Source organism: Pseudaquabacterium inlustre (genome assembly GCF_038066595.1).
GTDB classification, from domain to species: domain Bacteria; phylum Pseudomonadota; class Gammaproteobacteria; order Burkholderiales; family Burkholderiaceae_C; genus Pseudaquabacterium; species Pseudaquabacterium inlustre.
Genome location: NZ_JBBUTH010000003.1, coordinates 115,344 through 170,529, shown reverse-complemented (window position 1 = coordinate 170,529; position 55,186 = coordinate 115,344). Strand labels below are relative to the sequence as shown.

Annotated in this window: 55 protein-coding genes (1 of these 55 running past the window's edge); 34 read left to right on the top strand and 21 right to left on the bottom strand. The window is 72.5% G+C overall.

Features of this window, described 5'->3' with window-relative positions; all coding sequences use genetic code 11:
* The 10 genes from AACH10_RS06070 to AACH10_RS06025 form a co-directional block, all read left to right on the top strand.
* Positions 1-237, top strand: partial view of an energy transducer TonB gene (locus AACH10_RS06070; RefSeq protein WP_341409882.1) — the 3' portion only. 624 nt of this gene lie to the left of the window's left edge; only the last 237 of its 861 coding nucleotides appear in the window; its start codon lies beyond the left edge, outside the window; its stop codon occupies positions 235-237.
* Positions 238-257: 20 nt separating this feature from the next.
* A complete protein-coding gene (gene aroE, locus AACH10_RS06065; protein ID WP_341409472.1) occupies positions 258-1,145 on the top strand; it encodes a shikimate dehydrogenase in 888 nt (295 codons plus the stop codon).
* Positions 1,146-1,155: 10 nt separating this feature from the next.
* Positions 1,156-1,995, top strand: coding sequence for a transglycosylase domain-containing protein (locus AACH10_RS06060; protein WP_341409471.1), 840 nt, complete (start codon positions 1,156-1,158; stop codon positions 1,993-1,995).
* Positions 1,996-2,030: 35 nt separating this feature from the next.
* The gene (locus AACH10_RS06055) at positions 2,031-2,681 is read left to right on the top strand and encodes a hypothetical protein (RefSeq protein WP_341409470.1); all 651 of its coding nucleotides are present in this window, start codon (positions 2,031-2,033) and stop codon (positions 2,679-2,681) included.
* A complete protein-coding gene (locus tag AACH10_RS06050) occupies positions 2,678-3,223 on the top strand; it encodes a TlpA disulfide reductase family protein (RefSeq protein WP_341409469.1) in 546 nt (181 codons plus the stop codon). Before AACH10_RS06055 ends, AACH10_RS06050 begins: the two co-directional genes overlap by 4 nt.
* 270 nt (positions 3,224-3,493) lie before the next feature.
* Positions 3,494-3,964, top strand: a complete 471-nt coding sequence (accB, locus tag AACH10_RS06045; RefSeq protein ID WP_341409468.1) for an acetyl-CoA carboxylase biotin carboxyl carrier protein — start codon at positions 3,494-3,496, stop codon at positions 3,962-3,964.
* A 16-nt stretch (positions 3,965-3,980) separates the two neighbouring features.
* On the top strand, positions 3,981-5,330 hold the full coding sequence (gene accC, locus AACH10_RS06040; RefSeq protein ID WP_341409467.1) for an acetyl-CoA carboxylase biotin carboxylase subunit: 1,350 nt from the start codon (positions 3,981-3,983) through the stop codon (positions 5,328-5,330).
* Between the two features lie 6 nt (positions 5,331-5,336).
* Positions 5,337-6,251, top strand: a complete 915-nt coding sequence (gene prmA / locus AACH10_RS06035) for a 50S ribosomal protein L11 methyltransferase (RefSeq protein ID WP_341409466.1) — start codon at positions 5,337-5,339, stop codon at positions 6,249-6,251.
* 146 nt (positions 6,252-6,397) lie between these two features.
* Positions 6,398-7,495 (top strand): zinc-ribbon and DUF3426 domain-containing protein, encoded by a 1,098-nt coding sequence (locus tag AACH10_RS06030; protein ID WP_341409465.1) that lies wholly within the window; start codon positions 6,398-6,400, stop codon positions 7,493-7,495.
* Between the two features lie 48 nt (positions 7,496-7,543).
* Positions 7,544-8,458 (top strand): carbohydrate kinase family protein, encoded by a 915-nt coding sequence (locus AACH10_RS06025; protein ID WP_341409464.1) that lies wholly within the window; start codon positions 7,544-7,546, stop codon positions 8,456-8,458.
* A gap of 49 nt (positions 8,459-8,507) precedes the next feature.
* Here AACH10_RS06025 and sorU read toward each other — a convergent pair whose 3' ends face one another.
* A complete protein-coding gene (sorU, locus tag AACH10_RS06020; protein ID WP_341409463.1) occupies positions 8,508-8,855 on the bottom strand; it encodes a SorU family sulfite dehydrogenase c-type cytochrome subunit in 348 nt (115 codons plus the stop codon).
* Complete coding sequence (gene sorT / locus AACH10_RS06015) at positions 8,855-10,039, bottom strand: SorT family sulfite dehydrogenase catalytic subunit (RefSeq protein ID WP_341409881.1); 1,185 nt, start codon at positions 10,037-10,039, stop codon at positions 8,855-8,857. Before sorT ends, sorU begins: the two co-directional genes overlap by 1 nt.
* 286 nt (positions 10,040-10,325) lie before the next feature.
* Here sorT and AACH10_RS06010 point away from each other — a divergent pair, with 286 nt between their 5' ends.
* From AACH10_RS06010 to AACH10_RS05970, 9 genes are all read left to right on the top strand, one after another.
* Positions 10,326-11,009, top strand: coding sequence for a GntR family transcriptional regulator (locus AACH10_RS06010; RefSeq protein WP_341409462.1), 684 nt, complete (start codon positions 10,326-10,328; stop codon positions 11,007-11,009).
* Positions 10,999-12,423 (top strand): malonyl-CoA decarboxylase domain-containing protein, encoded by a 1,425-nt coding sequence (locus AACH10_RS06005; RefSeq protein WP_341409461.1) that lies wholly within the window; start codon positions 10,999-11,001, stop codon positions 12,421-12,423. Before AACH10_RS06010 ends, AACH10_RS06005 begins: the two co-directional genes overlap by 11 nt.
* 29 nt (positions 12,424-12,452) lie before the next feature.
* A complete protein-coding gene (locus AACH10_RS06000; RefSeq protein ID WP_341409460.1) occupies positions 12,453-13,454 on the top strand; it encodes a Bug family tripartite tricarboxylate transporter substrate binding protein in 1,002 nt (333 codons plus the stop codon).
* Between the two features lie 8 nt (positions 13,455-13,462).
* A complete protein-coding gene (locus AACH10_RS05995; protein ID WP_341409459.1) occupies positions 13,463-15,016 on the top strand; it encodes a malonate--CoA ligase in 1,554 nt (517 codons plus the stop codon).
* Positions 15,013-15,240: a cysteine-rich CWC family protein gene (locus tag AACH10_RS05990; RefSeq protein ID WP_341409458.1), complete on the top strand. Its 228-nt coding sequence runs from the start codon at positions 15,013-15,015 to the stop codon at positions 15,238-15,240. Before AACH10_RS05995 ends, AACH10_RS05990 begins: the two co-directional genes overlap by 4 nt.
* A gap of 175 nt (positions 15,241-15,415) precedes the next feature.
* Entirely contained in the window at positions 15,416-16,228 is an 813-nt protein-coding gene (locus AACH10_RS05985) for a hypothetical protein (protein WP_341409457.1), read from the top strand.
* A gap of 67 nt (positions 16,229-16,295) precedes the next feature.
* Entirely contained in the window at positions 16,296-17,783 is a 1,488-nt protein-coding gene (locus AACH10_RS05980) for an amidase (RefSeq protein WP_341409456.1), read from the top strand.
* 281 nt (positions 17,784-18,064) lie between these two features.
* A complete protein-coding gene (gene glgC, locus AACH10_RS05975) occupies positions 18,065-19,375 on the top strand; it encodes a glucose-1-phosphate adenylyltransferase (RefSeq protein ID WP_423228575.1) in 1,311 nt (436 codons plus the stop codon).
* Positions 19,376-19,468: 93 nt separating this feature from the next.
* Positions 19,469-20,365 carry a hypothetical protein gene (locus AACH10_RS05970; RefSeq protein ID WP_341409454.1) on the top strand — a complete coding sequence of 299 codons (897 nt, stop codon included), beginning with the start codon at positions 19,469-19,471 and terminating at the stop codon, positions 20,363-20,365.
* Positions 20,366-20,372: 7 nt separating this feature from the next.
* Here AACH10_RS05970 and AACH10_RS05965 read toward each other — a convergent pair whose 3' ends face one another.
* From AACH10_RS05965 to ccmA, 9 genes are read right to left on the bottom strand one after another with little or no spacing between them, the layout of a single operon-like run.
* Positions 20,373-21,056, bottom strand: coding sequence for a tetratricopeptide repeat protein (locus tag AACH10_RS05965; protein WP_341409453.1), 684 nt, complete (start codon positions 21,054-21,056; stop codon positions 20,373-20,375).
* Entirely contained in the window at positions 21,037-21,519 is a 483-nt protein-coding gene (locus tag AACH10_RS05960; RefSeq protein WP_341409452.1) for a cytochrome c-type biogenesis protein, read from the bottom strand. The genes AACH10_RS05965 and AACH10_RS05960 overlap by 20 nt, the downstream gene beginning before the upstream one ends.
* Positions 21,512-22,036, bottom strand: coding sequence for a DsbE family thiol:disulfide interchange protein (locus AACH10_RS05955; RefSeq protein WP_341409451.1), 525 nt, complete (start codon positions 22,034-22,036; stop codon positions 21,512-21,514). The genes AACH10_RS05960 and AACH10_RS05955 overlap by 8 nt, the downstream gene beginning before the upstream one ends.
* Positions 22,033-24,063 (bottom strand): heme lyase CcmF/NrfE family subunit, encoded by a 2,031-nt coding sequence (locus AACH10_RS05950; protein WP_341409450.1) that lies wholly within the window; start codon positions 24,061-24,063, stop codon positions 22,033-22,035. Before AACH10_RS05950 ends, AACH10_RS05955 begins: the two co-directional genes overlap by 4 nt.
* Positions 24,060-24,533 (bottom strand): cytochrome c maturation protein CcmE, encoded by a 474-nt coding sequence (gene ccmE / locus AACH10_RS05945; protein WP_341409880.1) that lies wholly within the window; start codon positions 24,531-24,533, stop codon positions 24,060-24,062. Before ccmE ends, AACH10_RS05950 begins: the two co-directional genes overlap by 4 nt.
* A gap of 5 nt (positions 24,534-24,538) precedes the next feature.
* The gene (ccmD, locus tag AACH10_RS05940) at positions 24,539-24,718 is read right to left on the bottom strand and encodes a heme exporter protein CcmD (RefSeq protein ID WP_341409449.1); all 180 of its coding nucleotides are present in this window, start codon (positions 24,716-24,718) and stop codon (positions 24,539-24,541) included.
* Positions 24,715-25,461: a heme ABC transporter permease CcmC gene (gene ccmC, locus AACH10_RS05935; protein WP_341409448.1), complete on the bottom strand. Its 747-nt coding sequence runs from the start codon at positions 25,459-25,461 to the stop codon at positions 24,715-24,717. The genes ccmD and ccmC overlap by 4 nt, the downstream gene beginning before the upstream one ends.
* A 10-nt stretch (positions 25,462-25,471) precedes the next feature.
* On the bottom strand, positions 25,472-26,155 hold the full coding sequence (ccmB, locus tag AACH10_RS05930) for a heme exporter protein CcmB (protein ID WP_341409447.1): 684 nt from the start codon (positions 26,153-26,155) through the stop codon (positions 25,472-25,474).
* Positions 26,155-26,841 (bottom strand): cytochrome c biogenesis heme-transporting ATPase CcmA, encoded by a 687-nt coding sequence (ccmA, locus tag AACH10_RS05925; protein WP_341409446.1) that lies wholly within the window; start codon positions 26,839-26,841, stop codon positions 26,155-26,157. The genes ccmB and ccmA overlap by 1 nt, the downstream gene beginning before the upstream one ends.
* A gap of 108 nt (positions 26,842-26,949) precedes the next feature.
* Between ccmA and AACH10_RS05920 the strand changes: the two genes are divergently transcribed.
* Positions 26,950-28,020, top strand: coding sequence for an RNA methyltransferase (locus AACH10_RS05920; RefSeq protein ID WP_341409445.1), 1,071 nt, complete (start codon positions 26,950-26,952; stop codon positions 28,018-28,020).
* Between the two features lie 16 nt (positions 28,021-28,036).
* Here AACH10_RS05920 and AACH10_RS05915 read toward each other — a convergent pair whose 3' ends face one another.
* Entirely contained in the window at positions 28,037-29,389 is a 1,353-nt protein-coding gene (locus tag AACH10_RS05915) for a citrate/2-methylcitrate synthase (protein ID WP_341409444.1), read from the bottom strand.
* A 149-nt stretch (positions 29,390-29,538) separates the two neighbouring features.
* Here AACH10_RS05915 and AACH10_RS05910 point away from each other — a divergent pair, with 149 nt between their 5' ends.
* Positions 29,539-31,041: a CoA transferase gene (locus AACH10_RS05910; protein WP_341409443.1), complete on the top strand. Its 1,503-nt coding sequence runs from the start codon at positions 29,539-29,541 to the stop codon at positions 31,039-31,041.
* Between the two features lie 9 nt (positions 31,042-31,050).
* Here the strand turns inward: AACH10_RS05910 and AACH10_RS05905 are convergent, their stop codons facing one another.
* Entirely contained in the window at positions 31,051-31,926 is an 876-nt protein-coding gene (locus tag AACH10_RS05905; protein WP_341409442.1) for a phytanoyl-CoA dioxygenase family protein, read from the bottom strand.
* A gap of 55 nt (positions 31,927-31,981) precedes the next feature.
* Between AACH10_RS05905 and AACH10_RS05900 the strand changes: the two genes are divergently transcribed.
* Both AACH10_RS05900 and AACH10_RS05895 read left to right on the top strand, forming a co-directional pair.
* Entirely contained in the window at positions 31,982-33,256 is a 1,275-nt protein-coding gene (locus tag AACH10_RS05900) for an amidohydrolase family protein (protein ID WP_341409441.1), read from the top strand.
* Positions 33,257-33,381: 125 nt separating this feature from the next.
* The gene (locus AACH10_RS05895) at positions 33,382-33,996 is read left to right on the top strand and encodes a glutathione S-transferase family protein (RefSeq protein WP_341409440.1); all 615 of its coding nucleotides are present in this window, start codon (positions 33,382-33,384) and stop codon (positions 33,994-33,996) included.
* 37 nt (positions 33,997-34,033) lie between these two features.
* On the opposite strand, the gene AACH10_RS05890 is transcribed toward AACH10_RS05895, so the two are convergent.
* The 4 genes from AACH10_RS05890 to AACH10_RS05875 all read right to left on the bottom strand — a co-directional run bounded on the left by AACH10_RS05890 (position 34,034) and on the right by AACH10_RS05875 (position 37,485).
* Positions 34,034-34,669, bottom strand: coding sequence for a hypothetical protein (locus AACH10_RS05890; RefSeq protein WP_341409439.1), 636 nt, complete (start codon positions 34,667-34,669; stop codon positions 34,034-34,036).
* An 86-nt stretch (positions 34,670-34,755) separates the two neighbouring features.
* Positions 34,756-36,492 (bottom strand): FMN-binding glutamate synthase family protein, encoded by a 1,737-nt coding sequence (locus AACH10_RS05885; protein WP_341409438.1) that lies wholly within the window; start codon positions 36,490-36,492, stop codon positions 34,756-34,758.
* Positions 36,493-36,655: 163 nt separating this feature from the next.
* Positions 36,656-37,246 carry an RBBP9/YdeN family alpha/beta hydrolase gene (locus AACH10_RS05880; RefSeq protein WP_341409437.1) on the bottom strand — a complete coding sequence of 197 codons (591 nt, stop codon included), beginning with the start codon at positions 37,244-37,246 and terminating at the stop codon, positions 36,656-36,658.
* Positions 37,247-37,266: 20 nt separating this feature from the next.
* Positions 37,267-37,485: a TOBE domain-containing protein gene (locus AACH10_RS05875; RefSeq protein ID WP_341409436.1), complete on the bottom strand. Its 219-nt coding sequence runs from the start codon at positions 37,483-37,485 to the stop codon at positions 37,267-37,269.
* Positions 37,486-37,681: 196 nt separating this feature from the next.
* Between AACH10_RS05875 and AACH10_RS05870 the strand changes: the two genes are divergently transcribed.
* Genes AACH10_RS05870 through AACH10_RS05845 form a run of 6 tightly spaced genes read left to right on the top strand, consistent with a single transcriptional unit; the run spans position 37,682 to position 43,634 of the window.
* Positions 37,682-38,785 carry an ABC transporter substrate-binding protein gene (locus tag AACH10_RS05870; protein WP_341409435.1) on the top strand — a complete coding sequence of 368 codons (1,104 nt, stop codon included), beginning with the start codon at positions 37,682-37,684 and terminating at the stop codon, positions 38,783-38,785.
* Positions 38,786-38,799: 14 nt separating this feature from the next.
* The gene (locus tag AACH10_RS05865) at positions 38,800-39,615 is read left to right on the top strand and encodes an ABC transporter permease (RefSeq protein WP_341409434.1); all 816 of its coding nucleotides are present in this window, start codon (positions 38,800-38,802) and stop codon (positions 39,613-39,615) included.
* Positions 39,615-40,409 carry an ABC transporter permease gene (locus tag AACH10_RS05860; protein ID WP_341409433.1) on the top strand — a complete coding sequence of 265 codons (795 nt, stop codon included), beginning with the start codon at positions 39,615-39,617 and terminating at the stop codon, positions 40,407-40,409. The genes AACH10_RS05865 and AACH10_RS05860 overlap by 1 nt, the downstream gene beginning before the upstream one ends.
* Positions 40,410-40,448: 39 nt before the next feature.
* The gene (locus tag AACH10_RS05855; protein ID WP_341409432.1) at positions 40,449-41,297 is read left to right on the top strand and encodes an ABC transporter ATP-binding protein; all 849 of its coding nucleotides are present in this window, start codon (positions 40,449-40,451) and stop codon (positions 41,295-41,297) included.
* A gap of 34 nt (positions 41,298-41,331) precedes the next feature.
* On the top strand, positions 41,332-42,699 hold the full coding sequence (locus AACH10_RS05850) for an LLM class flavin-dependent oxidoreductase (protein ID WP_341409431.1): 1,368 nt from the start codon (positions 41,332-41,334) through the stop codon (positions 42,697-42,699).
* Between the two features lie 23 nt (positions 42,700-42,722).
* Positions 42,723-43,634 (top strand): TauD/TfdA dioxygenase family protein, encoded by a 912-nt coding sequence (locus tag AACH10_RS05845; RefSeq protein WP_341409430.1) that lies wholly within the window; start codon positions 42,723-42,725, stop codon positions 43,632-43,634.
* Positions 43,635-43,657: 23 nt separating this feature from the next.
* On the opposite strand, the gene ssuE is transcribed toward AACH10_RS05845, so the two are convergent.
* Together ssuE and AACH10_RS05835 are read right to left on the bottom strand one after the other, a co-directional pair.
* The gene (gene ssuE, locus AACH10_RS05840) at positions 43,658-44,242 is read right to left on the bottom strand and encodes an NADPH-dependent FMN reductase (protein WP_341409429.1); all 585 of its coding nucleotides are present in this window, start codon (positions 44,240-44,242) and stop codon (positions 43,658-43,660) included.
* 134 nt (positions 44,243-44,376) lie between these two features.
* Complete coding sequence (locus AACH10_RS05835) at positions 44,377-47,454, bottom strand: adenosylcobalamin-dependent ribonucleoside-diphosphate reductase (protein WP_341409428.1); 3,078 nt, start codon at positions 47,452-47,454, stop codon at positions 44,377-44,379.
* Positions 47,455-47,716: 262 nt separating this feature from the next.
* Between AACH10_RS05835 and AACH10_RS05830 the strand changes: the two genes are divergently transcribed.
* The 4 genes from AACH10_RS05830 (at position 47,717) to AACH10_RS05815 (ending at position 51,738) form a co-directional block, all read left to right on the top strand.
* Positions 47,717-49,822, top strand: a complete 2,106-nt coding sequence (locus AACH10_RS05830) for an ATP-dependent helicase (protein WP_341409427.1) — start codon at positions 47,717-47,719, stop codon at positions 49,820-49,822.
* 67 nt (positions 49,823-49,889) lie between these two features.
* A complete protein-coding gene (locus AACH10_RS05825; protein WP_341409426.1) occupies positions 49,890-50,369 on the top strand; it encodes a YeeE/YedE family protein in 480 nt (159 codons plus the stop codon).
* Positions 50,366-50,806: a DUF6691 family protein gene (locus tag AACH10_RS05820; protein ID WP_341409425.1), complete on the top strand. Its 441-nt coding sequence runs from the start codon at positions 50,366-50,368 to the stop codon at positions 50,804-50,806. The genes AACH10_RS05825 and AACH10_RS05820 overlap by 4 nt, the downstream gene beginning before the upstream one ends.
* Before the next feature lie 80 nt (positions 50,807-50,886).
* Positions 50,887-51,738: an acyl-CoA thioesterase gene (locus AACH10_RS05815; RefSeq protein WP_341409424.1), complete on the top strand. Its 852-nt coding sequence runs from the start codon at positions 50,887-50,889 to the stop codon at positions 51,736-51,738.
* An 87-nt stretch (positions 51,739-51,825) separates the two neighbouring features.
* Here AACH10_RS05815 and AACH10_RS05810 read toward each other — a convergent pair whose 3' ends face one another.
* Positions 51,826-53,121 (bottom strand): glutamate carboxypeptidase, encoded by a 1,296-nt coding sequence (locus AACH10_RS05810; protein ID WP_341409423.1) that lies wholly within the window; start codon positions 53,119-53,121, stop codon positions 51,826-51,828.
* A 93-nt stretch (positions 53,122-53,214) separates the two neighbouring features.
* Positions 53,215-54,105, bottom strand: coding sequence for a DMT family transporter (locus AACH10_RS05805; RefSeq protein WP_341409422.1), 891 nt, complete (start codon positions 54,103-54,105; stop codon positions 53,215-53,217).
* 350 nt (positions 54,106-54,455) lie between these two features.
* On the opposite strand from AACH10_RS05805, the gene AACH10_RS05800 reads away from it, so the two are divergent.
* The gene (locus AACH10_RS05800; protein ID WP_341409421.1) at positions 54,456-55,169 is read left to right on the top strand and encodes a choice-of-anchor E domain-containing protein; all 714 of its coding nucleotides are present in this window, start codon (positions 54,456-54,458) and stop codon (positions 55,167-55,169) included.
* Positions 55,170-55,186 lie beyond the last annotated feature (17 nt).

Sequence of the window (55,186 nt, the reverse complement as noted above, 5' to 3'; positions counted from 1 at the left end):
ACGATGAACATCACCGTCGATGCCGAGGGCCGGGTGGTGTCGTCCGAGGTCGTGCATGGCTCGGGCAACAAGAACCTCGACCGCCGCGCCGTGGCCATCGTGCAGGGCGCGGCACCGTACGGCCGCTTCAATGGCGAGATGCGCAACCAGGCCGACCAGATCGTCGTCTCGTCGCGCTTTCGCTTCACGCGCGACGAGGGCCTGGAAACCTCGCTCAGCGCACCGCAGGCCCGTTGAGGGCCACCCGACCGCACCGCATGACCGCCTCTCCCCCTGACCGTTACGCCGTGCTCGGCCACCCGGTGGCCCACAGCCAGTCGCCCTTCATCCACGCCGAGTTCGCGCGCCAGACCGGCGAGCACCTGGTCTACGACCGCATCGAGAGCCCGCTCGACGGCTTCGAGGCCACGGTGCGCGCCTTCATCGCCAGCGCCGATCCGGCCCGCGGCATCGGGCCTGCGCGGGGCTGCAACATCACCGTGCCGTTCAAGTTCCAGGTGCTGCCGCTGGCGCGCCAGGTGACGCCGCGCGCCGCGCTGGCCCAGGCGGCCAACGTGCTGAGATTCGACAACGGCCCGGACGGCGACGGCTGGACCGCCGACAACACCGACGGCGTGGGCCTGATGCGCGACATCACCCACGGCGCCGGCGTACCGCTGGCCGGACGGCGCGTGCTGCTGATCGGCGCCGGCGGCGCCGCTGCCGGCGTGCTGGGCCCGCTGCTGGCCGAGCGGCCGGCCGAGGTGGTGGTGGCCAACCGCAGCCGCGACAAGGCCGACGCCCTGGTGGCCCGCCATGCCGCCTGCGCGCGCGACCACAGCGTGCAGTTGCGCGCCAGCGGCCTGGCCGACTGCGGCGAAGGCTTCGACGTGGTGCTCAACAGCAGCGCCAGCAGCCTGGCCGGCGCCGGCGTGCCGGTCAGCGCCGCGGTGCTCAAGCCCGGCGCGCTGGCCGTCGACCTGATGTATGGCGCGGCCGCCCAGCCCTTCCTCGACTGGGCCGCCGCGCATGGCGCCACCGGCCGCGACGGCCTGGGCATGCTGGTCGAGCAGGCGGCTTTCGCCTTCCAGCTGTGGCGTGGCGTGCTGCCCGACACCGCGCCGGTGCTGGCCGCGCTGCGCGCGCGGCTGGCAGCCAAGGCCTGAGCCGCGCGCCATGGCCAGGAAGCCCGCCCCCGGCTGGCGCAGCACGCTGTGGCGCGTGCTGGCCCTGCTGCTGCTGGCGGCGCTGTCGCTGCAGCTGTACTTCGCCGCCCGCATCGCGCTGATGGCGCTGCTCGACCCGCAATCCACCACCTTCGAGCGCAGCGAGGCCTGGCGCCTGCTGGTCGAGAAGCAGCGCATCGACTGGCGCCAGGACTGGGTGGACGACGCACGCCTGTCGGCCCACCTCAAGCGCGCCGTGATCGCCAGCGAGGACGCCGGTTTCGCCGACCACAGCGGCGTGGAATGGGACGCCATCGAAAAGGCCTGGGAGAAGAACAAGCGCGCCGAGGCCGCCGCCGAACGGCGCAATGCGCAGCTGGCGCAGCAGGCGGAGCGTCAGGCGGCCCGGCAGTCCAAGGGCGGCAACCCGGCCAAGGCCGCAGCGCCAGCCACCCCGGCCGTCAAGCCCAAGGTCGAGCCCAAGCTGATCGGCGGCTCCACCATCAGCCAGCAGCTGGCCAAGAACCTGTTCCTGTCGGGCGAGCGCACGGCGTTGCGCAAGGTGCAGGAGATCGTGCTGACCTACGAGCTGGAGCTGATCCTGGGCAAGCGCCGCATGCTCGAGATCTACCTGAACCATGTGGAATGGGGCGAAGGCGTGTTCGGCGCCCAGGCCGCGTCGCGGCACTACTTCCGCACCGATGCCGCGCAGCTGGGCCCGGCCCAGGCGGCGCGGCTGGCGGTGATGCTGCCGGCGCCCAAGCGCTTCGAGAAGACACCCGGCTCGCCCTATCTGGCCGGACGCAGCGCCACCATCCAGGCGCGCATGGGCGCGGTGGCCCTGCCCTGAGCGGGGTGGGCGCGGCTTCCTACAATCCGCGCTTCATGCCTTCACTTGCCGATGAAATTGCCGCCACGGCCGCCCGGCTGGTGGTGGACGAAGACCTGGACTACGCCAGCGCCAAGCGCAAGGCGCTGCGGGCGCTGGGCCGCCAGAACGCCCGGTCGGCCGAGCTGCCCAGCAACGAGCAGGTGGAAGACGAGGTGCGCGAGTACCTGGCGCTGTTCTGCGCCGACACCCAGCCGGCCGAGTTGCGCACGCTGCGCGAGCTGGCGCTGCCGTGGATGGCGCGCCTGGCCGAGTTCCGCCCGCACCTGGCCGGCGCGGTGTGGCGCGGCACCGCCACGCGGCGCTCGGCCATCGTGCTCGACCTGTACTGCGACGACACCAAGTCGACCGAGATCGCGCTGATCAATCTGGGCATCGACTACGAGGTCGGCAGCCGCCCCGACGGCCATGGCGGCGGCATCGACGTGCTGAGCGTGGCCCAGCGCTCGCGCGAACTGGGCGACTGGGTCACCGTGCACCTGGTGATCCACGACCACGACGACCTGCGCGGCGCGCTCAAGCCCGACGCGCGCGGCCGCAGCTGGCGCGGCGACACCGCGGCGCTGCGCCGGCTGCTGGCCACGCCGGATGCCGAGCCAGCCCACCCCGACCCGACCGGTCCCACCCCAGCCCACCCCGCACCATGAGCCTGTCGCGCCGCCCCCTCTTGATCGGCGCCGTGGCGGCCACGGCGGCTGCGGCCGGCGCCGGCTTGGCCTGGTGGCGCAGCGGCGCGGCGCCCGGTGGCGCGCCAGCCGGCGGCAGCTCGGCCGAGCTGGACGCGCTGTGGCCGCTGAGGTTCGACCGCCCGGAAGGCGGCGAACTGGCCATGGCCAGCCTGCGCGGCAAGCCGCTGGTCATCAACTTCTGGGCCACCTGGTGCGCGCCCTGCGTGCGCGAGCTGCCCGAGTTCGACCGCTTCCACCGCGAGTTCAGCGCCCGCGGCTGGCAGGTGCTGGGCCTGGCCATCGACGGCCCGACACCGGTGCGCGAGTTCCTGGGCCGGGTGAAGGTCGGTTTCCCGATCGGCCTGGCCGGCCTGGACGGCACCGAGCTGGTGCGCACGCTGGGCAACACCCAGGGCGGGCTGCCGTTCTCGGTGATGGTCAGCGCCGACGGCCGCATCGTGCACCGCAAGCTGGGCGAGACCCGCTTCGACGAGCTGAGCACCTGGGCGGCCCGCGCCTGAGGCCGAAAATCGCCCCGCGTTGGGCGAAGTTGCCGGCAATTGCAACTTACCCACCGGCAACATCGGCGAATTGACTGGCATCTCCGGCCGGTCATCAAATCGGCAAAATTCACGTCGCGATGGATTGCTGTGAGACAATCAGGCATCCATTCGATGCCGTTCGCGGCAGATGCGGGCATCAGGCCCCGCAGATGAAATCAGATCGCTGCAAGCTGATCTGCCGTCCCACCGCGGCGCCACCGGCGCGCCGCCGAACCGGAGAACACCCCCATGGACCTGCGCAAGCTCAAGACGCTGATCGACCTGGTGTCGGAATCGAACATCTCCGAGCTCGAGATCACCGAGGCCGAGGGCAAGGTGCGCATCGTGAAGGCCGGCGCCACGCCGGCCGGCGTGGCCCAGCCGCAAATGATGATGGTGGCCGCGCCGTCGGCCCCGGCGGCCGCCACCGCGCCCGCCGCCGCACCGGTGGCCGCCGCAGCCGCCCCGGCCGCGGCCGAGGTGACCGGCCATGTCGTCAAGTCGCCGATGGTCGGCACCTTCTACCGCGCCAGCAGCCCCGGCGCCAAGCCGCTGGCCGATGTGGGCCAGCAGGTCAAGGAAGGCGAGCCGGTCTGCATCATCGAGGCCATGAAGATCATGAACGAGATCGAGGCCGACAAGTCCGGCACCATCACCAAGGTGCTGGTCGAGAACGGTGCCGCGGTCGAATTCGGCCAGCCGCTGTTCATCATCGAGTGACGGCCGGCTGCTGCCCATGTTCAAGAAGATCCTGATCGCCAACCGCGGCGAGATCGCCCTGCGGATCCAGCGCGCCTGTCGCGAGATGGGCATCCGGTCGGTGGTGGTGTATTCCGAAGCCGACCGCGAGGCCAAGTACGTCAAGCTGGCCGACGAGGCCGTGTGCATCGGCCCGCCGCCCTCGGGCCAGAGCTACCTCAACATGCCGGCGATCATCGCCGCGGCCGAGGTCACCGACGCCGAGGCCATCCACCCCGGCTACGGCTTCCTCAGCGAGAACGCCGACTTCGCCGAGCGCGTCGAGAAAAGCGGCTTCACCTTCATCGGCCCCACGCCCGAAGCCATCCGCATGATGGGCGACAAGGTGTCGGCCAAGCAGGCCATGATCCGTTCGGGCGTGCCCTGCGTGCCGGGCTCGGAAGGCGCGCTGCCCGATGACCCCAAGGCCATCGTGCAGGCCGCGCGGGCCATCGGCTACCCGGTGATCATCAAGGCCGCCGGCGGCGGCGGTGGCCGTGGCATGCGCGTGGTGCACACCGAGGCGGCGCTGCTGCACGCGGTGCAGACCACCCGGGCCGAGGCCGGCGCGGCCTTCAACAACCCGGCGGTGTACATGGAGAAGTTCCTCCAGAACCCGCGACACATCGAGATCCAGGTGCTGGCCGACCAGCACAAGAACGCGGTGTGGCTGGGCGAGCGCGACTGCTCGATGCAGCGCCGCCACCAGAAGATCATCGAGGAAGCGCCGGCGCCGGGCATTCCGCGCCGCATCATCGAGCGCATCGGCGACCGCTGCGCCGCCGCCTGCAAGAAGATCGGCTACCGCGGCGCCGGCACCTTCGAGTTCCTGTACGAGAACGGCGAGTTCTATTTCATCGAGATGAACACCCGCGTGCAGGTGGAGCACCCGGTGACCGAACTGGTCACCGGCGTCGACATCGTGCAGATGCAGATCCGCATCGCCGCCAACGAGAAGCTGCCGTTCACGCAGCGCCAGGTGCAGATGCGCGGCCACGCCATCGAGGTGCGCGTCAACGCCGAAGACCCGTACAAGTTCACCCCGTCGCCGGGCCGCATCAGCATGTGGCACCCGCCGGGTGGCCCCGGCGTGCGCGTGGACAGCCATGTCTACACCAACTACCTGGTGCCGCCGAACTACGACTCGATGATCGGCAAGGTGATCGTGCACGGCGACACCCGCGAGCAGGCCCTGGCGCGCATGCGCACGGCGCTGACCGAGACGGTGGTCGAAGGCATTTCCACCAACATCCCGCTGCACCGCGAACTGATGGTGGACGCCAAGTTCATCGAAGGCGGCACCAGCATCCACTACTTGGAAAAGTGGCTGGAACACCACAAGCGGTGACATCCCATGCATGAACTGGTGCTGCGCCTGCCCGAGGCGCTGGTGGAATCGGTCAGCGAGGCGCTGGTCGACGAGCTCGACGCGCTGTCGGTCTCGGTGGCCGACGCCGACGCGGGCACCGAGGCCGAACAGGCCCTGTTCGGCGAGCCCGGCATGCCCGCGCCACGCGAGGGCTGGCAGCGCAGCGACATCACCGCGCTGTTCGCCAACGAGGCCCAGGCCACCGAGGCCGCGGCCCTGGTGATGGCCCAGGACTGGGCGGCCGACGTGCAGGTGCAGGCCCTGCGCGAGGTGGCCGACCAGGACTGGGTGCGGCTGACGCAGAGCCAGTTCGCGCCGGTGGAGATCACGCCCAGCTTCTGGGTGGTGCCCAGCTGGCACGAGGTGCCGGCGGCCGCCGAGAAGATCATTCGGCTCGACCCCGGCCTGGCCTTCGGCACCGGCACCCACCCCACCACCCGCATGTGCCTGCGCTGGACGGCCACGCAGGCGGCGGCGCTGGCCGCAGGCTGGACCCGCGTGCTGGACTACGGCTGCGGCTCGGGCATCCTGGCCATCGGTGCGGCGCTGCATGGCGGCCGTGGCATCGACGCGGTCGACATCGACGAGGCCGCGGTGCAGTCCACCCGCGACAACGCCGCGGCCAATGGCGTGACGCTCAGTGCCGCGCTGCCCGACGACCCGCAGGCAGGCGCGCGCGGCGAGTACCCGCTGGTGCTGGCCAACATCCTGGCCACGCCGCTGAAGCTGCTGGCGCCGCTGCTGGCCAGCCATGTGGCCCCCGGCGGCCACCTGGTGCTGGCCGGCATCCTGGAGCGCCAGGCCGATGAGCTGAAGGCCGCCTACGCGCCCTGGCTGGCGCTGGAGGTCAGCGACAGCGAGGACGGCTGGATCCTGATGACGGCACAGCGGCCGGCCTGATCGGCGCCGCTCGCGGCTCACCCGCTGTTCACCCGCGGCTCACCCACTGACGGTGCACCTGGGCGGCATGGCATCATCGCCGCCACCATGAAGCCGCCCGTTCCTGACGTCCGCCCCGGCCTGCACCGGCGGCGCTGCCCGTCGCGATGAGCCTGGCCACGCGCTGCCCCACCTGCGGCACCGTGTTCCGCGTGGTGCACGACCAGCTGCTGGTGTCCCAGGGCTGGGTGCGCTGCGGCCGCTGCTCGGGCGTGTTCAACGCCACCGACGACCTGCTGGACATGGACACCGGCCTGCCGGTGCACCTGCCCGGCATGGCCACCCCGCCGGCTGCGGCGCCGCACCCGGAGCCCGCTGCGCCCACTGCGCCCGCACAGGCCTCACCGGCCGCCGCGCAGGGCGCCGCGCCACCACCGGCGCTGCCCGCCGCCCCCGAAACCGAACCCGAACCATGGGCGCCGCCAGAACCCCTGGCGCCGCTGGAGGCCCTGGCCCCCGACACCGGGGCCGAGGCCCCGGCGCCCGGCCTGCTGCTGCGCGCGCCCTCGGCCGAGGCGGTGCCGGCCGACCTGCCCGACCCGGCCGCCGACACCGCGCCGCCGCCGCCCGGTGGCCTGTCGGCCACGCTGGCCGACCCCACCCAGGCCACGGCGCCGGCACTGGCCGCGATGGCCGCGTTTCCGCAGGAGGCGCCGCCGCCCGCCGAGCCGGCGCCCGAGTTCGTGCGCGTGGCCGAACGCCAGGCCGCCTGGAAACGGCCGCACAGGCGCGCGGCTGCGGCGGCCGGCGCCCTGGTGCTGGGTGGCCTGGCCCTGGCCCAGGCCGGCCTGCTGTGGCGCGACACGCTGGCCGCGCACCATCCAGGCCTGGCGCCCACACTGCAGACGCTGTGCCGCGTCACCGGCTGCCAGCTGCAGCCTCTGCGCCGCATCGGCCAGCTCTCGGTGGATGCCTCGGCGCTGAGCCGGCTGGACGGCGTGGCCGCCGACGACCCCGGCGCGGCGCAGTACCGGCTGAACCTGACGCTGCGCAACCGTGCCGAGATCGCGCTGGCCGCGCCGGCGGTGGAGCTGTCGCTGACCGATGCCACCGGCCGCCTGGTGCAGCGCCGCGTGCTGCGCCTGGCCGACCTGGGCGCCCCGCAAACGGCCCTGGCGCCGGGCCAGGAGCTGGTGCTGCAGGCCCTGCTGGCCACTGGCGGACAATCGGTCGACGGCTACACCGTCGAGCTGTTCTACCCCTGAACCTCTCTCTTCCATGAACCGGGGCCCTTCGCGGGGCCCGATGCCACCATGTCCGTCCTGATCTGCGGCTCGCTCGCCTTCGACACGATCACCAATTTCCACGGCCGCTTTGCCCAGCAGATCATGCCGGACAAGGTGCACATGCTGAACGTGTCCTTCCTGGTGCCCACGCTGCGCCGCGAGTACGGCGGCTGCGCCGGCAACATCGCCTACACGCTGCACCTGCTGGGCGGCGAACCGCTGGTCAAGGGCGCCATCGGCAACGACGGCGGCGACTACATGGCGCGCCTGAAGGGCTGGGGCGTGGACACCTCGCTGGTGCTGAATGCGCAGGAGACCTACACGGCCCAGTGCATGATCATCACCGACGAGGACAACAACCAGATCACCGCCTTCCACCCCGGCGCGATGATGCTGGCGCACACCACGCGCGTGCCGGTCGAGCGCAAGGACATCACGCTGGCCATCGTGGCACCCGACGGCCGCGAGGCCATGCTGGGCCACTGCCAGCAGCTGGCCGACGCCAAGATCCCGTTCATCTTCGATCCGGGCCAGAACCTGCCGCTGTTCGACGGCGCCGAGCTGCAGCGCTTCACCGAACAGGCCACCTGGGTGGCGGTGAACGACTACGAAGGCGCGATGCTCACCGAGCGCATCGGCACCACCATCGAGGCGCTGTCGCGCCAGCCCAACCTGAAGGGCGTGATCGTGACGCTGGGCGCCGAGGGCTGCGAGGTGTGGGTCAACGGCACCCGCACCCATGTGCCGGGCGTGGCCGCCGAGGCCGTGGTCGACCCCACCGGCTGCGGCGACGCCTTCCGCGGCGCGCTGCTGCACGGCCTGTCGCAGGGCTGGAGCCTGGAGCGCTGCGTGGCGCTGGGCAACAAGGTGGGCGCACTGAAGATCGCCCAGCGCGGCGGCCAGAACCACGCCATCCCGGCGGACCTTATCGCCGCCGCCTGACCTGGGGCACCCGGAGCGGCCGCGCGCTCGGCCGGTCGCGCCGTTCAGGTCAGCGGGCGGCGCCGGTCACGGTGGCCACATAGCGCGCCACGGCCGCCATCTCGGCCTCGCTGAGCTTGCCGGCGAACGACGGCATCGCGCCGAAGCCGCTGCGCAGCACCTTCAGCACGCGGGCGGCATCGGGCTGCAGTTCGTCCAGCACCGGGCCGATCTGGCCTTCGGCGCCCGCGTCGCGCAGCGTGTGGCACAGCGCGCACGCGGGCTGGGCCTTGTGCACGAACACCTGCCGGCCCAGCGCCAGCTCGGCATCGCCGCCCTGGGCCAGCGCGCCGGCCGCGGCCAGCAGCAGGGCGGCGCCAGCGACAGTGGCCGCGTGGCGCCCGTGCCGTGCCGGCATCAGGCCACCACCACGGTCAGCGCGTGGTCGGCCCAGCTGTTGTTGTTGTAGCCGCCGGCGTTCTCCTGCCGGTCCTTGGGCTGCACCTGGCCGGTGGAATCGGTGGCGCGGCTCACCAGCTTGTGCGTGCCCGGCGCCAGGCGCGCCTCGACGGCGAAGTTGCGCCAGGCATAGCGGCCCAGGTCGGGGCCGACGAAGCGCGCCGGCAGCCAGCTGCTGCCGCCGTCCACCGACACCTCCACCGCGAACACCGCGTGCACGCCGCCGAAGGCCACGCCGGTGATCTGCACCGGGCCCGCCTTCAGCGCGGCGCCCTCGCCCGACGGGCTGTTGATCCAGCTCTTGACCGCCATCTCCTGCACCGAGGGCTGGCTGGGGTCGCCCTTGCCGCCGGGCGGGCTGATGCGGTAGCCGTGCGACATGATGCGCGCGTCGCTCTCCTGCGCCGTGAAGGCCAGGCGCTTGATGTACTTGACGCTGTTGACGCCGGTGTAGCCCGGCACCACCAGGCGCAGCGGGCCGCCGTGCGCCAGCGGGATGGGCGCGCCGTTCATCTCCCAGGCCAGCAGCGCGTCACCCATCACGCTGAGCGGCACCGAGCGCTCGACGATCACGCTCTTGGGGTCCACGCCCTCGGGCAGCTTCTCGCCGCCGGTGCCGGTGACGAATCGCATGCCCTCGGCCACGCCGCCCAGCGCCGCGGCCACGCTGCGCAGCGGCACGCCGCTCCACAGCACGCAGCCGGCGGCGCCCACCGTCCAGGGCGTGCCGCTGGGCTTGCTGGGAAAGTAGCCGCGGCCGTTGCCCGAGCACTGCAGCACCATGGCCACCGTCTCCACGCCCAGGCCCTTCAACTCCGCAAGGCTGAAGCTGCGGGGCGACTTGACGCCCTCGATGGCCACCGTCCAGGCGTCGCGGTCGGCCACGATGGACGCATCGGGCGCCGGCAGGTTGTTGCGGATGTACAGGCGGTCGACCGGCGTGATCGGGCTGGTGCCGAAGGCGCTGCGGCGCGTCTCGATGGTGGTGCCGCTGTGCTGGATCAGCGCGGCCGGGTCCTTCCAGGCCACGTAGGCGGGCAAGGGCCTGGCGGCGGCCGGCGCGGCGGGGGGCGCCGCCTGCGCGACCGCGTCCCGCGCGGCGCCCAGGCCCATGCCGGCCAGCGCCGCGGCGCTGCCGGCCATCAGGCGGCGGCGGCCGGGCTGCGACGGGCGGTCGGCGGCGGGGGCGTGTCCGCAGGCGTCTGGGGCATGGTCGGTCGGGGGCTCACGGCGCATGGGGGCTTCCTCGGCTGGGGGTGATGGCGGGGGTCCGCGCGCATTCTGCGTTGCGGCCGGCCGGCCCGCGATGCAGCGATACCCCTGGTTGCAAGCCCCTGCCGACCGCCCCGACCCCGACAGCCCGGCACGGTGGCACCATGTCGGGAGTTTCCCGGTGTGATTCTGTAATTACAGGATTACGATAGCACCCATGAGCGAACCGATCCCCCTGCGCGGCGTCTCGATGCACGATGGCGTGGCCGCCCGGCTGCGCGTTATGGTGTTCGACCGCGAACTGGCGCCGAGCAGCTTCATCGACGAGAACGCGCTGGCCGCGCAGTGGCAGATCAGCCGCACGCCGGTGCGCGAGGCGCTCAAGGTGCTGGCCGCCGAGGGCCTGGTCGACTGGGTGCCGCGGCGCGGTGCCCGCGTCACCGAGCTGGGCGACGACGATGCCGAGCAGCTGTTTCCGGTGATGGCCATGCTCGAAGGCCGCTGCGCGCTGGAGGCCACGCGCCGCGCCACGCCGGCCGATCTGTCGCAGCTGCAGCAGTTGCACGACCAGCTGGAACTGCACGCCGCCAGCGGCGACCTGGACGGCTACTACCGCGCCAATCACGACTTCCACACCCGCGTGCAGCAGCTGGCCGCCAACCGCTGGCTGGACCGCGCCACCGGCGACCTGCGCCGCTTCATGCGCCTGTGGCGCGGCCGCCAGTTGGCCGCGCCCGGCCGGCTGCAGGACTCGATCAACGAACACCGCGTGCTGATCGCGGCCATGCGCGGCGGCGATGCCGAACGCGCCGGCCGCGCCATGCACGACCACCTGATGGCCCAGCTGGCCGCGCTGAAGGCGCTGCAGCACCAGGAACAGAGCGAACGCCATGCCGGATGACACCCCGCCCCCTGCCGCCCCCGCCGTGAAGCCGCGGGCGCCGAAGCCCGCCACCAAAGCCGCCGTCACCAAGACCGCCGCAGGCAAGACCACCGCCAGCCGGCAGGCCCGCACCGAGGCCGACCGCGCACTGCGCCCGCTGCTGCAGGACTGCCGCCGCCTGCTGTCCGAGGACGGCGAGGCCAACGGCCCGGCCATCGCCCGCGACCTGATCGCACGGCTGGAGCCGCTGCTCGAGACGCCGCGCCACCCGCTGCTCGACCGCTTCTTCGAGCACCTGGCGCGCGACTTCTCGCCCGATCCCAAGAAGGTGCTGGCCGCCGCCGTGGCCTATGCCAATGCGCCGCAGCAGGCCGATGCGCTGCTGCAGCTCAGCCGCGTGTCCGAGCCGCCGCGCCAGGAGCTGCTGCGCCGCATCAACCGCGCGCCCGGCGGCTGCGCGGCGCTGGTGCGCCTGCGCCGGGCCCTGCTGGAGCGCCTGCCGCGCCAGCGCGGCCTGGCGGTGGTGGAGCACGACCTGCTGCACCTGCTGTCGAGCTGGTTCAACCCCGGCTTCCTGCAGCTGCGGCGCGTGGACTGGAACTCGCCCGCCCAGCTGCTGGAGCAGATCATCCACCACGAGGCCGTGCACGAGATCGACGGCTGGGACGACCTGCGCCGCCGCCTGCAGCCCGACCGCCGCTGCTTCGCCTTTTTCCACCCGCAGCTGCCCGACGAGCCGCTGATCTTCGTGGAGGTGGCGCTGGTGGACGCGATGGCCGACGCCATCGCCCCGCTGATCGACAAGAAATCCACCCCGCGCCCGGCCGAGGCGGCCAAGGTGGCGGTGTTCTATTCGATCAGCAACTGCCAGCCGGGGCTGCGCGGCGTGTCGCTGGGCAATTTCCTGATCAAGCGCGTGGCCGGCGAGCTCAAGCGCGAGTTCCCGCAGCTCAGCACCTTCTGCACGCTGTCGCCCATCCCCGGCCTGATGCACTGGCTGCACAACGCGCGCGATCCGGCCCAGGTGGGCCGCGCGCTGGTGGGCCTGCCGCAGCCGGTGACCGAGCGCGCCGTGCATGCCCTGGCCACGCTGCGCGAGGCCGCCGGCGACGACCTGGCCGGCCTGGGCCAGCTGGCCACGCTGCAGGCCCTGCCGGCGCCGGCGCAGCAGGCGCTCAAGCGCCTGGCCACGATCTACCTCACCCATGTCACGCCGCAGCCGCTGGGCGACCCCGTGGCGCGCTTCCACCTCGACAACGGCGCGCGCCTGGAACGCCTGAACGCGCTGGCCAACCTGGCCCCCAAGGGCCTGAAGCAGTCGGCCGGCCTGATGGTGAACTACCTGTACGACCTGCAGCACATCGAACGCCGGCACCAGCGTTTCGTGCGCGGCGAGGTGGTGCAGGCACGCGCCATCCAGAGCCTGATCTGACAATCACAACGACAGCGACCGGAGACACCATGACCCAGCACCCCACCCCTTCCCGCCGCCGCGCCCTGCTCGGCCTGGCCGCCGCCGCACTGGCCGGCAGCGCCGCCACGCCGATGCTGGCCCAGGCGCAGGCCTGGCCGAACAAGCCGGTGACCATCGTCGTGCCCTTCCCGGCCGGCGGTGGCACCGACGCCTTCGCGCGGCCGCTGTTCGCGGCCATGAGCAAGGCCGCCGGCAAGCAGTTCGTCATCGACAACAAGGGCGGCGCCGGCGGCACGCTGGGCGCCGGCATCGCGGCCAAGGCCGCACCCGATGGCTACACCTTCTTCATGGGCGCGGTGCACCATGCCATCGCGCCGTCGATGTACCCCAAGCTCGACTACGACCTCGAGCGCGACTTCGTGCCCGTGGGCCTGATCAGCAACGTGCCGCAGGTCATCGTGGTGAACCCGCAGCGCGTGCCGGTGGCTGACCTGAAGGGCCTGCTCGACTTCCTGCGGAAGAACCCTGCCAAGCTGAACTACGGCTCGGCCGGCAACGGCACCAGCCACCACCTGGCCGGCGAGCTGTTCAAGCTGCAGACCAAGACCTTCATCACCCACATCCCCTACCGCGGCGCCGGCCCGGCCCTGCAGGACCTGATCGCCGGCCAGGTGGACCTGATGTTCGACGGCCTGGGCTCGTCGGCCAACCACATCAAGGGTGGCCGCATCAAGGCCCTGGCCGTGGCCGGCCCGCAGCGCGCACCGGGCTTCCCCGACGTGCCCACCACGGCCGAGGCCGGCGTGCCCACCTACCAGGTGGCCACCTGGTACGGTCTGTGGGCGCCCAAGGGCACGCCGCAGCCCGTCATCGACGCGATGACCGCCGAGATGAAGAAGGCGCTGAACTCCGACGAGCTGAAGACCGTCTGGGCCGGCCTGGGCGCCCTGCCGCCCAACCAATGGGGCGCCGACTTCGGCCGCTTCGTGAGCAGCGAAACCAAGCGCTGGCACGAGGTGGTGAAGAACTCCGGCGCCAAACTCGACTGACACACAAGATGAGCGACAACCACAACCTCTTCGCGGCGCTGCGCGCCGCCTTCCCGGCCGATCTGGACAAGCCCGCCATCGAGGTGCTGGACGGCCCGGCCGCCGGCAGCGTCTACAGCTGGCGCGACCTGGACCGCGCCACGGCCATGATGGCCAACCTGATCGACAGCCTGGCCCTGCCGCCGGCCAGCCGCATCGCCGTGCAGACCGAGAAGAGCGTGGAAGCGCTGGTGCTGTACCTGGCCGTGCTGCGCGCCGGCCATGTGTTCCTGCCGCTGAACACGGCCTACCAGGAAGCCGAGATCGCCTACTTCATCGGCAATGCCGAGCCGGCGATGGTGGTGTGCGCGCCGAAGAACTTCACCTGGGTCAGCCGCATCGCCTTCAGCAGCGGCACGGCGCATGTGTTCACGCTGGGCGATGACCGCACGGGCAGCCTGCTGGAGCGCGCCGCGCACCACGGCGACCAGCACACCCCGGCCGTCAGGCAGGCCGACGAACTGGCCGCCATCCTCTACACCAGCGGCACCACCGGGCGCAGCAAGGGCGCCATGCTCAGCCACGGCAACCTGTTGTCGAACGCGCAGGTGCTCAAGTCGTACTGGGACTGGCAGCCCCGTGATGTGCTGATCCACGCGCTGCCGATCTTCCATGTGCACGGCCTGTTCGTCGCCAGCCATGGCGCGCTGCTCAACGGCAGCACGATGCTGTGGCTGAACAAGTTCGAGCCCAAGACGGTGATCGCGCAGTTCCCGCGCGCCACGGTGTTCATGGGCGTGCCCACGCTGTACGTGCGCATGCTGGGCGAGGCGGCGCTGACGAAGGCGCAGACCGCGCACATGCGCCTGTTCATCAGCGGCTCGGCACCGCTGCTGGTCGAGACCTTCGACGCCTGGACCGAGCGCACCGGCCACGTCATTCTCGAGCGCTACGGCATGAGCGAGACGGTGATGCTGACCAGCAACCCCTGTCGCGCGACGGACGGTGCGCGCCAGCGCGGCACCGTGGGCCCGGCCCTGCCCGGCGTGGGCGTGCGCGTGGTGCGTGACGACGGCAACGCCTGCGACACCGACGAGATCGGCCACATCCAGGTGCAGGGCCCCAACGTGTTCGCCGGCTACTGGCGCATGCCCGAGAAGACGGCCGAGGAGTTCACCACCGACGCCTCGGGCGGCCGCTGGTTCAAGACCGGCGACGTGGGCAAGCGCGCGGCCGACGGCTTCATCACCATCGTGGGCCGCAGCAAGGACCTGATCATCAGCGGCGGCTACAACGTCTACCCGGCCGAGATCGAGGGCTTCATCAACGAGATGCCCGGCGTGGCCGAGAGCGCGGTGGTGGGCGTGCCGCACCCCGACTTCGGCGAGGGCGTGATCGCCGTGGTGGTGGCCAAGCCCGGCGCCACGCTGGACGCCGCCGCCATGGTGGCCAAGCTCAAGACACAGATCGCCAACTTCAAGGTGCCCAAGCACCTGTTCGTGGTGGCCGACCTGCCGCGCAACGCCATGGGCAAGGTGCAGAAGAACCTGCTGCGCGACCAGCACAAGGGCCTGTTCGCGTGACCACGCCCGGCGCCCCGCAGCCCGACGGGCCGGGCGCCAACCCGGCCACCGACCGCTGCCCGCGCTGCGGCGGTGGCTTCCAGTGCGGCATGCAGGGCCCCGCGCCCTGCCCCTGCACCACGGTGCAGCTCACCCCGGCGCTGCAGGCCGCGCTGCGCGCACGCTACACCGGCTGCCTGTGCCTGGCCTGCCTGCAGGCGCTGGCCGCCGGTGCCGCGCCCTGAGCGCCTGACGCACCCGGCGGATTCGCCCCGGAAAGCCCGCGCTCATCGCGGGTTTGCGGCCGGCACCCGGCGCCCACACTGGCGCCCTGTTGCCATCCGCCCGAACGCACCGCCCCCGGCCTGAACCTGGCCGGACAGCGCGCTGTCCCGGGCCGCCGCCCGAGGACGCCTTCCGATGACCCCGCTGCTCCGCGCCCTGTGCGCCGCCGGCGCCCTGCTGTTCGCGCTGGGCGCGCCTGCCCCGGCCCTGGCCCTGGCCGCCCCGGCGGTGATCCAGGCCGATCTGGCATCGGGCATCGCCGCCTTCGACGCCGCGGTGGCGGCGCAGCCGGCTGCGCTGCACACCCAGACCCTGCGCGACCTGACCGATGGCGCCCGCCAGTTCGACCTGCCCGGCGTGCGCATCACCGCGCTGGACGGCCGGCCCCACCTGGTGGACGAGGACTACGCGGCCCTGCGCACGCTGGCCCTGCCCGGCGCCATGAGCGGCTGGGCCATCGGCCTGGAGCCGCAGGCGCCGGTGGACCGCTCGGGCCTGCGCTTCCACTTCGCGCAGCCGGTCACCGCCTTCGGTCTGGAGATCGGCGACTGGGGCACCTGCTGCTTCGCCTCCAGCCTGTACATCGCCTTCGAGGGCGGCGCCACGGTCGCCGTGGGCACCGCGCACTCGGCGGCCGACAACCCCGGCTGGGCGCTCAACGGCCAGTTCACGCACTTCGTCGGCGCCATCACCTTCGGCGCCGGCGCGACCGACGTGACGCTGTACGGCGACGGCATCGGCGACTACCTGGTGGCCGGCGGCACGCTGCGCTGGGCCCTGGCCGCGACCAGCGGTCTGCCCGACCTCGGCAGCGCAGGCGCCGGCGGCGGCATCGCCGCCAGCGTGCCCGAACTGCACCCGCGTGCGCTGCTGCTGGCCGGCTTGATCGCCCTGCCCTGGCTGTCGCGCCGGCGCGTGCGGCCGCTGCCGGTGCGCCGCCTGCGCTGACGCGGCAGGCCCACGCCCCGGGCTGATCCCGGTGGGGATGTGCCAGCCTGCGGGTTAGGCTGGCGACATGACCGCCAGCCCCCTGCCCTGCGACGCGAGCGAGATCACCGACCTCGACGCCCACGCCCTCTCGGCCGCCATCCACGCGCGCCGGCTGTCCTGCCGCGAGGTGATGGCCGCCTACCTGGCGCGCATCCACCGCCTGAACCCGGCGCTCAACGCCATCGTCAACCTGGCGCCCGACGAGCGCCTGCTGGCCCAGGCCGAGGCCTGCGACGCCGAGCTGGCCCGCGGGCACAGCCGGGGCTGGCTGCACGGCATCCCGCAGGCCATCAAGGACGCGGCCATGGCCGAGGGCTTTGCCACCACCGTGGGCAGCCCGCTGCTGGCCGATGCCGTGGCCCCGCGCGACGGCCTGATGGCCGCGCGCATGAAGGCGGCCGGCGCCATCGTCATCGGCAAGACCAACATGCCCGAGCTGGGCCTGGGCTCGCACACCTTCAACCCGGTGTTCGGCGCCACGCCCAACGCCTGGGACGCCACAGTCAGCGGCGGCGGCTCCAGCGGCGGCGCGGCCGTGGCCCTGGCCCAGCGCCTGCTGCCGGTAGCCGACGGCTCCGACTTCATGGGCTCGCTGCGCAACCCGGCGGCCTGGAACCATGTGTTCGGCCTGCGCCCCAGCCAGGGCCGCGTGCCGATGTGGCCGGCCGCCGACACCTGGATCAGCCAGCTGGGCACCGAGGGCCCGATGGCACGCACGGTGCGCGACCTGGCCGCGCTGCTGGCCACACAAGCCGGCCATGATGCGCGCGCACCGCTGTCGCTGGACGACGGCGCCGACTTCACGCTCACCGCCGCCGATGCCGACCCCGCCTCGCTGCGCGGCCTGCGCATCGGCTGGCTGGGCGACCTGGGCGGCCACCTGCCGGTGGAAAGCGGCATCCTGCCGGTCTGCGAAGCAGCGCTCCGGCGCTTCGAGGGCGCCGGCGCCCTGGTGCTGCCGGCCCGCCTCGACATCGACCTGGACGCCGTGTGGCAGGCCTGGCTGATGTGGCGCCGCGCGCTGGTGGCGCCGCGCGTGGCCGGCCTGCTGGCGCTGCAGCCGCGCGACGGGCGCCCGGCCCGCGCGCACATCAAGCCCGAGGCCTTGTGGGAGCACGACCAGGCCCAGGGCCTGGACGCCATGACCCTGCTGCGCGCCAGTGAGACGCGCACGCGCCTGCACGCGGCGATGCTGGCGCTGTTCGAGCACGTGGACCTGCTGGCCCTGCCGGTCACGCAGGTGTGGCCGTTCGCCATCGGCGAGCGCTGGCCGCAGCAGGTGGCCGGCCGCACGATGGACACCTACCACCGCTGGATGGAGAGCACGCTGTACGCCACCTTCGCCGGGGCGCCGGCGCTCAGCCTGCCGGCCGGCTTCCATGCCAACGGCCGCTGGCCGGCCGGGCTGCAGCTGATCGCGCCGCCGCGCGCCGACGCACGGCTGCTGCGGGCGGCCGCGGCCTACGAGACCCTGGCCGCCGAGCTGCTGGCCCGCCGCCCGCCCGCACCCTGAACGGCCGGCATGCCCCTGGCCGGCGCCGTGGGGCCTCCTTGACGCCCGGCGCGGGGAATGACATGGATCAATGCCCGCCCCTGGCGCCCGCGCACGGGGCGGTGCAGCATCGCGCCTCGTCAAGACGCCGTCACGCCTGCCGCTCACCCTGCGCGGCAGGCCGCCACGGCCACGCGAAGGAGACCCGCATGTCCCAACGCCCCGCCCCGGCGCGGCCGCGCGCCCCGCACCCGGTGGCCCCGGCCACCGCCGCCCGCGCGGCGGCCGATCTGGCGCACCGCATGCAGCATGTCTATGCCGTGGTGCTGGCCGGCGGCCGCGGCTCGCGGCTCTATCAGCTGACCGACCGGCGCGCCAAGCCGGCCCTGCCCTTTGCCGGCAAGCTCAACATCATCGACTTCGCGCTCAGCAACTGCGTCAACTCGGGCATCCGTCGCGTTGGCGTGCTCACGCAGTACAAGGCGCAGAGCCTGATCCGCCACATCGAGCGCGGCTGGGGCTTTCTGCAGTCGGCGCTGGGCGAGTTCATCGACGTGGTGCCAGCGCAGCAGCAGCTCGACGAGCGCTGGTACAGCGGCACCGCCAACGCCGTGTGGCAGAACCTGGAGATCGTGCGCGAGGCGCGGCCCGAGTACGTGCTGATCCTGGCCGGCGACCATGTCTACAAGATGGACTACGCGCGCCTGCTGGCCGACCACATCGCCGCTGGCGCCGATGCCACGGTGGCCTGCATCGAGGTGCCGCTGGATCAGGCGCGCGGCTTCGGCGTGATGAGCGTGGACGAGGCCGACCGCATCACCGCCTTCACCGAGAAGCCGGCGCAGCCGCAGCCGATGCCGGGCAAGCCCGGCAGGGCCCTGGCCAGCATGGGCATCTACGTGTTCGGCACCGAGTTCCTGTGCGAGAAGCTGGCCGCCGACGCGGCCAACCCCGACTCGCGCCACGACTTCGGCCACGACATCATCCCGCGCCTGGTGGCGCGCGGCCACCATGTGCTGGCGCACCGCTTCACCGAGAGCTGCGTCAACATGGTGGGCGACCAGCCCTACTGGCGCGATGTGGGCACGGTGGACGCGTACTGGGAGGCCAACCTCGACCTGACCCATGTGGTGCCGGAGCTGAACCTGTACGACGACGAATGGCCCATCCTGAGCCTGCAGCGCCAGGTGCCGCCGGCCAAGTTCGTGTTCGACGACGAGGGCCGGCGCGGCAGCGCGATGGATTCGCTGGTGTCGGGCGGCTGCATCGTCAGCGGCGCCACGGTGCGGCGGTCCATCCTGTTCTCGAAGGTGCGCGTGGCCGAGGCCAGCCTGATCGAGGACTCGGTGATCCTGCCCAATGTGCAGATCGGCCGCCGCGTGGTGCTCCAGCGCGCCATCGTCGACAAGGGCTGCGTGCTGCCCGACGGCTTTCGCGCCGGGCTGAACGTGGATGAAGACCGCGCGCGCTTCCACGTCAGCCCGCGCGGCGTGGTGCTGATCACGCCCGACATGCTGGCCGCGCCACGGCCGGGCGAGATCCCGCCCGCCGCGGCCGCGCGCTGGGCCGACACCGGCGACGACTCGGCCCCCATGCCGCTGCACACGCTGTAGACCGACGCCGCCCCCCCAAGCTGTGGCGCGCCTGGGCGCGGCCAGGCCGGGGCGCGCGGGCTATGCTGGCCGCCCGCCCTTGCAGGAGCCGCCATGGCCATCGCCCGTCCCGGTTATGCCCGTCAGCCCGCCCTGGAACTCGACGGCCGCTTCGCCGGCTGGCTGCGCAGCCTGCAGCCGCCGGGCTACCAGGTCGACACGGTGGTGGCGCCGCTGGGCCCGAACGGCGCGGCGCGCCTGGCGGCCAATGTGGGCATCACGCCGATGGCCGCCGAGTTCGACCTCCACCAGCCCGGCCCGCTGCTGGACTGGGCGCTGTCGCTGCCGCGCGCCAATGGCGTTGCGCGTGCCGGCGCCGGCCTGATGTTCGACATCGATCTGAAGCTCAACCGCCGCATCGCCTGGAGCGACGGCTGGCTCACCGAACTGCGCCTGCCCACGCTGGACGCCACCAGCAAGCTGCCGTTCACCATTGGCCTGACCTGGCAGCCCGGCGCCGTGAGCTATCCCAAGGTCAGCGCCGAGGCCGTGCCCGGCGCCACCACCGTGCGCAAGAAGGGCCCGCTGCGGTGCAACTACCGCGTGCAGGGCCTGCCCTTCGACAGCCGCTGGGTGACGCGCGTGGCCCTGCCGACGGTGAGTGCTCGGCTGGCCGAGGAGGCGCACGGCCTGGGCCGCCTGCCCAGCCGGCACCAGAGCTCGGTGCAGATGGGCGAGGTGCGCCTGGACCTGGCGGCCGCCGGCCGCGACGCCGCGCTGGCCTGGGTGGGCAAGACCATCGCCGACGGCGTGATCGCCGACAGCGAGTACCTGTCGCTGACCATCGACCTGCCGGATGCCACGCAGAAGAACGTGCTGGCCAGCCTGACGCTCAGCGGTTGCGGCCTGCTGGGCTACAGCGAGGAGGCCCTGGGCGGTGGTGACGAGGCGCTGCCCGGCGTGTCACTGCGGCTGGCCGTGGGCAGCCTCGACCTGAAGGTGAACGGCTGAGGCAAGCTCACCGCGGGCGGCCGGATGCGCCGCCTTGCGCATCCCCTTGTGCATCCCCTTGCGCATCCGCCAACGCGCCCTGCAGGCGCTGGGCGATGGCGCTGCCCGGCTCCACCTGCTTCAGCGCACGCGCCCAGTGCTGCGCCGCCAGCGCCTTGTCGCCACGGTCGAAGGCGATGGTGCCGGCCAGCGCCAGGGCCTTGACGTTGTCGGGGTCCAGTTGCAGCGCGCGGGCCACCAGGCGCGCGGGCTCGCCAGCCAGCTGGCGGTTCTGCACCGCGCCGGTGGCATCGGCCAGATCGGCCAGGGCCTGGGCATCGTCGGGCCGCAGTGCCACCACGCGCTGGTAGGCCGCCAGCGATTGCTGGGGCTTGCCCAGCACCGCGTACGAGCGGCCCAGCATGGCCCAGCCCTCGGCGTCACCGGGCTCACGCTGCAGGCGCTCGGCCAGGCGGGCGGCCATGGCCTCGAACTGCGCAGGGCCGAACTGGTGCGGCGCATTGGCCGCGCTGTCGGCCGGGCCGGCCTGCCAGCCCGCCGGGTGGCCGCGCCAGGCATAGCCGGCCGCGCCGAACACCAGCACGAAGGCCACCAGGCCCAGCACCAGGCGGCGGGACGGACGCGCCGGCTGCGCCGGCGCAGCCGCTTCGGCCAGGGCCAGGGCAGCGGGATCAGCGGGGCTCGTCGTCATCGGGGGTCTCGGGGTCGAAGGCCTGGTCGCCCAGGCGCTGGCGGCGGCGCAGCACCGCGGCCAGCGTGCCCAGGGCCGCCACCAGCAGCACGCCGGGGCCGGCCCACAGCAGCGCCGTGCTGGCCTTGAACGGCGGCCTGTAGAGCACGAAGTCGCCGTAGCGCGCGGTCATGTAGTCGCGCACCTGCTGGTCGCTCAGGCCGCGCGCCAGCATCTCGCGGATCTGGCGGCGCAGGTCCTCGGCCAGGCCGGCGTGCGAGTCGGCAATGGTCTGGTTCTGGCACACCAGGCAGCGCAACTCGGCAGCCAGCGCCATCATGCGGGCTTCCAGTGCGGGGTCGATGGCGGCGGACGGGGCCTCGGTGCTTGCGGGTGCTGAAGCCGGCTGGGCCGTGGCCAGGCCCGGCAGTGCCAGCGCCGCCACCAGGCACAGCGCCGCAGCGGGGCGGTGAAGCTCAAGCATCGAGTTTCCTCAGCAAGGGCTCGATGCGATCCTTCAAGACTTCGGGCGTCAGCGGACCGATGTGCTTGTAGCGGATGACACCGGCACGGTCGACGACAAAAGTTTCGGGCACGCCGTAGACACCGTAGTCGATGCCGATGCGGCCGTCGGGGTCGAACACCGAATCCCGGTACGGATCGCCCCGCGCCTTCAACCAGGCCAGGCCGGCGTCGCGCTGGTCCTTGTAGTTCAGGCCGATCAGCGGCGTCTTGGCACGGCGCGCGAAGTCCACCAGCACCGGGTGTTCGTCGCGGCAGGCGCCACACCAGCTGGCCCACACATTCAGCAGCCACACCTGGCCCAGCAGGTCGTCACGGCGCAGCGTGGCCTCGGGCCGGGCCAGCGCGGGGGCCTGGAAGAATGGCGCGGGCTTGTCGACCAGCGGCGACGGCACCTCGCGCGGATTGAGGTTCAGGCCCAGCGCCAGGAACACCACCAGCGCCAGGAAGATGCCCAGTGGCAGCAGGAAGCGGGTCATGGTGCGGCCTCCGCCGCCGGCGCGGTCAACGTGCTCGTGGTCTGGGGCACCGCCTGCGCGGCCTTCGCCGCCACCCGGTAGCGCCGGTCACTCGCCGCCAGCACGCCGCCCGCCATCATCACCAGGCAGCCCAGCCAGATCCAGCCGATGAAGGGCTTGTGCTGGATGCGCACGATCCAGTCGCCCTGCGCACCTCCGGCAGTGTGGGCGGCTTTCACCTGCTCACCCATCGACACATACAGGTCGCGCAGCAGCGTGCTGTGCACGGCGGCCTCGGTCATCGGCATGGTCTGCACGCGGTAGACGCGCTTCTCGGGGTACAGCACGGCCACCAGCCGGCCGTCGCGTGTGACCTCGATGCGCGCCTGCGCGGCGTCGAAGTTGGGGCCGGTCACATCCTGCAGGCCGGTCATCGTGAAACGGAAGCCGGCCACCTCGGCGTGTGCGCCGGGCGCCATGCGCACGTCGCGCTCGGTCTCGTAGGTCTTGACCATGGCCACGCCGGTGGCGAACACCGCCACGCCCAGGTGCGCCAGCCACATGCCCACCAGGGCGCGCGGCAGCAGGCGCGCACGGCCCCATGCCGAAGCACCCATGCCGGGCTTGCCGCGCAAGCGGCCGACCAGTTCGACCAACACGCCGCCGGCGATCCACAGCGCCAGTGCCAGCGCACCGGTGGTGGCTGGCGCGATGCGGCCATGCGCCCCACCGATGGCCAGCGCGCCCAGCAGCGCAACCGGGGCCACCCAGCCGACACGGCGCAGCAGCGGCGCGGCCTCGTCGGTCTTCCAGCGCACCAGCGGGCCCACGCCCAGCAACAGCAGCAGCGGCGCCATCAGCCAGCCGAACACGGTGTCGAAGTACGGCGGGCCGACCGAGATCTTGCCCAGGCCCAGCGCATCCAGGAACAGCGGGTACAGCGTGCCCAGCAGCACCGCACCGCAGGCCACCAGCAGCAGCATGTTGTTGACCAGCAGAGTCGTCTCACGGCTGAGCAGGCCGAAGCGCTGGCCCAGGCCCACGCTGGGCGCCCGCCAGGCGAACAGCAGCAGCGAAGCGCCGATCACCACCACCAGAAAGGCCAGGATGAACAACCCGCGCCGCGGATCGGTGGCGAACGCATGCACCGAACTCAAGACGCCCGAGCGCACGAGGAAGGTGCCCAGCAGCGACAGCGAGAAGGCCAGGATGGCCAGCAGCACCGTCCACACCTTGAAGCTGCCGCGCTTCTCGGTCACGGCCAGCGAGTGCATCAGCGCCGTGCCCACCAGCCAGGGCATGAAGCTGGCGTTCTCCACCGGGTCCCAGAACCACCAGCCGCCCCAGCCCAGCTCGTTGTAGGCCCACCAGCTGCCCAGGCCGATGCCGAAGGTCAGGCACACCCAGGCGGCCGTGGTCCAGGGCCGGGTCCAGCGCGCCCAGGTGGCGTTCAGGTCGCCACCCAGCAGCGCCGCGATGGCGAAGGCATAGGCCACCGAGAAGCCCACATAGCCCATGTAGAGCATCGGCGGATGCGCCACCATGCCGAGGTCTTGCAGCAGCGGGTTCAGATCGCGCCCGTCGTCGGCCGCCGGGATCAGGCGCTCGAAGGGGTTGGACGTGGCCAGCAGAAACAGCAGAAAGCCCGCCGCCACGCAGCCCAGCACACCCAGGATGCGCGCCAGCACCGGCTGCGGCAGGCGGCGGCTGAACAGCGCCACGGCCACCATCCACGCATCCAGCATGGCCACCCACAGCAGCAGCGAGCCCTCGTGCCCGCCCCACACCGCGGTGATGCGGTACAGCAGCGGCAGCGCGGCGTTCGAGTTGCTGGCCACGTACAGCACCGAAAAATCGTTGCGCACGAAGCTGGCCACCAGGCACGCGAACGCGCCACCCACCAGCAGCGCCTGCGCGCCGGCCAGCGGCCGGGCCAGCGCCATCCAGTCGGCGCGGCCGCGCTGCGCGCCGGTCAGCAGCAGCGCGCCCTGGGCGATGGCGGCGCCCAGCGCCAGCATCAGCAGCAGATGGCCGAGCTCGGGGATCATTTGCCGGCTCCAGGTTGTGCCCCCACCAGCGTGCCGGCCATCCTGGCCTTCACCTGGTCGGCGCGCTGCAGCGCATCGGCGGCCTCGGGCGGCATGTAGTTCTCGTCGTGCTTGGCCAGCACCTCGCGGGCGGTGAACACGCCGTCTGCGCCCAGTTGGCCCTGCGCCACCACGCCCTTGCCTTCCTTGAACAGGTCGGGCAGCACGCCTTCATAGCGCACCGACACGGTCTGCGCGGTGTCGGTGACGGCAAAGCGCACGGTCACACCATCGCGCTGCAGGCTGCCGGCCTGCACCAGGCCGCCGATGCGGAAGGTGCGGCCCTGCGGCGCCTCCTTCGCGGCGATCTGCGTGGGCGTGTAGAAGAACACCAGGTTGCTGTTGAAGGCATTGAGCACCAGGGCCACGATGGCGCCCACGGCCACCAGCACGCCCAGCACGATGGCGGCGCGGCGGTGCCTGGGCTTCACGGCGCTCATTCGCCCATCTCCGGGTTCAGGGCCAGCGCACGCGCGGCCTCGGCCGCGCGGCGCAGTCGGGCACGCACCCGCAGCACCTCGGCCACCATCATCAGCGCCGTCACGCCATAGGCGCTCCACACGTACAGGCCGTAGCCGCCCATGTGCCAGAAGGCCTGCCACGATCCCCAGTTCATGCCTGTTCTCCACGGGTGAGCCGCGTGCGCACCCAGTCGCTGTCGGCTTCCTGCTCCAGCACGATGGCCCGCGCGCGGGTGAACACCACGGCAAAGCTGTAGGCCCAGAAGGCCAGCGTCATCAGCCCCATCGCCAACAGCATGGTGCGGGCCATGGTGGGCGCGGCAGTCATGCTGATGCTGGAGCCCTGGTGCAGCGTGTTCCACCACTTCACCGACATGTAGATCACCGGCACGTTCACCGCACCCACCAGGGCCAGCAGCGCGCCGGCGTTCGCGGCGCGGCGCGCGTCGTCGATGGCCTCGGTCAGCGCGATGTAGCCGCCGTACATCAGCAGCAGGATGAACTCGCTGGTCAGGCGCGCGTCCCACACCCACCAGGTGCCCCAGGTGGGCTTGCCCCAGGCGGCGCCGGTCCACAGCGCCAGCACGGTGAACAAGGCCCCGGTGGGCGCCAGCGCGCGGGCGTACATCGAGGCCATGCGCGCATTCAGCATCCAGCCCCAGGCGGCCCAGAAGGCCATCACCAGGTAGATCAGCATCGACATCCACGCCGCCGGCACGTGGATGAAGATGATGCGGTAGGCCTCGCCCTGCTGGAAGTCGGTGGGCGCCAGGCGGAAGCCCACCCACAGCCCGGCCGCGGTGAACAGCACGGTGGCCACCCACAGCCAGGGCAGGCAGGCGCCGGCCAGCGCATAGAAGCGCGACGGGGCGGCAAAGGTGGTCAGGCGCAGGGTCACGGCAGGGGCTTCAATCGAGAGAAATGCGCAGCGCGGCCACGGTGGCCAGCGGCAGGCCCAGCAACGCGGCGATCAGCAGCGCGCCCAGCAGCGAGCAGTGCGCCTGGGCCGACTGCCCACCCAGCACCGCGCCCACGGCGCCGGTGCCGAAGATCAGCACCGGCACGGTCAGCGGCAGCACCAGCAGGAACACCAGCGCCGCGCCGCTGCGCAGCCCCAGCGTGAGGGCCGCGCCCACCGCGCCCAGCAGGCTGAGCGTGGGCGTGCCGAGTGCCAGCGTGGCCACCAGCATGGCCGTGCCATCGGCCGGCAGGTCGAACAGCAGGCCCAGCAGCGGCGCGGCCAGCACCAGCGGCACGCCGGCCGTGAGCCAGTGCGCCAGCACCTTGCCGGCCACGGCGGCCACCAGCGCCGGCAGGCCGCCGGGCGCCAGCAGCATCTGCTCCAGCGAGCCATCGGCGTGGTCGCCGGCGAACATCTGCGTCACCGACAGCATGGCCGCCAGCAACGCGCACACCCACACCACGCCGGGGGCGATCTGGCGCAGCGTCTGCGGCTCAGGCCCCACGCCGATCGGGAACAGGCCCGCGGCCACGATGAAGAAGCCCAGCGGCAGCAGCGCCTCGATGCGGCGGCGGCCGGCCAGGCGCAGGTCGCGCCGGGCCACAGCCCAGAGGCAGGATCCGGTGGCCATCAGGCGGCGGCCCGGTCGGCGCTGCGCGCAGGCGCAGCACCCAGGTCGACGGTGTGCAGGCCGGCCAGCGGCACGGCCTGGTGGCTGGTGAACAGCACCGCGCCACCGCGCGCGGCCTGGGCCTGGATCAGCGCGGCCAGCGTGGCCACGCTGGCCTGATCGAGCGCGTCGAAGGGCTCGTCCAGCAGCCAGGTGCAGGGTGTGGCCTCGTCCAGCGCCAGCCGGGCCAGTGCGCCGCGGCGGCGCTGGCCTTGCGACAGCGTGCGCACCAGCGCCCCGGCGCGCGAGGCCAGGCCCAACCGCTCCAGCGCTGCGGTGGCACGGCGCTGTGGCGCATCCAGGCCCTGCAGCTGCGCCAGAAAGGCCAGCGCCTCGGCCAGTGTCAGATCGTCCTTCAGGGCATTGGCGTGGCCGATGTAGTGCAGGCGCTCGCGCGCCGCATCCCCCGCGCGCGCCAGCGGCTGGCCGTTCCACAGCACCTGGCCCTCGGCCGGCGCCGACAGGCCGGCCAGGATGCGCAGCAGGCTGGTCTTGCCGCTGCCATTGGCGCCGCGCAGCCAGGTCAGCCGGCCGGGCGGCAGCGTCAGGTCCAGGCCGCTGAACAGGCGCCGCCGGCCACGCCGGCAGGCCAGGGCCTGGGCGGCCAGGGTGCCCGAAGGCGCAACGGTGGCGGGCGAGGAAGTCACTGCGGGCCATGCTAGCCAGCCGCCCCAGTCTGGGGCTTGATGTTGGTCAAGCGCCGCCGGGGCCTGGCGGGCATCGCCGACAATGCGGCCCCGATTCCGCTGACCACGATGCGCCTCGCCGACCTTCTTGACCGACTGCACGCGCTGGGCGCCGGCCCGGCCCATGTGCAGCGCGTGCTGCGCCACTGGGTGCAGGCGGCCGAGCACGACCGTGGCGCGCACGCGCCCGAACACTTCTATCCCAAGCCCCTGCTCGAAGCCCTGCCCGGCCTGCGCGACGAGCTGGCCGGCCTGGCGCGCCTGAACGCCAGCCACCCGGGTGAGGACGGCTCGGCGCGCCTGCTGGTGGGCCTGCACGACGGCCAGATGGTGGAAAGCGTGCTGCTGCCTGTTGGGCCCAAGGGCGGCGGCGTGTGCGTATCCACCCAGGTGGGCTGCGCCGTGGGCTGCCGCTTCTGCATGACCGGCCAGGGCGGCCTGGTGCGCCAGCTGGGCAGCGCCGAGATCGTGGCCCAGGTGGTGCTGGCGCGGCGCCAGCGCGCCGGGCTGCAGAACGGCGTGCGCCGCGTGGTCTTCATGGGCATGGGCGAGCCGGCGCACAACCTCGACGAGGTGATGGACGCCATCGAGGTGCTGGGCACGGCCGGCAACATCGGCCACAAGGAGCTGGTGTTCTCCACCGTGGGCGATGCGCGCGTGTTCGAGCGCCTGCCGGCCGGGCGCGTGAAGCCCGCACTGGCGCTGTCGCTGCACACCACCAAGCCCGAGCTGCGCGCCGATCTGCTGCCACGCGCGCCGGCGCTGACGCCGGCCGAGCTGGTGACGCTGGGCGAGGCCTACGCGCAAGCCACCGGCTACCCGATCCAGTACCAGTGGACGCTGCTGGAAGGCGTGAACGACGGCGACGACGAGCTCGAAGGCATCGCCACGCTGCTGACCGGCAAGCGCGCGATGATGAACCTGATCCCGTTCAACAGCGTGGAAGGCTCGGGCTACCAGCGCCCCAGCTGGGAGCGCGCCGCCGAGATGGCGCGCTGGCTCAACCGCCGCGGCGTGCTGACGCGGCTGCGCCGCTCGGCCGGGCAGGACGTGGATGCCGGCTGCGGCCAGTTGCGGGCGCGGGCCGAGCGGCCGGCGCGCGGCGGCCAACGCGTGATCGGCATCGCGCCGTCGGCCTGAGCGGGAGACGCCGCGCTCAGCGCCGCCGCACCACGCGGCCGGTCGTTGCCTCCGTGCCCGCCACCGCAGGCCGCTCACCCACATAGGCCGCACGCGGCCGGATCAGGCGGCCCTGCGCGCGCTGCTCCAGCGCATGGGCGATCCAGCCCACCGTGCGGCCGATGGCGAACAGCGCGAAGGCCGCGCCCTCGGGCAGGCCCAGCGCATGGCGCAAGGCCACCAGCGCGAAATCGACCGTGGGCGCCCAGCCGGTCTGCGCCTGCACCTCGCGCAGCAGCCGCGTTACCGGCGGGTGGGGCGGCAGGCGTTCCAGCAAGTGGCGCGCGCGCGGATCGCCCTGCGGATAGAGCGGGTGGCCGAAGCCAACGGTGAAGGCAGTCTCGCGCACAACCCTGCGGCCCGACCCCTCCACCGGCGGCGCGACCAATGCCCCCACCAGGCGGCGCAGCCGCCGCGCATCGCCGGCGGCGTGCATCCACTCAGGCCAGCGCACCTCCAGCCGCGCCGTCACGCCGCCATGGCGCGGGCCTGACAAGGCGCCCAGCCCCGACAGCACGCAGGCCGGCAGGCCGGCCCCGGTGGCGGCCACGCAGCGTGCGGTGAAGCTGGAGGCATTGAGCTCGTGGTCGGCACACAGCACCAGCGCGCGGCGCAGCAGATCGGCCTGGGGATCGTTCAGCTGCCACACGGCCTGCAGGCGCCGGTGCAGCGGCGCCGCGCGCAGCCGCGCCGAGGGCACGGCGCGCTGCGAGGTGGCGGCTCGCATCGTGGACAGCAGAGCCAGCGCTTCGGCGATGGCGGCATCGGCCGAGGGCTGCGCCGCGGCGGGCCTCGCAGCGCCCTCGGCGCTTGCCAGGCTCTGCGCCGCCAGCAGCGCCTGCATCGTGGCCAGACTGCGCTGCGGCCCAGGGGTGGCGGCCGTGCGCCACGGTGCCAGAAGCCGTGCGGCGGGTTCGGCGCCCAGCACCTCGGGCTGAACCGCCAGGCGCGCCAGGTCGGCCACATCCACCTGCCACAGCAGCGCAGCCACTTCCTCCAGCGTGGCGTGGTCGGCCAGTGCTTCGGCATCCTTGCCGCGGTAGTGCAGGCGGCCGCTGTCGATCAGCGTGAGGGATGAACTCAGCACCGGCAGGCCCCAGTCCAGCGTGGCCTGCGCGGCCTGGCGCGGGTTGCGCGCGGCGCGGCGCTGGGCGGCCAGGCGCAGCACGCTGTCGGCGCGGTAGCGGCTGCGGCGCGCGCCGGGGCCGTTTGCCGATTCAGCCTCGCGCTGCAGCAGCCCGCGGCTGACATAGGCATACAGCGTGGCGCGGCTCACACCCAGGTGGCGCGCGGCCTCGTCGGCGGTCATCCAGCGGTCGGTGGGGGTCATGGGTGGCGCGGCAGAACGCTCACATTGAAAGTTTTCATCGACAGCGCCGTCCACCGCGCAGGCAGGTTGATCGGCCCGATCAAGATTGACGCCGCGGCGGCGGCGCGCGTGAAATGGTCGCACGATCCCGCCACCGTTCCCGAGTCGCCATGCGCCCCACCCCGCCGCCCGACATCCCGCCTCAACCAGAGCCCGCCGACCCGCCGCCGGTGGCCGCCCCGCAGGCGCTGGCCGCGCTGTGGCAGCTGGCCGGCCTGCCGCCTGCGGCGCTGGGCCAGGTGGACCTGCCCGGCAGCGGCCAGCCGGTGCTGCCGTCCTCGTTCGCGGTGGCCACGGCCGCGCAATCCAGCCTGGCGGCCGCCGCGCTGGCCGCCGCCGAGCTGTGGCACCTGCGCCAGGGCGGCGGCGCCGAACGCCAGCGCGTGACGGTGGACGCCACCCATGCCACGCTGGACAGCACGGCCTGGTTCACGCTGGACGGCGTGCAGCCGCCGATCTGGGACAAGCTGTCGGGCCTGTACCGCTGCGGCGAGGCGCTGGGCACGCCGGGCTGGGTGCGCATCCACGCCAATTTCGCCCACCACCGCGATGGCGCGCTGACGCTGCTGGGCCTGCCGCCCGGCCCCGACACCGAGCGCGCGCAAGTGACCGAGACGCTGCGCCACTGGCGCGCCGAAGACTTCGAGACCGCTGCCGCGCAGGCCAACCTGGTGGTGGCCGCCGCGCGCCGCTTTGCCGAATGGGACGCGCACCCGCAAGGCCAGGCACTGGCGCACACGCCACCACTGCGCATCGCGCCGATCGACGGCGCGCCGCCGGCCCCGCCGATCCACTGGCGCGGCCTGCGCAGCGGTGAACGCCCGCTGACCGGCCTGCGTGTGCTGGAACTCACCCGCATCCTGGCCGGGCCGGTGGCCGGGCGCACGCTGGCCGCGCACGGCGCCGACGTGCTGCTGCTCAATTCGCCCCATCTGCCCAACATCGAGGCCATCGCCGACACCAGCCGCGGCAAGCGCTCGGCCCATGTCGATCTGGCCACGGCAGACGGCCGCGCCACGCTGGCCCGGCTGCTGGGCGATGCGCATGTGTTCCTGCAGGGCTACCGGCCCGGCGGCCTGGCGGCCAAGGGCTTCTCGCCGCAGGATCTGGCGCGGCAGCGGCCCGGCATCGTCAGCGTGGCCCTGTCGGCCTACGGCAGCAACGACGGCCGCAGCGACAGCCCCTGGGCGCAGCGCCGCGGCTTCGATTCGCTGGTGCAGACGGCCACGGGCTTCAACTGGGCCGAGGCAGAAGCCGCCAACTTGGACCAGCCGAAAGCCATGCCGCTGCAGATCCTGGACTACGCCGCCGGCTACCTGCTGGCCTTTGGCGCCCAGGCCGCGCTGTGGCGCCAGGCGCGCGAGGGCGGCAGCTGGCAGGTGGAGGTCAGTCTGGCCGGCGTGGGCCGCTGGCTGCGCAGCCTGGGCCGCGTGCCCGGTGGGCTGGCCGCGGTGGCGCCCGATGTGGCGCCCTACCTGGATGCGCCGCAGGCCAGCGGCTTCGGCCAGCTTCAGGGCCTGCGGCATGGCGCCCAGCTGTCGCTGACGCCGCCGTTCTATGACCGGCCGTCGATGCCGCCGGGCGCGCACCCGGCCGAATGGTTGCAGGACTGAGCCTCGGCCTCAGACAAACCCACGCAGGGGCAGGCGCGAGCGCTGCAGCCAGTTGCCCGCCGCGTAGTGCGCGCGCCCATCGGTGGCGTGCAGCGTGTAGGCGTGACGGGACTGCGCTGAGCGGTTCGGCGCACTCCAGTGCGGCAGCAGGCCGTGGAAGGCCACCAGCGTGCCGGCCTCCACCTCCACCGGCACCGTGTCGGTGCCCGGCGCGCAGGCATCGGGCCAGGGCGTGCGGTCCAGCGTCACCATGCGGGTCAGTGGTCCGCCGGGCAACTGCTCGGCCTCGGGCACGCGCTCGAAGCGCTCGCGCAGCGGCGTGCGGTGGCCGCCGGGCTGCACCCACAGGCAGCCGTTGTCGCGCGTGGCCTCTTCCAGCGCGAACCAGAAGCCGGTGACGCTGGTGGGTGTGGTGTCCAGAAAGCTGGCGTCCTGGTGCCACTTCACCTCGCCGCCGATGCTCGGCTGCTTGAAGATGTACATCGACTGCCACAGCTGCGGCTGCTGCAGGCCCAGGTCGGCGGCCAGCGCCGCCAGATCGGCCCCGTGCGAAAAGGCGTCGAACACCGGGTCCAGGTCGTGCATCGCATGGCCGATCTTGTTGATCGACAGGCGCTGGTGCTGCTTCAGCCGGCCCTGTTCATCAAAGGCCTCTTCCTCGAAGAAGCACTCGATGCCTTCGGCCGAGGCCATGAACACATCGTCGCTGCTGCGCCGGGCCTGGTCCTGCGTGCTGAAGATGCTGCGGTGGCGCGCGGCGTCGAAGCCGTCGACGATCTGCAGCGCGCGCTCGCGCAGCGCGGCGATCTGGTCGGCGCGCCGGAAGCCGGGCAGCACGATGAAACCCTGGGTCTGGTACTGGTCTTGCTGGGCAGGGGTGAGCATCGGCCGATGATGCCATCGCATACCCTTGCCACACATGACACCGGGAGCCCGCCCCATGCTGATCCGCAACGCCACCCTGCCCGACGGCCGCACCGGCGTCGATGTGCTGGCCATCGATGGCCGCATCGCCGAGATCGGCCCTGGGCTGGTCGCCCCCACCGGCGCCGAGGTCATCGACGCCCAGGGCTGGCTGCTGAGCCCGCCCTTCGTCGACGCGCACTTCCACATGGACGCCACGCTCAGCTACGGCCTGCCGCGCGTCAACCGCAGCGGTACGCTGCTGGAGGGCATCGCGCTGTGGGGCGAGCTGAAGCCGCTGCTGACCCAGGAGGCGCTGGTCGAGCGCGCGCTGGCCTACTGCGACTGGGCGGTGGCCAAGGGCCTGCTGGCCATCCGCAGCCATGTGGACGTGTGCGACGACCGCCTGCTGGCCGTGGACGCGCTGCTGGAGGTGAAGAAGCGGGTGGCGCCCTACCTCGACCTGCAGTTGGTGGCCTTTCCGCAGGACGGCGTGCTGCGCAGCCCCAACGCGCTGGCCAACCTGAAGCGCGCGCTCGACAAGGGCGTGGACGTGGTCGGCGGCATCCCGCACTTCGAGCGGACCATGGCCGACGGGGCCGAGAGCGTGAAGATCCTGTGCGAGCTGGCCGCCGAGCGCGGCCTGCGCGTCGACATGCACTGCGACGAGAGCGACGACCCGCTGAGCCGCCACATCGAGACGCTGGCCTTCCACACCCAGCGCCTGGGCCTGCACGGCCGTGTCACCGGATCGCACCTGACGTCCATGCACTCGATGGACAACTACTACGTCAGCAAGCTGCTGCCCTTGATCGCCGAGGCCGGCGTGCATGCCGTGGCCAACCCGCTGATCAACATCACGCTGCAGGGCCGGCACGACAGCTACCCCAAGCGCCGCGGCATGACCCGCGTGCCCGAGCTGATGGCCGCCGGCGTCAACGTGGCCTTCGGCCACGACTGCGTGATGGACCCCTGGTACAGCCTGGGCTCGGGCGACATGCTGGAGGTGGCGGCGATGGGCATGCACGTGGCGCAGATGACCGGGCAGGACGCGATGCGTGCCTGCTTCGACGCCGTGACTGTGAACCCGGCGCGCGCGCTGGGCCTGGCCGGCCACGGGCTGGCCGTGGGCTGCGAGGCCAGCTTCGTGCTGCTGCAGGCGCGCTCGCCGGTGGAGGCGCTGCGCCTGCGCGCCACCCGCCTGGCCGTGGTGCGCCGCGGCCGCGTGCTGGCGCGCACCGCACCGGCCACCGCCACGCTGGATCTGCCGGGCCGGCCGGCGCAACTGGACTGGACCCTGGCACCGCGCTGAAAGGCGGCCCCACCCGGCCCCACCGCGTGCAGGTGCGCACGCCGCAGGCCCCCACGGCGCCAGGGGCCCTTGGCTAGAATGAATCGCACAGGGATGCCCGTCTTGCAGAACCAGAACACCGCGCCATGAAACTCATCGGATCACTCACCAGCCCCTACGTCCGCAAGGTGCGCGTCGTGATGGCCGAGAAGAAGCTCGACTACCAGTTGGTGCTCGAGGACGTGTGGGGCCAGGACGCCATCCTGAAGAGCAACCCGCTGGGCAAGGTGCCCTGCCTGATCATGGAAGGCGGCGAGGCGGTGTTCGACTCGCGCGTCATCGTCGAGTACGTGGACACCCTCAGCCCGGTGGGCAAGCTGATCCCGCCCAGCGGGCGCGAGCGCGTGGAAGTGCGCACCTGGGAAGCCCTGGCCGACGGCGTGTGCGATGCCGCCATCCTGGCCCGCATGGAGGCCACCTGGGGTCCGCGCGAGGGCGCACGCAGCCAGCCCTGGATCGACCGCCAGATGAGCCGCGTGCACAGCGCGCTGAAGGCCATGAGCCTGGGCCTGGGCGAGAAGCCCTGGTGCAGCGGCAACCACTTCACGCTGGCCGATGTGGCCGTGGGCGTGTCGCTGGCCTACCTCGACTTCCGCTTCGCCCACATCGACTGGCGCGGCGAGCACCCGAACCTGGCCAAGCTGGCCGCCAAGCTGGCCGCGCGGCAGAGCTTCATCGACACCGCGCCGCCCACGGCCTGATCCCACGCCGGGCCGCTGCGGCGCCCGGCCCTGCCGTTCACACCAGCTGCAGATCGCCCGCGCGCAGCGTCCACTGCACCTTGCGGTAGATGCGGCGCACGCTGGCGGCCAGGTCGCGTGCGCTGACGCCGGCCTCGCGGGCCAGCTCGCCCAGGCGGTGGCCCAGCGCCAGCCGGCGCAGCAGCAGGCCTTCGTCGCGGGTCAGCGCCAGCGGGTTGCTCAGTTCCTCGACACGCCAGGCCGTGTCGGACTGGCCGAAGTGATCCAGCAACCGCCGCGCCACCCAGGGCGCGATGTCGGCACCGCCGGCCAGCGTGTCCTGCACGGCGTCCCGCAGGGTCTGGGCATCGCACAGGCCGCCCAGGATGCTGTCGGCACCGGCCTGCAACACGTCCAGCAGCCGGGGGTCATCGTCGCGGCCGCTGGCCACCAGGGTCAGCACGCGGGCCTGCGCCGGCCGCAGCTGCAGCGTGCGCACCAGCTCATCCACCGGGCCATCGGCCAGCGTCGGCTCGGTCACCAGCAGCGTGGGGGCGCTGCGGCCCAGCGTCAGGCGCAGCTCGGCCACGGTATTCAGCGGTGCCAGCACCTGCCAGGGCCCGGCATCCTGCAATGCCGCAGCCCACAGTGCGCCGGTGTGGCCATCGCGCGTGGCCAGCATCAGGCTTGTCATGATCCCAACGAGGAAGGTTCTTGTTGGGATTCATTTTTAGCGAATATTGATGATGAAACGCCCCCGCAAGCCGGGGGAATCGGCGCTCAGGCGACCCGCGTTTTCCCCGAGACGGACGCCCTGGCGGCCGCGGGGGCGGCAACGGCCGGCGCACCGTCCAGCGGCTGAAAGCTGTGCGGCGAGGCCTGGTGCCAGTAGCGCTCGAACACGTGCAGCGGCCACGGCGCCTCGCCGCGCATGGCGGCCAGCAGCGCGCCAGGCCTGACGGTGGGCAGCACGGTCTCGAGCGAGCGCACCTGGTGGTCGGTGTTGCGGCGCATGATGTGCTGCGGCTGGATCTGGCCCGGGTGCGTCAGGCCGGCGGCCTGCACCAGCTCGCGCAGCGCCTCCAGCGTGTGGTGGTGGAAGCGCGCCACCCGCTCGATCTTGTCGGGCACCACCAGCGCACGGGCGCGGGCGTTGTCCTGGGTGGCCACGCCGGTGGGGCAGGCGCCGGTGTGGCAGTGCTGGGCCTGGATGCAGCCCAGCGCGAACATGAAGCCGCGCGCCGAGTTGCACCAGTCGGCCCCCAGGGCCATGGCGCGCGCGATGTCGAAGGCGCTGACGATCTTGCCCGAGCAGCCGATGCGGATGCGCTCGCGCAGGCCCAGACCCACCAGCGTGTTGTGCACCAGGCGCAGGCCCTCCTGCAGCGGTGCGCCCACGTGGTCGGTGAACTCCAGCGGCGCCGCGCCGGTGCCGCCCTCCGCGCCATCGACCACGATGAAGTCGGGCAGCAGCCCGGTCTCCAGCATGGCCTTGGCCAGCGCGAACCATTCCCAGGGGTGGCCGACGCAGAACTTGAAGCCCACTGGCTTGCCGCCCGACAGCGTGCGCAGCTGATCCAGGAAGCGCAGCATCTCCACCGGCGTGGTGAAGGCGCTGTGCGCGGCGGGCGACACGCAGTCCACGCCCTCGGGCACGCCGCGCGCGGCGGCGATCTCGGCCGTCACCTTCGGGCCGGGCAGCACGCCGCCATGGCCGGGCTTGGCGCCCTGGCTGAGCTTCAGCTCGATCAGCTTGACCTGCGGGTCGGCCGCGGTGACGGCGAAGGCCTCGGCGCTGAAGCGGCCGTCGGCCTGGCGGCAGCCGAAGTAGCCCGAGCCGATCTCCCACACCAGGTCACCGCCATGCACGCGGTGGTGGGCGCTGATCGAGCCCTCGCCGGTGTCGTGCATGAAGCCGCCCTTCTTGGCGCCGCCGTTCAACGCCAGGATGGCGTTGGCGCTGAGCGCACCGAAGCTCATCGCCGAGATGTTGAACAGGCTGGCCGAATAGGGCTGGGTGCAGCGGCCGCTGCCGGGCGGGCCGTCGGCGCTGCCGCCGATGGTGATGCGGAAGTCGGCGCTGGCGATCTGGCTGGGCATCATCGAGTGGTTGATCCACTCGAAGCCGTCGGCTTTCACGTCCAGCTGGGTGCCGAAGGGCCGCTTGTCGCTCTCGCCCTTGGCGCGCTGGTAGACCAGGCTGCGCTGCTGGCGCGAGAAGGGCACGGCGTCGCGGTCGCTGTCGATGAAGTACTGGCGGATCTCGGGCCGCACCCATTCGAGCAGGAAGCGCACATGCCCGATCAGCGGGTAGTTGCGCAGCAGCGCGTGGCGGGTCTGCAGCAGGTCGCGCAGGCCGATGGCCACACCCAGCGCACCCACGGCGGCCAGCCAGGCGGCGCGCGGATGCCCGTTCCACCAGGCCAGTGCACCGCCCACGGTGGCAGCCGCCGCCAGCGCCAGCGTGAGCAGGCGCACCGGAAAGAAGCGATCGAGCAACATCAGCCAGGCGGGCATCGCAGTCTCCTCGACGGCAGCGCGGCGGCGCCAGGATGGCACAGCCGGCACGGCGCCGCAGGCAAAGACAAGGCGCCAGCCCGCATTGCAGCGCGCACGGCACGGGGCCGATCGCCGGAATTGGACCGGTTTGGACTCGCTGATCCCCAGCATCGGGTGGCGCCTAAACGGCGAACGACCACTCCGCCCAGGCCGCGTGCTGCGGCCGCAGCGCCGCCGCGTGGCGTTGCTGCTGCGCCAGCACCCAGCGCCGGGCCAGCGGCAGCGGGCCGAAGCCCGCGGCCGTGTTGATGTGGCCGGCGTCCCCCAGGTTCAGGTGGTGGCAGCCCCAGCGCTGCGCCCAGCGCGCGGCGCTGGCGGCGCTCATCCACGGGTCGGTCTGGCTGGCCACCAGCAGGCCGGGCATGCGCAGGCGCCGCTGCGGCAGGGCCTCGGCCAGGCCGAACTTGGCGGGCTCGGCCGGCGCCACCAGCAGCACGGCGCGCACGTCCAGATCGGGCCGCTGCACCAGCGCCTGCACCGTGGCCAGGCAGCCGAAGCTGTGCGCCGCGATCAGCCAGGGCCCGCGCCCGGCGCGATCGAGGGTGCCCGCCACGCGCGCCGCCCAGCGCTCGAGGTCGGGCGTCTGCCAGTCGCGCTGCACTGCCCGCACGCTGCCGGGCACCTGGCCCTGCAGCCAGCTCTGCCAGTGCGCGGGGCCGCTGTCGTCCAGGCCGGGCACGATGGCCAGCCGGAGATCCACAACGTTGCTCATGTGGTGGTCGGCCCGGTGCGTCAGAGCGCCGCGATCGAGACCTCGGTGGACTTCACCAGCGCCACCACCTCCTTGCCGGGCGCCAGGCCCAGGTCCTTGACCGAGCGGGTGGTGATGACCGAGGTGACGATCAGGCCCTGCGGCGTCTCCACATCGACCTCGCTGACCACGGGGCCCTCGATGATTTCCTTGACGCGGCCGCGGAACTGGTTGCGCACGTTGATGGCGGTGATGGTCATGTCCGAACTCCCTGAGGGATGAAAAGGTGGCCTCACTCTAGGCAGCCACCGCGCCGCGCACAAAGAAGCTTTGCGCGGCTGCTTGCGCGCCCGGCGCATGAGGCGGCCCGCGCATAAGCAAGCACGAAACGCTGCGTTCACGCCGGGCGGCCGGCTGGCCACGATGCGCTCATCTCGAATGACCTCGGAGCGTCCCATGCCCCCGCACCCCATCACCCGCCGCCACGCCCTGGGCCTGGCCGGCGCCGCCAGCGCCGCCTTGCTGACCTCCCCCCCGCTGCGCGCCCAGGCACCCAAGGTGCTGCGCATCGGCGTGGCCACCGGCGGCGTGGGCACACCGCCGCGCACCGGCAGTTCCACCATCGGCCTGGTCAATGCCCAGGGCCTGCTGGAGAAGGCCTTCGAGCGCGACGGCATCCGCGTCGACTGGATCTTCTTCAAAGGCGCCGGCCCGGCCGTCAACGAGGCCCTGGTGAACCGCCAGCTCGACCTGGCCTGGCAGGGCGACCTGCCCTCGATCGTGCACCGCGCCGGGGGCGTGAAGACGCGCATCGTCGCGGCCAGCGGCGTGCGCAACGGCCTGTACCTGGGCGTGCCCACCGGCAGCGCGGTGCAACGCCTGGAAGACCTGCGCGGCAAGCGCGTGGCGGTGTTCAAGGGCACCAACCTGCACCTGGCGGCCGTGCGCGCGCTGGCCGCCCACGGCCTGAAGGAGAGCGACCTCAAGCTCATCAACCTCGACCCGGCCGCGGCCCAGGCTGCGCTGACCACGCGCGACATCGACGCCGCCTTCAGCTATGTCGATCTGTTCGCGCTGCGCGACAAGGGCGTGGCCCAGGTGGTGTGGTCGGCCGCGCGCGACTCCTACCGCTACACGCGCCAGACGGTGCTGCTGGCCACCGACGACTTCGCCCAGGCCCAGCCGGCGCTGGTGCAGCGCGTGGTCGACACCGTGGTCAGCACCGCCCGCACCTACAGCGACGAGGCGCGCCGCGCCGACCTGTTCGCCGAATGGGGCAAGACCGAGTACGCCGACAAGGTGTGGCGCGAGGACTTCATCGGGCAGCCGCTGCGCGTGCGCCTGTCGCCGCTGCTCGATCCCTTCCTCGTCGCGCGCTACGAGGACGGCGCCGACGAGGCCCACCGCCTGAAGCTGATCCGCAGCCGGCCCGAGATCCGCAGCTGGTTCGACCGCAGCTTCCTGAACCAGGCGCTGAAGACGCAGAAGCTCGAAGGCTATTGGCCCGAGTACGCGGCCGATGGCGAGCAGGTGGGCAGCAAGCTCGCCGCGGCGCGCTGAGCGGGAGACGCACGATGTCCACCCCTCTCAGTCTCGGACTGACGGCCACCTCGCCGCCCTGGCGCGCGCCGGCCTGGATCGTGCAGCCGCTGCTGGGCTGGCTGCTGCCGCTGGCCCTGCTGGCGCTGTGGGCCCTGGCCGCGCAGCGCGCATGGATTGCGCCGCAGGTGCTGCCCTCACCGGCGGCGGTGGCCGCGGCGCTGCACGAGGCCGTGGCCAGCGGTGAGCTCTGGGCCCATCTGCAGATCAGCGTGCTGCGCGTGCTGGGCGGCTTCGGCCTGGGCCTGGGCGGCGGCCTGCTGCTGGGCACGGCCATGGGCCTGTCGCCCACCGTCGAGGACTACCTGCATCCGCTGTTCAAGGCCTTCAGCCAGGTGCCGGTGCTGGGCTGGCTGCCGCTGCTGATGCTGCTGGTGGGCATCGACGAGGCGCTGAAGATCATCCTCATCGCCAAGGCCGCGCTGGTGCCGGTGACGCTGAACACGCTGCACGGCATCCGCAACGTGCCCACGCGGCTGATCGAGGTGGCCCGGGTGTTCGGCTTCACGCGCTGGCAGCTGCTGCGCCGCGTGGTGTTTCCGGCCGCCATTGCGCCGGTGTGGAACGGCGTGCGCTATGGCCTCACCCACGCCTGGCTGGCCCTGGTGGTGGTGGAGCTGCTGGCCTCCAGCGAGGGGCTGGGTTTCATGATCGTCTACGGCCGCCAGCTCTTCCAGCTGGACGTGGTGATGGCCGCGGTGGCCGTGGTGGGCGCGGCCGGCTACCTGCTCGACCGGGGCCTGGCCGCGGTGGAAGTGCGCCTGCTGCGCTGGCGCAAGGAGGCGTTCTGATGGCCGCGCCGTTCAAGCCCCTGTCGGCCATTGCGCGGCCCCTGCGCGGCTGGGTGCTGCCGGCGGCACTGGTGGCGCTGTGGTGGCTGGCGGCACGCCAGGGCTGGAGCGCGTCGCCGCTGCTGGTGTCGCCCGAGGCCGTGCTGGCCACCGGCTGGCAGCAACTGGCCAGTGGCCAGCTGGCGCATGCGCTGGCCGCCAGCCTGTGGCGCGATCTGCTGGGCTTTGCCATCGGCGCCAGCGGCGGGCTGGCCTTTGGCGCCGCGCTGGGCGCCTCACGCTGGGCGGCCCGTCTGCTGGGGCCCAGCTTCCACACGCTCAAGCAGATCTCGCTGTTCGCGTGGATTCCGCTGCTGTCGGTGTGGTTCGGCCTGGGCAATGCGGCCAAGGTGGCCTTCCTGTCGCTGGCGGCCTTCTTCCCGGTGGCGCTGAACACGCTGGAAGGCATCCGCAGCGTGCCGGCCGAGCTGCTGGAGGTGGCCCGCGTGCTGCGCCTGACGCGCTGGCAGCGCTGGCGCCGCATGATCCTGCCGGCCGCCAGCCCGTCGATCTTCGCGGGCATCCACCTCGGGCTGATCTATGCCTGGCTGGCCACGCTGGGCGCCGAGTACCTGCTGGTGGCAGGGCCGGGCATCGGCAACCTGCTGATCGACGGCCGCGAGCACTTCCGCATGGACCAGGTGCTGCTGGGCGTGGCCGTGGTGGGCGCGGTGGGCTTCGCACTGAACTGGCTGGCCAGCCGGCTGGAGGCGCGGGCCCTGGCCTGGCGCGGCCGCTCGGTGGCCGGCTACTGACACCGCACACGAACACCCCACACCCCGAAAGGAACCGCCATGGCCGACGCCGGCACGCTGGAGATCCAGCACCTGAGCAAGCAGTACACCGTGAAGGGCGAGCCCCTGCCGGTGCTGCAGGACATCCACCTCACCATCCAACCGGGCGAGTTCGTCAGCATCGTGGGCGCCAGCGGCTGCGGCAAGAGCACGCTGCTGCGCCTGGTGGTGGGCCTGGAGGAGGGCTACGCGGGCGAGCTGCGCCTGGACGGCCGGCGCATCGCCGGCACCCACCTGGACCGCGGCATCGTGTTCCAGGAGCACCGGCTGTTCCCCTGGCTCAACGTCGAGCAGAACATCGCGCTGGGCCTGCTGAATGCCGGGCTGCCGGCCGCCGACAAGGCGCGCTCGGTGGCCGAGCACATCGCGCTGGTGGGCCTGCAGGGCTTCGAGAGCGCCTACCCGCACCAGCTGTCGGGCGGCATGAGCCAGCGCGTGGCCATCGCCCGCGCCCTGGTCAACCGGCCGCGCGTGCTGCTGCTCGACGAGCCCTTCGGCGCGCTGGACGCGCTCACCCGCAGCCACCTGCAGCACGAGCTGGCGCGCATCGTGGCCGCCGAGGGCATCACCGCCATCCTGGTCACGCACGACGTGGAGGAGGCCGTATTCCTGGGCGACCGCGTGGTGGTGATGGCGCCGCGCCCAGGGCGCATCCGCCGCATCGTGCCGGTGGACCTGCCGCGCCCGCGCGACCGCGCCAGCGCCGCCTTCGCCCGCCTGAAGGACGACGTGCTGGGCGAGTTCAGCGGCCATGTGCCCGAGGCGCTGGCGCCCGTGCACCTGCGTTCGCCCGAATCCACCGCCGCATCCACCTCCGCGCCGGCCACCGGCTGGCGCTTCGCCATCTGACCCATCCCACCCCAACCCAAGGAGCAACCCTGCCATGAGCACATCCCGACGCCAGCTGCGCCTGGGCGCCTTCCTGATGGCCACCGGCCACCATGTGGCGGCCTGGCGCCACCCCGGCTCGGTGCCCGATGCCGGCATCAACATCGACCACTATGTGGCGCTGGCCCGCACCGCCGAGCGCGGCCTGTTCGACCAGGTCTTCGTGGCCGATTCGCCGGGCGTCTGGCACAAGGGGGATGAAGAATCCTTCCGCCGCCAGGGCCGCGTCTCGCACTTTGAGCCGGTGACGCTGTGGGCCGCGCTGTCGCAGGTGACGAAGCACATCGGCTTCGTGGCCACCGCCAGCACCACCTACGAAGACCCTTACCTGCTGGCGCGCAAGTTCGCCAGCCTGGACCACCTCAGCCAGGGCCGCGCGGCCTGGAACGTGGTGACCACCAGCGCCGACAACGTGCACGGCAACTTCGGCCTGGCCGCCCATCCCGACCCCTCCACGCGCTACCAGCGCGCCCACGAGTTCGTCGACGTGGTCAAGGGCCTGTGGGACAGCTGGGACGACGACGCCTTCCTGCGCGACCCGGCCTCGGGCGTGTACTTTGACCCCGCCAAGGTGCATGCGCTCAACCATGTCGGCCGCTTCTTCCAGGTCAAGGGCCCGCTGAACATCGAGCGGCCGCCGCAGGGCCATCCGGTGATCGTGCAGGCCGGCTCGTCGGAGGACGGCAAGGAGCTGGCCGCTGCCAGCGCCGAGGCCATCTTCACCGCCTGGACCAGCCTGGCCGAGGCCCAGGCCTTCTATGCCGATGTGAAGGGCCGCCTGCCCAAGCACGGCCGCCGGCCCGAGCAACTGCTGGTGCTGCCCGGCATCTTTCCGGTGATCGGCGCCACACAGGCCGAGGCCGAGCGCAAGTGGCAGGCGCTGCAGGACCTGATCCACCCCAGCGTGGGCCTGAACACGCTGGCACCGTTCTGGCCGCTGGAAGACCTGCGCAAGTTCGACCTGGACGCCCGCCCGCCCTACTACCCCGAGCTGACGCCCGGCGTGAACAGCCGCGCCCATGTGGTGATCCAGCTGGCCCGGCGCGAGGGCTACACCGTGCGCCAGCTGTACCAGTACCTGGCCGGCGCACGCGGCCACTGGGTGGTGCGCGGCACGCCGCAGACGATTGCCGACCGCATGCAGGAATGGTTCGAGAACGGCGCCGCCGACGGATTCAACGTCATGCCGCCGGTGCTGCCGCTGGGCCTGGACGAGTTCGTCGACCAGGTCGTGCCCGAGCTGCAGCGCCGCGGGCTGTTCCGCACCGCCTACGAGGGCCGCACGCTGCGCGAGAACCTGGGCCTGGCGCGCCCCGAGAGCCGCTACGTCACAACTTCCCCCACCGCCGCGCACGCGGCCTGATCCACCCTGAAGGACACCTTGCCATGACGACACTCACCGCTGCCCCGACCGCTCTGCCCAACGCCACCCTCGACATCACGCCGCTGGCCGGCCGCATCGGCGCCGAGGTGCGCGGCCTGCGCCTGTCGGGCGCGCTGGCGCCCGACACCTTTGCCGCGCTGAAGGCCGCACTGCTGCGCCACAAGGTGCTGTTCCTGCGCGGCCAGCAGCACCTGGACGACGCCAGCCACCAGGCCTTCGCCCGGCTGTTCGGCGAACTGGTGGCCCACCCCACCGTGCCCAGCAAGGACGGCACGCAGATCCTGGAGCTGGATTCGCAGCACGGCGGCCGCGCCAACAGCTGGCACACCGACGTGACCTTCGAGGCCGCCTACCCGCAGGTGGCGGTGCTGCGCGGCGTGGTGATTCCGCCCTCGGGCGGCGACACGGTGTGGGCCAACACCGCCGCGGCCTACGAGGAACTGCCGCCGGCGCTGAAGGCCCTGGCCGACAGCCTGTGGGCCCTGCACGGCAACGATTACGACTACGCCGCCACCCGCGTGGAGCCCGACGACGCTGGCCGCCAGAAGTACCGCGAAGTCTTCACCCGCCGCCTGATCCGCACCGAGCATCCGCTGGTGCGCGTGCACCCCGAGACCGGTGAACGCACGCTGGTGCTGGGCCACTTCGTGCAGCGCTTCGTGGGCCACAACACGCAGGACAGCCAGGCGTTGTTCACCATCTTCCAGAACCACATCACGCGGCTGGAAAACACCGTGCGCTGGCGTTGGAGCGCGGGCGACGTAGCCATCTGGGACAACCGCGCCACGCAGCACTACGCCATCAACGACTACGGCAGCGCCCACCGCGTGGTGCGCCGTGTCACCGTGCACGGCGATGTGCCGGTGTCGGTGACCGGCGAGCGCAGCCGCCCCGTCACCGGGGCGCAGGCCTGACCCAGGCGCCGGTCAGACCGAGATCAGACCGAAAAGCGCGCCGCGTGCAGCGGCGTGTGCCCGCGCAGCGGGAGCACGTGGCGGCGCGGCGCGTGCTCCACCAGACCGGCCAGGGCGCGATCCAGCCGCGCCAGCAGTTCGGCAGCGGGCGCATGGCCCAGCCCAGGCTGGGGCAGCAGCTGACCATCGACGGCATACACCGCATCGGCGATGTGGCGCGCGCCCAGGGCCGCCAGCACGGGCTTCAACGCATAGTCCAGCGCCAGCAGATGGCCGGCGCTGCCCCCGGTGGCCAGCGGCAGCACGCTCTTGCCGCGCAAGCCGTCCTGCGGCAACAGGTCGAGAAAGGCCTTCAGCAAGCCGCTGTAGGCCGCCTTGTAGATCGGCGTGGCCACCAGCACCACGTCGGCGGCCAACACCTGCTCGATCGCGGCGGCCAGGGCCGGGTGGCGCACATCGGCGGCCAGCAGTGCGCCGGGCGGCAGATCGCGCACGGCGATCTCGTGCAGGGAACTGGCCTGGTCACCCAGGCGCTGCAACGCCAGGCGCAGCAGGCTGGCAGACCGCGAGGTGGCAGACGGGCTGCCGAGAAGGCTGACGACATGCATGAAACAAAGCTCCTTGGAGGGCGGGAAGGCAAAGCAGCCATGCTGCCCAGCGCCCCCGCCGGGGCGAACGAAGCTTTGCGTGCATGCATATCGGGCCGCTGCATGAGGCTGCAGCGGCCCGGATCACAAGGGCGTCAACCGCATTGCCCGACGTAGCCGCACGCCGTGCAGAACTCGCAACCGTCCTTGTGGATCAGCGTGTGGTTGCCGCACTCGGGACAGGCCTTGCCGGCCATCGGCGCCACGCCGCCCGTGGCGGCCTCGCCCGCAGCGGCAGCAGCCACCGCCTCGGCGCGCCCGGCCGGTGCGGCCAGGATGCCCATGGCCTGCACCGGCTGGCCTTGCTCGTCCAGCACGCCCAGCATGGCGTAGCGGTGGATCACCAGGCGGGCGATGTAGGCCACGGTGCTGGGCCAGGTCTGCTGCCGGCGCTCACCGGGCACGCGGGCCATGAAGTGGCCCAGCGGCTCGCCCAGGTTCAGCAGCTTGCGCAGCTTCATGCCGATCCAGGCCGGATCGACCACGCGCATGTCGAGTGACAGCAGGCGCGCCAGGCCATCGTAGGCCTTGGGGTAGTTGCCCGAGAAACCGATGGCGCACGGGCGGTTGACCGTGGCGCCATCCGGGCCGGGCAGCGCCACTTCCTTCAGCGTGAGGGTGAAGTGCTCACCGGTGGCCGGGTTGTCGATGTCCACGGCCCAGGCCAGCGTGCCGTCGGGGCCGGTGCGCGGCTCGTCGCGGCTGAACATGGCGTCGACCACCGGCGTCGGGCCGCCCTCGCCCAGCGCGCCCAGCTGCTCGCAGCGCCAGCGGATGACGGCCGCGGTGGCCGCCACCACGCCGGGGTACAGGCGCTTCTCGCCGCTGGGCGGCGAGGGCATCTCGAAGGCGCGCTCCTCGGCCACGGTGGCCAGCGCGTCGAGCTTCAGGCGCAGCCAGGCGGCGTCGTTGGTGCGCAGGTCCATCGACAGGGTCTTGGCCAGTGCGCCCACGCCGCGCGGCTGCTCGGCGCCGTTGACCCACACCTCGAACGGCAGGTTGCGGCCGAACAGGCCGCCATCGGGGCCGGCCTCGGCCGGCATCTCGCCGATGAACAGCGCGAAATCACCGTGCGGGTGCTGGATCAGGTAGCTCCAGGCGGTGTTGCCGCCGGGCAGCTCGGGCCGGCCGGGCCAGCGCAGGCTGGCCAGCACCGGCGCCGGCAGGCGCTCGACGCGCAGGCGCTGGTTGGCGCCGTCCAGGCCGGCCGGCGTGGCCACGGCCATCGGCGCCGCCGGGTTGGGCTGCGCAGCCGGGGCAGCCACCGGGGCCGGGGCCGGCGTGTCCACGCTCAGCACCGAGCCCAGCACGCTGTTGGGCCGGTAGGTGGCCAGGCCCTTGAGCCCCTGTGCCCAGGCCTGCAGGTACAGGCCCTGGAAGTCTTCGTACGGGTAGTCGGCCGGCACGTTGACCGTCTTGCTGATCGACGTGTCGATGTAGGGCGCCACCGCGGCCACCATGCTGGCATGGGCCTCGGCGCTCATCTCCAGCGCGGTGACGAAGGCCTCGGTCAGCGGCGCGTCGGCGCCCTTCAGGTGGCGGTACAGGCGCCAGGCGTGGTCTTCGACGCTGTACTGCTTGAAGCTGCCGTCGGCCTCGCGCTTCTTGCGGTTGTAGCTCCAGCTGAAGGCCGGCTCGATGCCGTTGCTGGCGTTGTCGGCAAAGGCCAGGCTGATGGTGCCGGTGGGCGCGATCGACAGCAGGTGGCTGTTGCGCAGGCCCTGGGCGCGGATCTTGTCCTTGATGGGCTGCGGCAGGCGCGAGGCAAAGCTGCCCGCCTGGCTGCCCGACTTCGATCCGCCGGCGCGGCCCGACAGGTACAGATCGGCATTGAACAGCGGGAAGGCGCCACGCTCGGTGGCCAGGTCGGCGCTGGCCGAATAGGCGGCGTCGCGCATCACGGCCGAGATGTGGCGCGCCATGTCGCGCGCGGCCTCCGTGTCGTAGCGCAGGCCCAGCATCACCAGCGCATCGCCCAGGCCGGTGAAGCCCAGGCCCACGCGGCGCTTGTTGCGCGCTTCTTCATGCTGCTGCGGCAGCGGCCAGACGGTGACGTCGAGCACGTTGTCCAGCATGCGCGTGGCCACGGCGCACACCTCGCTGAAGCCCGCGTCGTCGAAGCTGGCATCGGCTTCGAACGGGCGCTGCACGAAGTGCGTCAGATCGACGCTGCCCAGGCAGCAGCAGCCGTAGGGCGGAAGTGGCTGTTCAGCGCACGGGTTGGTCGCCGCGATCGTCTCGCAGTAGCCCAGGTTGTTGTCGATGTTGATGCGGTCGAGGAACAGCACGCCGGGTTCGGCATGGTCATAGGTGCTGCGCATGATCTGGTCCCACAGCACGCGGGCCTTCACGCGGCGGTAGACCCACAGGCCGTCGGCACGCTGGTGCGCGCCCTCGGCCTTGATCTTCGGGCCGGGCTCGGCCTTGTGCACCAGTTCGACGTCCTCGTCGGACTGCACCGCAGCCATGAAGGCATCGGTGACGCCGACCGAGATGTTGAAGTTGCGCAGGTCGCCCTTGTCCTTGGCGTGGATGAAGGCCTCCACGTCGGGGTGGTCGCAGCGCAGCACGGCCATTTGCGCGCCGCGGCGTGCGCCGGCCGATTCCACCGTCTCGCAGCTGCGGTCGAACACGCGCATGTAGCTCACCGGGCCCGAGGCGCTGCTCTGCGTGGGCGCCACCCAGGCGCCCGACGGGCGGATGCGCGAGAAGTCGTAGCCCACGCCGCCGCCGCGGCGCATGGTCTCGGCGGCCTCGGTCAGCGCGGTGTAGATGCCGGGGAAGCCCTCTTCGGCCACGGCGATCGAATCACCCACCGGCTGCACGAAGCAGTTGATCAGCGTGGCCGCCAGGCTGGTGCCGGCGGCCGAGTTGATGCGCCCGGCCGGCACGAAGCCGCGACGCTGGGCGTCGAGGAAGCGCTGCTCCCACAGCGCGCGCTGCTCGGGTGCCTCGGCCTGGGCCAGGGCGCGGGCCACGCGCTGGCGCACCTCGTCGAGCGTGCGCTCGTCGCCCTTGGCGTATTTCTCGGCCAGCACCTCGGCGCTGATGGGCTGCGGCGGCAGCGTGGCGCGGCTGGGCGGCGTGGCAGCGGGGGCGACGGCCGGCGCAGCGGCCGGGCTGGCCGGGGCGACCGCCTCGGCGGCATCGGGGAACAGGGCGGGCTGGGTCATGGCGGAATTCGGGCTGGGTGGGCTCGGCGAACGCAAGCTCTGAAGGGGGCGCAATGTACAGCGGGAATGGCGCCCGGTGGCAGGACAGCGCATGCTGCCGTGCAGCACCGGGCAGCCCCACGACCGGGGTCAAGAAACCGCGTGGCCGGTGCGGTGCAGCCCCGGCCGCGCGGCCCGGCCATCGGGCGGACCGCCTGGCAATTTATACAGTAATCTCCACGCTCCAACGGCTTCACCCCCATGCGCCCGGCACGGTCTTGACGTGGCCCAAGAATCCTCTTCCGTCCTCGACAGGCTGAACCCCGAGCAGCGGGCCGCCGTGATGCACCGCGGCGGCCCGCTGCTGGTGCTGGCCGGCGCCGGCACCGGCAAGACGCTGACGCTGGCCGCCCGCGTGGCCCAGCGCGTGCTGGACGGCGCCGACCCGAACCGCCTGCTGCTGCTGACCTTCTCGCGCCGCGCCGCACACGAGCTGAGCCACCGCGCCGGCCGCCAGGTGCAGCAGGCGCTGGGCCTGCGCAGCACCGACGGCGCGGCACCGCTGCTGCCCTGGGCCGGCACCTTCCACGCAATCGCCGCGCGGCTGCTGCGCGAGCTGGCGCCGCGCATCGGCCTGAACGCCAGCTTCACCATCGTCGACCGCGCCGATGCCGAGAGCCTGATGGGCCTGTCGCGCGAGCGCCTGGGGCTGGCCAATGCCAACGTCGGCGGCCAGGCGGCCGACAGCTCGCGCGGCGGCCGGCGCTTTCCGCTGGCGTCCACCTGCCTGGCCATCCATTCGCGCTGCATGAACACCCAGGCGCCGCTGGGCCAGGTGCTGGCCACGCAATACCCCTGGTGCCTGGACGCGCACGACGCGCTCACGCAGCTGTTCCGCGCCTATGCCGAGGACAAGCACGCCCAGGCCACGCTGGACTACGACGACCTGCTGCTGGCCTGGCAGCGCCTGCTGGCCGAGCCCGCGCTGGCCGCGCACCTGCGCGCGCGCTTCGACGAGGTGTTCGTCGACGAGTACCAGGACACCAACCGCCTGCAGGCCGCCATCCTGCGCGGGCTGAAGCCCGATGGCGCCGGCCTGACCGTGGTGGGCGACGACGCGCAGAGCATCTACGCCTTCCGCGGTGCCGAGGTGGGCAACATCCTGGGCTTTGCGCAACAGTTCGCGCCGCTGGCCACCGTGGTGCCGCTGCAGCGCAACTACCGCAGCACGCAGCCCATCCTGGACTGCGCCAATGCCGTGATCGCCGAGGCGCCCGGCCATCCCGACAAGCGCCTGCACACCGACCGCACCGAGGCCGCCCGCCCGCAGCTGGTGACCGTGGCCGACGAGCTCGACCAGGCCCGCCAAGTGGCCGACCAGGCCCTGGCCTGGCGCGAGGAAGGCCTGCGGCTGAAGCAGCAGGCGGTACTGTTTCGCACCGCCACGCACAGCGCGGCGCTGGAGTTCGAGCTGGCGCGGCGCAACATCCCGTTCGTGAAGTTCGGCGGGCTGAAATTCCTGGAGGCCGCGCACATCAAGGACCTGCTGTCGGTGCTGCGCTGGGCGCACAACCCGCGCGCGCGCCTGGCCGGCTGGCGCGTGGTGCAGCGCGTGCCGGGCATCGGCGCGGTCAGCGCCCGGCGCCTGCTGGATGCGATGGACGCCTCGCCCGAGCCGCTGGCCGCGCTGCAGGCCTGGCAACCGCCGCCGGCCGCACGCGCCGAGTGGGCAGCGCTGGCGCGGCTGATGGCGGGCCTGGCGCAGCCCGATTCGCCCTGGCCCGGCGAGCTGACGACCGTGCGCGACTGGCTGGCCCCGCACCTGGAACGCCTGTACCCCGAGGACCACACGCTGCGCCTGGCCGACCTGGACCAACTGCAGGCCCTGGCCGCCGCCAGCCGCCACCGCGAGCGCTTCCTCACCGAGCTGACGCTGGACCCGCCCGAGGCCACCAGCGACGAATCGGGCGTGCCGCTGCGCGACGAGGACTACCTGATCCTCAGCACGCTGCACTCGGCCAAGGGCCAGGAATGGAGCGCGGTGCAGATCCTCAACGTGGTCGATGGCTGCCTGCCGTCCGACCTGTCCACCGGCTCGGCCGGCGAGATCGAGGAGGAGCGCCGCCTGCTCTACGTGGGCATCACCCGCGCCCGTCAGCAGCTGCGGCTGATGGCGCCGCTGCGCTTCCATGTCACGCAGCAGCACCGCCATGGCGACCGGCACCTGTACGGCAACGTCTCGCGCTTCATCACCCGGCGCGTGATGGCCACGCTGGACAAGCGCGTCCCCGCCCTGGCGCCGGCCGCCGGTGCGGCAGACGCGGCACTGGCCGACCTGCCCGAGGTGACGCTGGACCTGGGCGCGGCGCTGCGCAACACTTGGTCGTGAGCGCCCGCAGGCCACGGCCGGCACCGCCCGTGCCGGGATACCCACATCGGTACACTGCCGCGCCATCATGAGCCTGCACACCCTCTTCCCGCTCGGCTGGGCGCACTACCTGGCCGGCGGCCTGCTGATCGGCGCCGGCGTGGCGCTGCTGTTCGTGCTCACCGGCCGCATCGGCGGCATGAGCACGGTGTTCTCGTCGAGCTGGTCGTATCTGCTGAATCAGCCCTTCTTCCGCCAGCCCCGCTTCGTCGACAGCCGCGCCTGGCGCCTGGTCTATGCCGCCGGCCTGGTGCTGGGCGCTGCGCTGTGGTGGCGCTGGCTGGGCCCCACCGAGGCGCTGGGCACCACGCTGCCGGCCTGGCAGCTGCTGCTGGGCGGGCTGCTGGTGGGCTTTGGCGCGCGCCTGTCCAACGGCTGCACCTCGGGCCATGGCATCTGCGGCCTGGGCTCGCTGCAGCTGCCCTCGCTGGTGGCGGTGCTGACCTTCATGGCCACCGGCTTCGCCACCGCCCACCTCGTGCTGTGGTGGACGGGAGGCGTGCGATGAGCGGCAGCGCCGACCACATGAACGGCCCGCGCCTGTTGGCGGTGCTGGCCGCTGGCGTGCTGTTCGGCTTCGGCCTGGCGCTGGCCACGATGATCCGGCCCGAGGTGGTGCTGTCCTTCCTGCAGTGGCGCGACTGGGGGCTGATGCTGGTGATGGGCGGCGCCATGGGCCTGACGCTGCTGGCCTACCGCTTCGCGCCGCGCATCCGGCGCGCGCCGCTGCTGGGCGGCCAATTCGGCCACCATGTGGCCACGCTGGACCGCGACACGGTGCTGGGCGCGGCGATCTTCGGTATCGGCTGGGGCCTGTGCGGCGTGTGTCCGGGGCCGGCGATCGCCGGGCTGGGCGCCGGCAACCTGTCGCTGCTGTGGGCGCTGGCGGGCATCGCCATCGGCGCCGGGCTGCACGGCGTGTGGATGGACCGGCGCCGGCCCTGAGCGGCGGCTGTAGGCGCCACCCCAGCGCCGCGTCACGCAACCGACGGCGGCTGGCGCCGCCGGCCGGCACACTGCCGGCCATGACCGATACCGCACTCGCCTCTCACCTCTTCGACGCCGCGATCGCGCTGACGCCCGCCGGCAACGCCGCCCCGAACGACTTCCACGGCGCCACCCATCCGGCCTGGCAGAACATGGTGGGGCCGTTCGGTGGCATCACCGCCGCCACCGCGCTGAACGCCGTGCTGCAGCACCCGCGCCTGCTGGGCGAGCCGGTGTCGCTGACGGTGAACTACGCCGCCGCTACCGCCGACGGCCCGTTCACCGCCACCGCACGGCCGGTGCGCACCAACCGCAGCACCCAGCACTGGATCGTCGAGATCACGCAGCCCGACGCCGAGGGCCAGCCGCAGGTGTGCACCACGGCCACGGTGTTCACCGCGCTGCGGCGCGAGACCTTCAGCGCCACCGACATGCCGATGCCCGCCGTGCCGGCGCCCACCGACGTGGCGCGCCAGCCGCTGCCGCCCGGTGTGGCCGAATGGCTGCACCGCTACGAGCTGCGGCCGGTGTCGGGCGGCATCCCGATGCGCTGGGAAGGCCAGGCCAGCGCGCACAGCCAGACCCGGCTGTGGCTGCGCGACGACCCGCCGCGCGCGCTGGACTTCGCCTCACTGGCCGCCATGAGCGACATCTTCTTCCCGCGCATCTGGCTGCGCCGCGCACGGCGCGTGCCGGTGGGCACGGTGTCGATGACCGTGTACTTCCACGCCGACGGCGCCATGCTGGCCGCCACCGGCCGCGGCCACCTGCTGGGCCAGGCGCAGGCCCAGGCCTTCCACCACGGCTATTTCGACCAGACCGGGCAGCTGTGGAACGAGGCCGGGCAGTTGCTAGCCACGACGCACCAGGTCGTGTACTTCAAAGAGTAAATGGGGCACCCGGCCTCGCGGGTACGCGAGGCCACCCGCCGGGCGGGTTGGCGGGCCGGCTTGGGAGCGGCCCGGCGCTCGGCCCGCTCAGTTCTTGCCCAGCTCGGTGATCAGCCGCGTCACCAGGTACAGCCGCGGCACGATCTGGTCGATCTGGATGTACTCGTCCTTGGCGTGGTAGCCCCAGCCGGGCAGGCCCAGGCTTTCCAGCACCACGGCCTTGCCCGAGCGGTTGGCGAAGCCGGCGTCGGTGCCGCCGCCGGTGAGCGGGTGGATGCCCAGCGGCTTGCCGTCGCCCAGTTCGGCGGCGATGGCGCGGGCGCGCTCGGCCAGCGCCTGGGTGCGCGGCCCGCCGACGAAGGGTGGGCGACCCACACGCAGCGCCACGCTCACCTCGGTGTCGGGCACGCGCTGGCCTTCGGCCACCTTGGCCTGCACCGCCGCCAGCAGCTTCTCGGCGGCGTCGGGGCGGGTCAGGCGCACGTCGGCGCCAGCTTCGGCGCTGTCGGGAATCTGGTTGCGCACGTTGCCCGACTTCATCGTCGTCCAGTTCAGCTGCGCGCCGGGGATGCCCTTGGCGATGTCGGCCGTGGCCAGCATCTGGTGCGACAGCTCCAGCGCCGCGTTGCGGCCCAGCTGCGGCGCGGCGCCGGCGTGCGAGGCGCGGCCCTTCACCTTCATCAGGATCTCGCCCACGCCGGCGGCCGCCAGCAGCACACCCGGGTCTTGCGCGGTGGTGGGCTCGAAGGACAGCACCACGTCGTGCTGGTCGGCCAGCGCGGCGATGGCCTCGCCCGAGCCCGGCGAGCCCGATTCCTCGTCGCCGTTGAACAGCACGGTGATCTGGGCATAGTCCTTCCAGCCCTGAGCGCGCAGGATCTCCAGGCCGTGCAGGATCATCGCCACGCCGCCCTTGTCGTCGGCGATGCCGGGGCCGTAGAGGCGGCCGTTCTCTTCCTTGATCGGCGACTTGGTGAGCTCACCGGGCCAGTAGATGGTGTCCAGGTGCGCCATCAGCATCAGCTTGCGCTGGCCGGTGCCGGTGAAGCGCGCGCTCAGCAACTCGCTGTGGCCAGCCGTGGCCGGCTTGCGCTCGACCTGGCCGCCCAGGGCCCTCAGGCGCTTCTCGGCATAGTCGGTCATGCGCGCCAGGCCGGGCGCGTCCATCGTGCCCGACTCGATGGCCACCATCTCGCGCAGCGTCTGCATCACGGCCGGCTGGGCGCCGCGGGCGGCGGCCAGCAAGGCCGCATCGGGCGCGGCCTGGGCGGCCGGCAGGGCCAGCGCCGACCAGGCGGCCAGGGCCACCAGCGTCCGGCGCGCCAGGTGCGCCGGGCGGCTGCCGGTGAAGCGGGATGGGGTGCGGGTCGGCGTACGGGTCATGGGATCTCCAGCGGGTCGATGGTTCAGTGTCGCGCCAGCGCCGGCGCGGCGCCTTAGGGCCTTGCCCCGAGTGACGCAAAGGCGAATCGGCGTTCAGCTTTTGCGCGTGCCCAGCCAGGTGCCCGACAGCACCGCCGCCAGGCCCACGCCGTGCCACACGGTCAGCGGCTCGCCCAGCAGCAGCACCGCGAAGCCCACGCCGAAGATCGGCACCCAGTAGGCATACAGCGCGGTGCGCGCCACGCCCAGGCGCACCAGCGCGCGGTTCCACACCAGCGCGCCCACGGCGGTGGCCAGCAGGCCCGACAGCGCCACCAGCAGCCAGTCGACCACGCGCACCGCTCCCCAGTCGGGTAGGCGCGTGCCGGGGTCCAGCAGCGCATGCAGCACCACGGCGCTGGAGCCCAGCGTGTTGACCACCGCGCTGACCACGGTGGAATCCATCGCGCGGGTCAGCCGCTGCACCAGCACACCGCCGGCCACCCAGGTGAGCACCGAGCCGAACACCAGCAGATCACCCAGGCTGCCATGGCCCAGCGCCGCGCCGGGCCGGTGCAGCACCACCACCGCCACGCCCGAAAAGCCCAGCACCACGCCGGCCAAGCGCGCGGGCGTCAACCGGTCACCCAGCAGCGCCGCAGCCGCCAGCGAGGACACCAGCGGGTTCAGCGCGATCACCAGCGCGGCGTTGGCCGCCACCGTGCGCTGCACGCCCAGCGTGAAGCAGATCTGGTTCAGATAGATCATCAGCAGCCCGCACACCAGCATGCCGGCGAACTGCCGGCGCGACAGCCGCGGCCAGCCGGGTCCCTGCCAGTGCAGCACGGCCAGCAGCGCCAGCGCCGACACGGCCATGCGCAGCGCCGACAGCGCCATCGGGTCGAAGCGCTCGAGCAGCAGCTTCACCACGGCCAGGTTGCCGCCCCAGATCGCCATGGTGGCCAGCAGGGCCAGGCGCATGGCGCCGGGGGTGTGGTCCTTCATCCGCCGCAGTGTGCCAGCGCCACCGGCCCAGCCCCGGCTGCACGGCTGCAGGCGGGCCGTGCAAGGCCTCGACCGCGGGCCGTGCCGCGGCCCTGTCGGAAATCTTGACGCCCACCCAGGCGCGGGGGGCCACGCCGGCGTGAGCTCCTTCACGAACCGGCGCCAAGCGTGAAGGACCGCACGTCGCCGCCTTTGACAGCCCCCTTCAGCCCCCCTGGGCACGGGTGGCAAGTCATTGATTCATAAGGGAATATCTCCCTCACAAAGGGTTGGCACGGCGTTCGCTATGAAGCCACCCAGGACGGGATGCACAGCACCCGCCATCACATCAAGACTCGTTGGGATCATCCGTGAAGAAACTCGCCGCCATCGCGGCAGCGGTCGCGCTCGCGTCCGCCGCCACCACCGCCTCCGCCGCGTTGCTGACCCAGTCGGTCTCGCATGTCGACTCGTACACCGGCACGACCAACTGGTCTGAGGTGCTCCTCAGCCTGCCCCAGTTCGACGCCTCGCTGGGCACGCTGACGGGTGTGACGCTGAGCTACGACGGCATGTTCTCCAGCGAATTCAAGTACGAGAACACCGGCCGCAACGGCCGGGAGGTGGTGCAGCAGGTCAAGGGCGAGCTGACCTTCGCCAGCACGGTGCTCGGCAACCAGACGCTCACGACGACCGCCAAGCTGAAGACCACGGTGTCGGGCAAGGACAACGCCATCGACTTCGGTGGCACCGCCGGCTACACCCGGACCCTGGATGAAAGCGACAGCCTCACGCTGACCTGGCTGTCGGGCATCGATGACCTGAGCGGCTTCATCGGCACCGACACCCTGGAGTTCCTGGTCTCGGCGTTCGGCACGGCCACCAACAGCGGCAGCGGCAACAGCCGCTCGAGCATCACCACGACGGCCACCGCCAATCTGAGCATCACCTACGACTATCGGGAAAACATGCTGCCGCCGACCGTGATTCCGGGCGGCACCGTGCCCGAGCCGGGCTCGATCGCGCTGCTGGGCCTGGCCCTGGCCGCTGCCGGCGCGGCCGGTCGCCGCCGCCAGGCCGCCTGAGCACGGCCCGACCTTCC

Bases quoted from the DNA above. Each gene is read 5' to 3' on its own strand.
- aroE (WP_341409472.1), top strand. From the start codon at position 258: ATGACCGCCTCTCCCCCTGACCGTTACGCCGTGCTCGGCCACCCGGTG.
- AACH10_RS06060 (WP_341409471.1), top strand. From the start codon at position 1,156: ATGGCCAGGAAGCCCGCCCCCGGCTGGCGCAGCACGCTGTGGCGCGTG.
- AACH10_RS06055 (WP_341409470.1), top strand. From the start codon at position 2,031: ATGCCTTCACTTGCCGATGAAATTGCCGCCACGGCCGCCCGGCTGGTG.
- AACH10_RS06050 (WP_341409469.1), top strand. From the start codon at position 2,678: ATGAGCCTGTCGCGCCGCCCCCTCTTGATCGGCGCCGTGGCGGCCACG.
- accB (WP_341409468.1), top strand. From the start codon at position 3,494: ATGGACCTGCGCAAGCTCAAGACGCTGATCGACCTGGTGTCGGAATCG.
- accC (WP_341409467.1), top strand. From the start codon at position 3,981: ATGTTCAAGAAGATCCTGATCGCCAACCGCGGCGAGATCGCCCTGCGG.
- prmA (WP_341409466.1), top strand. From the start codon at position 5,337: ATGCATGAACTGGTGCTGCGCCTGCCCGAGGCGCTGGTGGAATCGGTC.
- AACH10_RS06030 (WP_341409465.1), top strand. From the start codon at position 6,398: ATGAGCCTGGCCACGCGCTGCCCCACCTGCGGCACCGTGTTCCGCGTG.
- AACH10_RS06025 (WP_341409464.1), top strand. From the start codon at position 7,544: ATGTCCGTCCTGATCTGCGGCTCGCTCGCCTTCGACACGATCACCAAT.
- sorU (WP_341409463.1), bottom strand. From the start codon at position 8,855: ATGCCGGCACGGCACGGGCGCCACGCGGCCACTGTCGCTGGCGCCGCC.
- sorT (WP_341409881.1), bottom strand. From the start codon at position 10,039: ATGGCCGGCAGCGCCGCGGCGCTGGCCGGCATGGGCCTGGGCGCCGCG.
- AACH10_RS06010 (WP_341409462.1), top strand. From the start codon at position 10,326: ATGAGCGAACCGATCCCCCTGCGCGGCGTCTCGATGCACGATGGCGTG.
- AACH10_RS06005 (WP_341409461.1), top strand. From the start codon at position 10,999: ATGCCGGATGACACCCCGCCCCCTGCCGCCCCCGCCGTGAAGCCGCGG.
- AACH10_RS06000 (WP_341409460.1), top strand. From the start codon at position 12,453: ATGACCCAGCACCCCACCCCTTCCCGCCGCCGCGCCCTGCTCGGCCTG.
- AACH10_RS05995 (WP_341409459.1), top strand. From the start codon at position 13,463: ATGAGCGACAACCACAACCTCTTCGCGGCGCTGCGCGCCGCCTTCCCG.
- AACH10_RS05985 (WP_341409457.1), top strand. From the start codon at position 15,416: ATGACCCCGCTGCTCCGCGCCCTGTGCGCCGCCGGCGCCCTGCTGTTC.
- AACH10_RS05980 (WP_341409456.1), top strand. From the start codon at position 16,296: ATGACCGCCAGCCCCCTGCCCTGCGACGCGAGCGAGATCACCGACCTC.
- glgC (WP_423228575.1), top strand. From the start codon at position 18,065: ATGCAGCATGTCTATGCCGTGGTGCTGGCCGGCGGCCGCGGCTCGCGG.
- AACH10_RS05970 (WP_341409454.1), top strand. From the start codon at position 19,469: ATGGCCATCGCCCGTCCCGGTTATGCCCGTCAGCCCGCCCTGGAACTC.
- AACH10_RS05965 (WP_341409453.1), bottom strand. From the start codon at position 21,056: ATGACGACGAGCCCCGCTGATCCCGCTGCCCTGGCCCTGGCCGAAGCG.
- AACH10_RS05960 (WP_341409452.1), bottom strand. From the start codon at position 21,519: ATGCTTGAGCTTCACCGCCCCGCTGCGGCGCTGTGCCTGGTGGCGGCG.
- AACH10_RS05955 (WP_341409451.1), bottom strand. From the start codon at position 22,036: ATGACCCGCTTCCTGCTGCCACTGGGCATCTTCCTGGCGCTGGTGGTG.
- AACH10_RS05950 (WP_341409450.1), bottom strand. From the start codon at position 24,063: ATGATCCCCGAGCTCGGCCATCTGCTGCTGATGCTGGCGCTGGGCGCC.
- ccmD (WP_341409449.1), bottom strand. From the start codon at position 24,718: ATGAACTGGGGATCGTGGCAGGCCTTCTGGCACATGGGCGGCTACGGC.
- ccmB (WP_341409447.1), bottom strand. From the start codon at position 26,155: ATGGCCACCGGATCCTGCCTCTGGGCTGTGGCCCGGCGCGACCTGCGC.
- AACH10_RS05920 (WP_341409445.1), top strand. From the start codon at position 26,950: ATGCGCCTCGCCGACCTTCTTGACCGACTGCACGCGCTGGGCGCCGGC.
- AACH10_RS05915 (WP_341409444.1), bottom strand. From the start codon at position 29,389: ATGACCCCCACCGACCGCTGGATGACCGCCGACGAGGCCGCGCGCCAC.
- AACH10_RS05910 (WP_341409443.1), top strand. From the start codon at position 29,539: ATGCGCCCCACCCCGCCGCCCGACATCCCGCCTCAACCAGAGCCCGCC.
- AACH10_RS05905 (WP_341409442.1), bottom strand. From the start codon at position 31,926: ATGCTCACCCCTGCCCAGCAAGACCAGTACCAGACCCAGGGTTTCATC.
- AACH10_RS05900 (WP_341409441.1), top strand. From the start codon at position 31,982: ATGCTGATCCGCAACGCCACCCTGCCCGACGGCCGCACCGGCGTCGAT.
- AACH10_RS05895 (WP_341409440.1), top strand. From the start codon at position 33,382: ATGAAACTCATCGGATCACTCACCAGCCCCTACGTCCGCAAGGTGCGC.
- AACH10_RS05890 (WP_341409439.1), bottom strand. From the start codon at position 34,669: ATGACAAGCCTGATGCTGGCCACGCGCGATGGCCACACCGGCGCACTG.
- AACH10_RS05885 (WP_341409438.1), bottom strand. From the start codon at position 36,492: ATGCCCGCCTGGCTGATGTTGCTCGATCGCTTCTTTCCGGTGCGCCTG.
- AACH10_RS05880 (WP_341409437.1), bottom strand. From the start codon at position 37,246: ATGAGCAACGTTGTGGATCTCCGGCTGGCCATCGTGCCCGGCCTGGAC.
- AACH10_RS05875 (WP_341409436.1), bottom strand. From the start codon at position 37,485: ATGACCATCACCGCCATCAACGTGCGCAACCAGTTCCGCGGCCGCGTC.
- AACH10_RS05870 (WP_341409435.1), top strand. From the start codon at position 37,682: ATGCCCCCGCACCCCATCACCCGCCGCCACGCCCTGGGCCTGGCCGGC.
- AACH10_RS05865 (WP_341409434.1), top strand. From the start codon at position 38,800: ATGTCCACCCCTCTCAGTCTCGGACTGACGGCCACCTCGCCGCCCTGG.
- AACH10_RS05860 (WP_341409433.1), top strand. From the start codon at position 39,615: ATGGCCGCGCCGTTCAAGCCCCTGTCGGCCATTGCGCGGCCCCTGCGC.
- AACH10_RS05855 (WP_341409432.1), top strand. From the start codon at position 40,449: ATGGCCGACGCCGGCACGCTGGAGATCCAGCACCTGAGCAAGCAGTAC.
- AACH10_RS05850 (WP_341409431.1), top strand. From the start codon at position 41,332: ATGAGCACATCCCGACGCCAGCTGCGCCTGGGCGCCTTCCTGATGGCC.
- AACH10_RS05845 (WP_341409430.1), top strand. From the start codon at position 42,723: ATGACGACACTCACCGCTGCCCCGACCGCTCTGCCCAACGCCACCCTC.
- ssuE (WP_341409429.1), bottom strand. From the start codon at position 44,242: ATGCATGTCGTCAGCCTTCTCGGCAGCCCGTCTGCCACCTCGCGGTCT.
- AACH10_RS05835 (WP_341409428.1), bottom strand. From the start codon at position 47,454: ATGACCCAGCCCGCCCTGTTCCCCGATGCCGCCGAGGCGGTCGCCCCG.
- AACH10_RS05825 (WP_341409426.1), top strand. From the start codon at position 49,890: ATGAGCCTGCACACCCTCTTCCCGCTCGGCTGGGCGCACTACCTGGCC.
- AACH10_RS05820 (WP_341409425.1), top strand. From the start codon at position 50,366: ATGAGCGGCAGCGCCGACCACATGAACGGCCCGCGCCTGTTGGCGGTG.
- AACH10_RS05815 (WP_341409424.1), top strand. From the start codon at position 50,887: ATGACCGATACCGCACTCGCCTCTCACCTCTTCGACGCCGCGATCGCG.
- AACH10_RS05810 (WP_341409423.1), bottom strand. From the start codon at position 53,121: ATGACCCGTACGCCGACCCGCACCCCATCCCGCTTCACCGGCAGCCGC.
- AACH10_RS05805 (WP_341409422.1), bottom strand. From the start codon at position 54,105: ATGAAGGACCACACCCCCGGCGCCATGCGCCTGGCCCTGCTGGCCACC.